At 70.6% G+C, this 57671-nt stretch carries 40 protein-coding genes (2 of these 40 cut by a window edge); 21 read left to right on the forward strand and 19 right to left on the reverse strand.

What is annotated here, in order from left to right; all coding sequences use genetic code 11:
• From ABH920_RS24960 to ABH920_RS24970, 3 genes are all read right to left on the reverse strand, one after another.
• Positions 1 to 622, reverse strand: partial view of an amino acid adenylation domain-containing protein gene (locus tag ABH920_RS24960; protein ID WP_370351538.1) — the 5' portion only. It extends 1565 nt beyond the left edge of the window; only the first 622 of its 2187 coding nucleotides appear in the window; it begins with the start codon at positions 620 to 622; its stop codon lies beyond the left edge, outside the window.
• The gene (locus tag ABH920_RS24965) at positions 619 to 2007 is read right to left on the reverse strand and encodes a DUF6002 family protein (protein ID WP_370351539.1); all 1389 of its coding nucleotides are present in this window, start codon (positions 2005 to 2007) and stop codon (positions 619 to 621) included. The genes ABH920_RS24960 and ABH920_RS24965 overlap by 4 nt, the downstream gene beginning before the upstream one ends.
• A 111-nt stretch (positions 2008 to 2118) precedes the next feature.
• The gene (locus ABH920_RS24970) at positions 2119 to 2979 is read right to left on the reverse strand and encodes a potassium transporter TrkA (protein WP_370351540.1); all 861 of its coding nucleotides are present in this window, start codon (positions 2977 to 2979) and stop codon (positions 2119 to 2121) included.
• A gap of 446 nt (positions 2980 to 3425) precedes the next feature.
• Here ABH920_RS24970 and ABH920_RS24975 point away from each other — a divergent pair, with 446 nt between their 5' ends.
• Genes ABH920_RS24975 through ABH920_RS24990 form a run of 4 tightly spaced genes read left to right on the forward strand, consistent with a single transcriptional unit; the run spans position 3426 to position 9102 of the window.
• The gene (locus tag ABH920_RS24975) at positions 3426 to 7139 is read left to right on the forward strand and encodes a condensation domain-containing protein (protein WP_370351541.1); all 3714 of its coding nucleotides are present in this window, start codon (positions 3426 to 3428) and stop codon (positions 7137 to 7139) included.
• Complete coding sequence (locus tag ABH920_RS24980; RefSeq protein ID WP_370351542.1) at positions 7139 to 7732, forward strand: thiamine pyrophosphate-binding protein; 594 nt, start codon at positions 7139 to 7141, stop codon at positions 7730 to 7732. Before ABH920_RS24975 ends, ABH920_RS24980 begins: the two co-directional genes overlap by 1 nt.
• The gene (locus ABH920_RS24985) at positions 7729 to 8295 is read left to right on the forward strand and encodes a thiamine pyrophosphate-dependent enzyme (RefSeq protein ID WP_370351543.1); all 567 of its coding nucleotides are present in this window, start codon (positions 7729 to 7731) and stop codon (positions 8293 to 8295) included. Before ABH920_RS24980 ends, ABH920_RS24985 begins: the two co-directional genes overlap by 4 nt.
• Before the next feature lie 30 nt (positions 8296 to 8325).
• Positions 8326 to 9102, forward strand: coding sequence for a peptidylprolyl isomerase (locus ABH920_RS24990; RefSeq protein WP_370351544.1), 777 nt, complete (start codon positions 8326 to 8328; stop codon positions 9100 to 9102).
• 170 nt (positions 9103 to 9272) lie between these two features.
• Here ABH920_RS24990 and ABH920_RS24995 read toward each other — a convergent pair whose 3' ends face one another.
• Positions 9273 to 10310, reverse strand: coding sequence for a hypothetical protein (locus ABH920_RS24995; RefSeq protein ID WP_370351545.1), 1038 nt, complete (start codon positions 10308 to 10310; stop codon positions 9273 to 9275).
• Positions 10311 to 10460: 150 nt separating this feature from the next.
• Positions 10461 to 11267 carry a DUF1295 domain-containing protein gene (locus ABH920_RS25000; protein WP_370351546.1) on the reverse strand — a complete coding sequence of 269 codons (807 nt, stop codon included), beginning with the start codon at positions 11265 to 11267 and terminating at the stop codon, positions 10461 to 10463.
• Positions 11268 to 11327: 60 nt separating this feature from the next.
• Between ABH920_RS25000 and ABH920_RS25005 the strand changes: the two genes are divergently transcribed.
• Together ABH920_RS25005 and ABH920_RS25010 are read left to right on the forward strand one after the other, a co-directional pair.
• Positions 11328 to 11831: an emopamil-binding family protein gene (locus ABH920_RS25005; RefSeq protein ID WP_370351547.1), complete on the forward strand. Its 504-nt coding sequence runs from the start codon at positions 11328 to 11330 to the stop codon at positions 11829 to 11831.
• 245 nt (positions 11832 to 12076) lie between these two features.
• The gene (locus ABH920_RS25010; RefSeq protein ID WP_370351548.1) at positions 12077 to 15325 is read left to right on the forward strand and encodes a LamG-like jellyroll fold domain-containing protein; all 3249 of its coding nucleotides are present in this window, start codon (positions 12077 to 12079) and stop codon (positions 15323 to 15325) included.
• Positions 15326 to 15442: 117 nt separating this feature from the next.
• On the opposite strand, the gene ABH920_RS25015 is transcribed toward ABH920_RS25010, so the two are convergent.
• A complete protein-coding gene (locus ABH920_RS25015) occupies positions 15443 to 18901 on the reverse strand; it encodes a CHAT domain-containing protein (protein WP_370351549.1) in 3459 nt (1152 codons plus the stop codon).
• A 175-nt stretch (positions 18902 to 19076) separates the two neighbouring features.
• Here ABH920_RS25015 and ABH920_RS25020 point away from each other — a divergent pair, with 175 nt between their 5' ends.
• Positions 19077 to 19559, forward strand: coding sequence for a hypothetical protein (locus ABH920_RS25020; RefSeq protein WP_370351550.1), 483 nt, complete (start codon positions 19077 to 19079; stop codon positions 19557 to 19559).
• A gap of 304 nt (positions 19560 to 19863) precedes the next feature.
• Positions 19864 to 24072, forward strand: a complete 4209-nt coding sequence (locus tag ABH920_RS25025; RefSeq protein ID WP_370351551.1) for a beta-galactosidase — start codon at positions 19864 to 19866, stop codon at positions 24070 to 24072.
• Between the two features lie 10 nt (positions 24073 to 24082).
• On the opposite strand, the gene ABH920_RS25030 is transcribed toward ABH920_RS25025, so the two are convergent.
• The gene (locus ABH920_RS25030; protein WP_370351552.1) at positions 24083 to 25414 is read right to left on the reverse strand and encodes a condensation domain-containing protein; all 1332 of its coding nucleotides are present in this window, start codon (positions 25412 to 25414) and stop codon (positions 24083 to 24085) included.
• Between the two features lie 387 nt (positions 25415 to 25801).
• Between ABH920_RS25030 and ABH920_RS25035 the strand changes: the two genes are divergently transcribed.
• Both ABH920_RS25035 and paaI read left to right on the forward strand, forming a co-directional pair.
• A complete protein-coding gene (locus tag ABH920_RS25035; protein WP_370351553.1) occupies positions 25802 to 28702 on the forward strand; it encodes a BTAD domain-containing putative transcriptional regulator in 2901 nt (966 codons plus the stop codon).
• Positions 28699 to 29181: a hydroxyphenylacetyl-CoA thioesterase PaaI gene (paaI, locus tag ABH920_RS25040; protein WP_370351554.1), complete on the forward strand. Its 483-nt coding sequence runs from the start codon at positions 28699 to 28701 to the stop codon at positions 29179 to 29181. The genes ABH920_RS25035 and paaI overlap by 4 nt, the downstream gene beginning before the upstream one ends.
• On the opposite strand, the gene ABH920_RS25045 is transcribed toward paaI, so the two are convergent.
• From ABH920_RS25045 to ABH920_RS25070, 6 genes are read right to left on the reverse strand one after another with little or no spacing between them, the layout of a single operon-like run.
• On the reverse strand, positions 29160 to 30545 hold the full coding sequence (locus tag ABH920_RS25045; protein ID WP_370351555.1) for a KamA family radical SAM protein: 1386 nt from the start codon (positions 30543 to 30545) through the stop codon (positions 29160 to 29162). The genes paaI and ABH920_RS25045 overlap by 22 nt on opposite strands.
• Complete coding sequence (locus tag ABH920_RS25050; RefSeq protein ID WP_370351556.1) at positions 30542 to 32275, reverse strand: class I adenylate-forming enzyme family protein; 1734 nt, start codon at positions 32273 to 32275, stop codon at positions 30542 to 30544. The genes ABH920_RS25045 and ABH920_RS25050 overlap by 4 nt, the downstream gene beginning before the upstream one ends.
• Positions 32272 to 33609 (reverse strand): flavin monoamine oxidase family protein, encoded by a 1338-nt coding sequence (locus tag ABH920_RS25055; protein WP_370351557.1) that lies wholly within the window; start codon positions 33607 to 33609, stop codon positions 32272 to 32274. Before ABH920_RS25055 ends, ABH920_RS25050 begins: the two co-directional genes overlap by 4 nt.
• A complete protein-coding gene (locus ABH920_RS25060) occupies positions 33606 to 33833 on the reverse strand; it encodes an acyl carrier protein (protein WP_370351558.1) in 228 nt (75 codons plus the stop codon). Before ABH920_RS25060 ends, ABH920_RS25055 begins: the two co-directional genes overlap by 4 nt.
• On the reverse strand, positions 33830 to 35170 hold the full coding sequence (locus ABH920_RS25065) for an amino acid adenylation domain-containing protein (RefSeq protein WP_370351559.1): 1341 nt from the start codon (positions 35168 to 35170) through the stop codon (positions 33830 to 33832). Before ABH920_RS25065 ends, ABH920_RS25060 begins: the two co-directional genes overlap by 4 nt.
• A 20-nt stretch (positions 35171 to 35190) precedes the next feature.
• A complete protein-coding gene (locus tag ABH920_RS25070) occupies positions 35191 to 36414 on the reverse strand; it encodes a hypothetical protein (protein ID WP_370351560.1) in 1224 nt (407 codons plus the stop codon).
• A gap of 185 nt (positions 36415 to 36599) precedes the next feature.
• On the opposite strand from ABH920_RS25070, the gene ABH920_RS25075 reads away from it, so the two are divergent.
• The 5 genes from ABH920_RS25075 to ABH920_RS25095 all read left to right on the forward strand — a co-directional run bounded on the left by ABH920_RS25075 (position 36600) and on the right by ABH920_RS25095 (position 42291).
• On the forward strand, positions 36600 to 37598 hold the full coding sequence (locus ABH920_RS25075) for a RimK family alpha-L-glutamate ligase (RefSeq protein ID WP_370351561.1): 999 nt from the start codon (positions 36600 to 36602) through the stop codon (positions 37596 to 37598).
• A gap of 65 nt (positions 37599 to 37663) precedes the next feature.
• The gene (locus ABH920_RS25080) at positions 37664 to 38881 is read left to right on the forward strand and encodes a phenylacetate--CoA ligase family protein (protein ID WP_370351562.1); all 1218 of its coding nucleotides are present in this window, start codon (positions 37664 to 37666) and stop codon (positions 38879 to 38881) included.
• Positions 38878 to 40164, forward strand: coding sequence for an MFS transporter (locus ABH920_RS25085; protein ID WP_370351563.1), 1287 nt, complete (start codon positions 38878 to 38880; stop codon positions 40162 to 40164). The genes ABH920_RS25080 and ABH920_RS25085 overlap by 4 nt, the downstream gene beginning before the upstream one ends.
• Complete coding sequence (locus tag ABH920_RS25090; RefSeq protein ID WP_370351564.1) at positions 40161 to 41015, forward strand: SDR family NAD(P)-dependent oxidoreductase; 855 nt, start codon at positions 40161 to 40163, stop codon at positions 41013 to 41015. The genes ABH920_RS25085 and ABH920_RS25090 overlap by 4 nt, the downstream gene beginning before the upstream one ends.
• A 19-nt stretch (positions 41016 to 41034) precedes the next feature.
• On the forward strand, positions 41035 to 42291 hold the full coding sequence (locus tag ABH920_RS25095) for a phenylacetate--CoA ligase family protein (RefSeq protein WP_370351565.1): 1257 nt from the start codon (positions 41035 to 41037) through the stop codon (positions 42289 to 42291).
• Between the two features lie 106 nt (positions 42292 to 42397).
• Here the strand turns inward: ABH920_RS25095 and ABH920_RS25100 are convergent, their stop codons facing one another.
• Together ABH920_RS25100 and ABH920_RS25105 are read right to left on the reverse strand one after the other, a co-directional pair.
• Complete coding sequence (locus ABH920_RS25100) at positions 42398 to 43798, reverse strand: NF041680 family putative transposase (RefSeq protein WP_370351566.1); 1401 nt, start codon at positions 43796 to 43798, stop codon at positions 42398 to 42400.
• Between the two features lie 577 nt (positions 43799 to 44375).
• Complete coding sequence (locus ABH920_RS25105; protein ID WP_370351567.1) at positions 44376 to 45701, reverse strand: glycoside hydrolase family 27 protein; 1326 nt, start codon at positions 45699 to 45701, stop codon at positions 44376 to 44378.
• 352 nt (positions 45702 to 46053) lie between these two features.
• Here ABH920_RS25105 and ABH920_RS25110 point away from each other — a divergent pair, with 352 nt between their 5' ends.
• Complete coding sequence (locus ABH920_RS25110; protein ID WP_370351568.1) at positions 46054 to 50097, forward strand: TIM-barrel domain-containing protein; 4044 nt, start codon at positions 46054 to 46056, stop codon at positions 50095 to 50097.
• On the opposite strand, the gene ABH920_RS25115 is transcribed toward ABH920_RS25110, so the two are convergent.
• Complete coding sequence (locus tag ABH920_RS25115) at positions 50084 to 50953, reverse strand: RNA polymerase sigma-70 factor (RefSeq protein WP_370351569.1); 870 nt, start codon at positions 50951 to 50953, stop codon at positions 50084 to 50086. The genes ABH920_RS25110 and ABH920_RS25115 overlap by 14 nt on opposite strands.
• Positions 50954 to 51131: 178 nt before the next feature.
• Here ABH920_RS25115 and ABH920_RS25120 point away from each other — a divergent pair, with 178 nt between their 5' ends.
• The 4 genes from ABH920_RS25120 to ABH920_RS25135 all read left to right on the forward strand — a co-directional run bounded on the left by ABH920_RS25120 (position 51132) and on the right by ABH920_RS25135 (position 54210).
• Positions 51132 to 51890 carry an SDR family oxidoreductase gene (locus tag ABH920_RS25120; RefSeq protein WP_370351570.1) on the forward strand — a complete coding sequence of 253 codons (759 nt, stop codon included), beginning with the start codon at positions 51132 to 51134 and terminating at the stop codon, positions 51888 to 51890.
• A 149-nt stretch (positions 51891 to 52039) separates the two neighbouring features.
• On the forward strand, positions 52040 to 52792 hold the full coding sequence (locus ABH920_RS25125) for an SDR family oxidoreductase (protein WP_370351571.1): 753 nt from the start codon (positions 52040 to 52042) through the stop codon (positions 52790 to 52792).
• A 58-nt stretch (positions 52793 to 52850) separates the two neighbouring features.
• Positions 52851 to 53750, forward strand: a complete 900-nt coding sequence (locus ABH920_RS25130) for a LysR family transcriptional regulator (RefSeq protein ID WP_370351572.1) — start codon at positions 52851 to 52853, stop codon at positions 53748 to 53750.
• 82 nt (positions 53751 to 53832) lie between these two features.
• Positions 53833 to 54210, forward strand: a complete 378-nt coding sequence (locus tag ABH920_RS25135; protein ID WP_370351573.1) for a DUF2255 family protein — start codon at positions 53833 to 53835, stop codon at positions 54208 to 54210.
• Positions 54211 to 54308: 98 nt separating this feature from the next.
• Here ABH920_RS25135 and ABH920_RS25140 read toward each other — a convergent pair whose 3' ends face one another.
• The 3 genes from ABH920_RS25140 to ABH920_RS25150 form a co-directional block, all read right to left on the reverse strand.
• Positions 54309 to 54737: an SRPBCC family protein gene (locus ABH920_RS25140; protein WP_370351574.1), complete on the reverse strand. Its 429-nt coding sequence runs from the start codon at positions 54735 to 54737 to the stop codon at positions 54309 to 54311.
• A 29-nt stretch (positions 54738 to 54766) separates the two neighbouring features.
• Complete coding sequence (locus ABH920_RS25145) at positions 54767 to 56059, reverse strand: class I SAM-dependent methyltransferase (RefSeq protein ID WP_370351575.1); 1293 nt, start codon at positions 56057 to 56059, stop codon at positions 54767 to 54769.
• Between the two features lie 117 nt (positions 56060 to 56176).
• Complete coding sequence (locus ABH920_RS25150) at positions 56177 to 57301, reverse strand: sigma-70 family RNA polymerase sigma factor (protein WP_370351576.1); 1125 nt, start codon at positions 57299 to 57301, stop codon at positions 56177 to 56179.
• Between the two features lie 181 nt (positions 57302 to 57482).
• Here ABH920_RS25150 and ABH920_RS25155 point away from each other — a divergent pair, with 181 nt between their 5' ends.
• Positions 57483 to 57671, forward strand: partial view of a hypothetical protein gene (locus ABH920_RS25155; protein ID WP_370351577.1) — the 5' portion only. The gene runs 111 nt beyond the window's last position; the window shows 189 of its 300 coding nt (coding positions 1-189); it begins with the start codon at positions 57483 to 57485; its stop codon lies off the right edge, out of view.

A 57671-nucleotide genomic window follows, 5' to 3' on the forward strand; every position in this document is an offset into this window, starting at 1 on the left:
CGACCAGCGAGATGTCGCAGCGCGCGACCATGTACGCCAGGCGGTCGGCGGGGAACTCCGGGTCCAGCGGCACGTAGCAGCGGCCCGCGCCGAGCGTGCCCAGCACCGCGGCGATCATCGCCGGGCCGTGCTCGATCAGCAGACCGACCCGGTCGCCGGGGCCGCCGTGCCCTGCGATGAGCGCGGCGATCCCGCCGGCCTCGGCCGCCAGGTCCGCGTAGCTGAGCCGGCGGTCGTCGCCGAGGACCGCAGGACGGTCCGGGCCGAGCGCGACTTGGCGGGCGAAGCGCTGCGCGATGGTCTCGTCGGAGGCTTCGAAGGGCACGAAGTCCGGCGATGCGCGGTGGGCGCTCGCCGGGTCCGGAGCCTGATTCAGAGCTGTATCGGGAGCCTGATCGGCAACCGGGCCGCTGACCGGCACGGCAACCGAGCCTGCCGTTCGGGCACTGTTGCGCGGCCTCGGAATCGCCTCGCCGAGCGTGCCCCGGGCCGGGCGGTCGCCTGCTTCGGGGCCGGACCGGCCGACGGTCTCGCCGTCCGCCTCGCCGGCCAGCACCGCGTCCGGCAGGTCCAACCGCAGGTCCGCCTCATCCTCGACTGGTCCCCGCAGTTCGGATGTCATCGGCTGCCCAGCAGCGCCGCCGCGATGTCGCCGGCGTCGCGCACCTCGGTCACCGCGTCGGCGGCCAGCGGCTCGAAGTCGGCGGTGGTGTAGCTGCCGGAGCCGTGCACCACCACGTCGCGGCCCGGGTCGACCAGGGAGCGGTCGATGGCGTTCAGCACTCCGGTGAGTGCCATGGTCAGCGACCATTCGCGCAGCGTGCGCGGGTCGGCGGGCAGCGGCCGTCCGGTCGGGGCCAGCCACTCGCGCACGAACGGGTACCGCTCCAGGCACTCGTGCAGCGAGACCACGATCCCGTCGCCGCCGTGCCCCTTGATGATGGCGTTCATCGCCGGCGAGGTCGCGGGGGCGTGGGTGTAGAACGTCGGGTCCAGGACCTCGTCCGGGTCGAACGTGGTCTGCGGGAACCGGGGGTCGCTGTCCTGCCGGTACAGGCCGCCGTCCATGGAGTAGGCGGGCAGACTCGACCGGTCGAAGTCCCCGTGGCGCAGGTTCAGGACCATGTCCGGCGTCCCCAGGTGCTGGACCAGCAGGCTGGCCGGGCGCAGCGCCGGGTCGAACCGGCCCGCCGACTCCAGCACGTCCAGGCCCTTGTGGTAGCCGAGCAGGCCGAAGGCGCTGGAGACGGCGTGCGCGTGCAGCCGCTGCGGGCCGTCGGCGCGGATCGGGTCGACGGTCTGCTCGAAGAACGCGCGCGCGGTGTCGGCGACCAGATAGTTGGCCAACTCCAGGGAGAACCACAGCCGGCAGCCCTGCTCGGTCAGCACCCGGTCGGCGTTGCGGTCGGCGAACTCGCGCCCGATCGCCTTGACCCCTTCGGGCTCGGCCCCCGGATACACCAGCACCGGGTTGAGCGCGCGCAGCGCGGGATCGGTCGAGAGCCGGCTGCCGCGCAGTTTGGGCAGGCAGCCGCGGGGCGCGACGGTGGTGACGCGCAGCTGCTCGGGCTCGGCCAGGCCGGCGTCGAGCGCGCGCAGCACCGCGTCGCGCAGCGCCGTGCCCTTGTTCGCCGAGGTCGGCGAGAAGATCATCACCGACTCGCCGGTGCGGCGGATGTACTCCACGGCCCGGGCGACGATCAGCAGGGAGGCGAAGGTCTTGGTGGTCTGGGTGCCCGGGTTCCCGGTCAGGTCCAGCAGCGTCACGCGGTGGTCCTGGTAGTGGCCCAGCTCCTGCCAGCGCGCGGTCGCCGCGCCGAAGAACGCGCGGACGTCGTCGCCGGCCTCCGGCAGGTGGAAGCCGGGGCTGAACGGCCCGCTGCCCACCCGCGGCTCCGGGTCGTCGGTGCAGGCGGCTATCGCCGACGGCAGCAGGTCGGGGTAGTCCAGCAGCAAGTTGGCATGCTGGGAGCGGTTCGGTGAACCGGCCCGTGGGGTGGCAACCATCAGGGCTCCTCAAAGTGCGGATTCGATCGTGTCGTTTCGCGCGTGATGTGAACTGCCGTGAGTGAACTGCTCAGAACTGCTGTTGTTCGCCTGGCACTGGTGCGGATCTCGTCACGTGCGCAGGCGGGCCCGCAGCTCGGCCAGCTGCTCGCAGGCGGTGTCGAGTCGGTCGACTCCGAAACCGTCGGCGAGCTCCGGCGCGAGCGGCCGCAGGGCGGCCGATGCAGCGGGGGAGAAACTTAGGTGCTTTCCATCAAGGACGGCGCCGTCCAACACCGACGCCCGTTGGTTGGCGGCGATCGCGGCCTCGCGGTCCAGGCCCGGGGGCAGGCGCAGGCGCACGTCGCCGTCCCGGACCAGGACCGGATAGCCGCCGGGCAGCCCGGCCGGCCCCGGCAGGTGCGTCGCGCGTTCGGTGCCGGTCAGCAGGTCGGTGATCAGTGTCGCGGCCCCGAGCCCGGTGACCTGGTTGAGCTCGCGGCGCTCCACACGGCGGCCGGCGGCGAGCAGCGTGCCGACGTCCGGCAGCGCGGTCCCGCCCTGCCAGGCCAGCGCTTCGTCGGCCGGGTCGTGCGGCGCGTGCAGGTGGTAGTGGTGGGCCAGGAGCCTCAGCTCGGTCTGGTCCCGGGCCCCGGTGGCGGCCTGCAGGAACGCCGCGAGGATCGCGACGTTGCCGATGCCGCAGAGTACCGGGACGTCCAGTGCTGATATCAGAGGATTGACGATGTCGGGCAGGCAGGCGTTCACGAACCACGGAGCCCGGCCGCCCCGGCCGCGCGCGCCCAGCCGGTCGGCGGCCCGGCCGACGGCCAGCGCGAACTGCGCCTGCAACGGCACGGTGACGCCGTAGCCGGCGTGCTGGACGAACTCGGTCCACGGCGACGGATCCGTGCTCCGCTCCCAGGGCGACTGCCGGGACGCGCACAGGAAGACGCCGTTCGGACGCAGCTCCCGGAAAGTGTCGTAGAGCACTGACTCCGTGAACCCCGGCACCGGTACCGGCCGGAAAACCGCAGGTGAACCCGCGAGCGCGGCCCGAGCGGCCGCAATATCGCAGATGTCTGCGATCGCGGCGCCGTCGCGTGCCACGACGCGTACTTCGAATGGTGCCCCGTTCGCGGTCGCCAAGGCGTTCGCCGTAGCTCTGGCCAAGGAACCGCTTCCGAGCACGACGACAAAACCCTCGTCACCCATGCCCCTGCCCCGTGTACTACCCCGTGTGCGAGGTGTCCGGATATGTCATGCGGACACCGCAAATCGCATTGGTGTTCGATCTCAGAAGACGAACGGCGCCGAGAATACTCGCGGGTCTGGGACCGGGCAAGCCCCCTTTCCCACCGGCTCCCGGCCTGATAGGAAGGGCGGAACGACAGCCGAGAGAGGACACGGGGTTGGCTGGTCCGTTGGGAACTGAAGCGATGACGCATGCCGTTTTCACCCAGGTGAAGCCACGATCGCCGGCCGGGGCGGAGTCCGCCACGGTGCCCGCGTTGGTGCTTGCCGCGGCGCTGCGCAGACCGGCCGCGGCCGCGGTGAGCCAGGGCGATCTACGGATTTCGTACCGCGAACTCGTCCGTACGGCGGCGGGTGTGGCGGCGGCGCTCGCCGCTGTCGGCGTCGGCCCGGAGGACCGGGTGGTCGTCTGCGCCGACCGCCGGCCGGCGACGGTCGCGGCGATGCTCGGGGTGATGCTGGCCGGTGCGGCGTACGCGCCGCTGGATCCCGCGCAGCCCGCGGACCGCCTGCTCAGGCTGTGCCGACGCGCTGCTCCGGCGGCCGTTCTGGTCGACTCGGCGGGTGCTCGGGCGCTGGACGGTGCGCCGGGACCGGGCGGCGGCGCCGGCGGGTTCGGCGATGTCGGTGGCATCGGTGGCATCGGTGACGGCGACGGCGACGGCGACGGCGACGGTATCGGTGGCATCGGTGGCGGCGGCGATGGCATCGGCGGGATCGGCAGCATCGGCGCCCGGAGGCTGGATCTGACCGGCATCCAGCCCTTGCCGGTCGCGCTCGAGGACATCGCGCCGGGGCCGGCCGGACCGGACCACGCCGCGTACGTCATCCACACGTCCGGATCCACCGGCGAGCCCAAGGGCGTCGTGGTCACCCAGCGCGCCGTGGCGGCGCTCGCCGCCGCGACCGTCGAGGGCTTCGGGCTCACCGAGCATGACCGGACCCTGGCTTACGCCTCGTTCGGGTTCGACGTCTCGGTGCTCGATCTGTGGGTCCCACTGGCGGTCGGCGCCTCGGTGCAGCTCGCCCCCGAACCGGACCGCACCGACCCCGCGCGCCTGCGGCGCTTCCTGATCGGCCACCGCGTCACCTTCGGGTCGCTGCCGCCGATGCTGTTGCCGCTGCTCGACCCGGCCGACTACCCGGAATTCAGGACCCTGATGACCGGCGACGAGGCGCCGCCGCCGGAGCAGCTGGGCCGCTGGAGCGCCGGCGGCCGCAGGTTCTTCAACTGCTACGGCCCCACCGAGACGACGGTCCAGGTCACGGCCTTCGAGGGGGCCGGCGAGCACCTGGGACCGCTGCCGATCGGCCGTGCGCTGGCCGGTCACCGGGTCCACGTCGTCGACGAGGCGCTGGACCCGGTCCCACCGGGTACGCCGGGAGAGCTGCTGATCGGCGGTCCGGGACTGGCGCGCGGTTACCTCGGCGCCGCCGGGGCCACGGCGGACCGGTTCGTCCCCGACCCGTTCGGGTCCCGGCCCGGCGCCCGGCTCTACCGGACCGGCGATCGGGTGGTTCAGGACCCTGACGGCACGCTGACGCATCTGGGCCGGATCGACCGGCAGATCAAGATCCGCGGCCAGCGGGTCGAGCCGGGCGAGGTGGAGACGGTGCTGCGGGCACATCCGGCGGTCGTTCAGGCCGCGGCCTTCGCCGTGCCGGCGGCCGGCGGGTACGAACTGCTCGCTGCCGTCGCGTCGGCTGACACGCTGTCGGCGGCCGATGTGCGCGCCTGGTGTGCCGACCGGCTGCCGACGGCGTTCGTGCCGTCGCGGGTGGTGGTGCTGGACCGGCTGCCGGCCACTGCTTCGGGCAAGGTGGACACCGCGCGGATCGCGGCGCTGGAACGGGCCGAGGCTGAATCGATCACCGCGACCACGACCGCGACCGCGACCGCGACCGAGCTGGACCTCGGCGCGCCGGACCTGCTCGACATCGTCCGCGACCTGTGGTGCCGCGCCCTCGACGTGCCCCGCGCCGCCCCCGACGACGACTTCTTCGACGCCGGCGGCCACTCGCTCACCGCCATGCGGCTGGTGGCGGCGATCCGCGAACGGCTCGGCCGGGAAGTGGCCGTCGAAGAGGTCTTCGACGCCCGGACCCCGGCGGGCCTCGCAGCCGTCGTGGCCGAAGCGCCGGACACCGCGATCGAGCAGATCAGCACCGGTCACGCGCCGGCTCTGTCGGCGGGGCAGCGCCGGGTCTGGTTCATCGACCAGTTCGCCCCGGACAGCGCCGCCTACAACATCACCATGTCCGAGCGGATCCTCGGTCCGCTCGACGTCTCCGCGCTCGGCCGCGCCCTGCGGGCCGTGACCGAGCGCCACGAGCCCCTGCGCTGGCGCTTCCCGGTAGTCCAGGGACAGCCTTCGGTGAGCGTCGATCCGCCAGCCGACGTGCGGCTGCCGGTGCAGGATCTGGCCGGACTGCCCGAGGCCGAGCAGCGCGCGCTTATCGACAGTGCCCTGACCGACGAGGCCCGGACCCGCTTCGACCTGGCGACCGGACCGCTGTGGCGGGCCCGGCTGCTGCGGGTCGCCGACGACGACCACTACCTGCTGATGACGGTGCATCACGCGGTCTTCGACGGCTGGTCCCAGGACCTGCTGTACCGGGATCTGGGCCGGATCTACGCCGGAGCCGAGCCGCCGGTGCTGCGTGCGAGCTTCGCCGACTACGTCGCCTGGCGCGAGCGCGGCCGGGGCGCCGCCGATCTCGCGTGGTGGCACGAGCACCTGGCCGGCGCGCCCTCCCACCTGGACCTGCCGCGCGACCGGCCGCGGCCGGCGGAGCAGACCTGGCGCGGCGCCCGGGCCTCGGCCCGGCTGCCGATCGGGGTGCACCGCGGGGTCCGCGCACTGTCGGCCCGCCTGGGCACCACCCCGGCGACCATCCTGCTGACCGCGTTCGCCGAGCTCATGTCCCGGGTGGCGGACCGCCGCGACCTGGTGCTCGGCACGCCGGTCTCGGACCGCCGGCACGCCGCCTTCGAGGACCTGATCGGCTTCTTCGTGGACATCGTCCCGCTCCGGATGCGCCTGGACGCCGAGGCGGACTTCGCCACGGCCGTCCGGGAGTGCCGCGGCGAACTCCAGGCGGCGCTGGCCCACCCGGGGGCCACCCTCGACGAGCTCGTCAGGGATCTGCGACTGCCCCGGGACCCGGCGCGCGGGCCGCTGATCCAGGTGCTGTTCAACGTCTTCAACTTCTCCCAGCCCCGGCTGGAGCTCGCCGGGACCCGCGGTGAACCGGTCGTGCCGTCGCTGCCGGGCTCGCTGTTCGACCTCACCGTCTACCTCGTCGACGAGGACGACGGCTGCACGGTGACCTTCGTCTACAACCCCGACCTCTTCGACGCCGACCGAATCAGCAAGCTGATCTCCGGATACCATCAGCTGCTCGCCGCCTTCACCGACGACCCGTACGCCGCGCTCGCCGCCGCGCCGCTGCCGGATGCGGACGCCCTCGCCGCGGGCCTGTCCGATCCGCCGAGGATCATCGGCTCCGAGCCCGCCGCCCGGCCCGACGCCCGGCCGCGCACCGGGGCCGAGCAGGTGCCGGCGACCGCGACCGAAGGCCTGGTCGCGACCGTCTGGCGCGAGGTGCTGGGCCGCCCGGACGTCGGGCTGACCGAGAACTTCTTCGAGGCCGGAGGGGATTCGCTGGCCATCGTCGCGGTGCAGTCCCGGCTCGGCGCCGTCCTCGACCGCGAGATCCGGGTCGTGGACCTCTTCCATCTCCCGACGATCAGGTCGTACGCGGCCTTCCTGGACAACGGTTCGGACACCGGGGCGCAGGACCGGGCCGCGGAACGGGCCCGGATGCGGCGCGACGCCGGGCGCGGACGGAACGCCGCCCGCCGCGGCGCGCGACTCACCGAGAAGAAAGACGACTGATGGCCGATCAGAGCACACCCACCCTGACCGCGGATCCAGTGGATCCCGCCGAGCCCGTGACCGACCTCGCAACCGACCTCGCGACCGGTCCGGCCACGGGACTCGCCGCCGATCTCGCGACCGCCCTCATCGACGCCGGCTACGGGCCGTACTTCGGCACCCCCTGCGGCGTCCTGGCCCCGCTGTACTCCGAACTGTCCCGCCGCGCGGGCCTGATCACGGTGCCCCGCGAGGACAACGCGGTCGGGCTGGCGGCCGGTGCGGAGCTGGCCGGCGTGCGTCCCGTGGTCCTCATGCAGAACTCGGGGCTCGGCCAGTCGGTGAACGCCCTGGCCTCGCTCGTCGTCCCGTACGGGATCCGGGTGCTGTTCGTCGTCAGCCTTCGAGGTCAGCATCCTGACATGACCCCCGAGAACGCCGCCATGGGCCGGCTCACGCAGCCGCTGCTCGATGTCCTCGGCCTGGAGTCCAGGACGTTCGAACCCTCGGTCCCGGTCCGCTCGCAGATCTCCGAGCTGGCGGAGCTGACCACGGCGAAGCACCGGTCCGCGGTCCTGACCGTGGCCCCCGACGCCTTCGGGTGGGCGGCATGAACAAGACCTCGGCGGTCGCGGCCGTCATCGAAGCCTTCCCCGAAGCGCCGATCGTCTTCACCACCGGCTACACCTGCCGCATCGCCCGGCACCTGCGCGACAGCCCGAACCACTTCTACATGGTGGGCTCGATGGGCCTGGCCCCGTCGATCGCCATCGGCATCGCCATGCAGACCGGCGAACCCGCGGTGGTGGTGGACGGCGACGGCAGCCTCATGATGAACCCCGTCGGCCTGCTCGTCGCCGGACCGATCCGGGACCTCCCGCTGCTGCACGTCCTGCTCGACGACGGTGTCTACGACTCCACCGGCGGCCAGCCGACCCCGTCCGCCGGCGTGGACTTCGGTGCGTGGGCCCGCGGCTCCGGCTTCGGCGAAACCCTCCGCGCCGACGACGAGGACGCCCTGCGCACGGCGCTCGCGCGGCACACGCACGTCAGCACCCCGACCTTCCTGCACTGCCGCGTGGCCGCCGACGCGGGCGCGCCGCCGCCACGGATCGACGCCGACCTCGCGGACCACGCGGACCGGCTGCGGCGCCATGTGGCGGGGATCGCAGGGTGAGCGCATGAAGCCGTGCAGTAGCCTGCCCGCGTGAAGACTCATCGACGCCACATGGCCGGGATCGGCGCGTTCGCCGCGGTGGCCGGACTCCTGCTGTCGGGCTGCGCCTCCTCCGGCACGGTCGGCTCCGCCGCCGGGTCCCCGACGTCCGTCGGGAGCCAGGCATCGGCTTCGGACACCGCTACGGACACGGCGTCGACCTCGGCTTCCGCCTCGGACACCGCCACCGCCTCCGCTCCGGACAGCGCCTCGACCTCGGCCCCCGCCGCGGCGGGCGGAGCCAAGAGCTGGCCCACCGAGCCGCCGATGACCATCGACAAGACCAAGGCGTACACGATGACCCTGCACACCAGCCAGGGCGACATCGTCATCGCCCTCAACGCCGCCAAGGCGCCGCACGCGGTGAACTCCTTCAATTTCCTGGCCGCCCAGAACTTCTACAACGGCAGCCGCTGCCACCGCCTGACGACCCAGGGCATCTACGTCCTCCAGTGCGGCGACCCGACCGGCACCGGCTCCGGCGGGCCGGGCTACCAGTTCCAGGACGAGAACCTGGCCGGCGCCACCTACCCGGCCGGCACCGCGGCGATGGCCAACGCCGGACCGGGCACCAACGGCAGCCAGTTCTTCCTCGTCTACAAGGACGCCGCGCTGCCCCCGAACTACACCCCCTTCGGCACCATCACCTCCGGTCTGGACGTCGTGACGAAGGTCGCCGCCGGCGGCGAGGACGACGCCAACGGGGCCGGGGACGGGCGCCCGAAGATCGATGTGGTGCTGAACAGCGTGACGGTCGCCGCGCACTGACCGGTCGTCGCGCACTGGCCGGCCAGCCGGGTGCCGGCTGACGCGCTGCTGGCCGACCGGCCGTGGGCCGACTGGCCGCTGATCGGCCGACTGGTGACCGACTGGCCGCTGACCGGTCGGCTGACTGCGTGGCCGGTCGGCCGGGTGGTGGATCCCGGCCTGCCCGGCGCTCATCCCACGGCCTCCACCCAGGCGGCCGTGGCCTGGATCGCGGTCGCGTGCTGCCACGGCTTTCCGGCCGGTCCGGAGATCACGTCGCGCGGCTCGGTGCGGCGGAACCTGCCCAGATTCTTCAGATTGCCCAGATTCTCCAGATCACTGAGATGCGATGCCGTGTGCTGGGCGAACTCCAGCGCGGTGAAGTACTTCCGCAGGAGCGTCGGCTGGTCGAGCGTGATCTCGCTCAGCGTCACGTTCCGGTTCTGCGGGATGTCGCGCGTCAGCAGCCCGACCAGGTCGTCCATCTTGCGCCGCGCGGAGGCGTCGTCGTCGGCGTCGCGGAACATCAGGACACTGTGTCGCCCATCCGGCCCGGCCTCGGTGAAGTGCGTCTTCGCAAGCTTCAGCAGACTCGTGGACCAGCTCGGTGACGCCAGCAGGATGATGTTCGCGTTCCTCGATCGGAGCGCGGTCTCCAGCGCCGCCTGCTCCAAGGCCGGGGTGAAGTCCGCGGCCAGGTCGCTCGCCAGGGTGGCGATGTCGACTCGATGGTCCCGGCTGACCAGCCCCAGCCGGAGGAACATGTCCAACAGGATCGCGACGTCCCGGCCGACGTGCAGGAACGGGTACTGCCGGTCCGGCCTGCCAGGTTCCCACCGCGCCACCGAGACGCCGGCCTCCCGACCCAGCTCGGCCAGTCGCCCGCCCGAGGTCAGCAGCAGCGTCCGGTGGTGTCGATCCGCCAGGGCACGGAAGACCCGCACCGCCTCCTCCGTGTGGCCGTCGTCGGAGGTGACGATGAACAGCGTCCCCTCATCGTCCGCCACGGAGCGCGGGACCAGATGCGGGGCGTCGAAGTCGTTGAAGAAGTGCACTTCCACCTCGGCACCCGAGGTGTTGAGGAACATCCCGATCACATCGGCGGCGGTGGCGGTGGCGGAGCAGTCCGTCCCGGAGAAGACGACGCGACGGAACCGGCCGCTCTCGATACGTGTTCTCAGCTCAGGGGTGACTTCGGCGATGGAGCACTCGTCGAGACGTGCAGACATAAAAGGATCTTCCCCTCCGGGGCGGCGACCGCCGTATCGGACTCCTCGATGGATTTGCCGTCCGCGACGATTCTCCAAGGGCACAGCGGCCAAGTCCCGTTATCGGAACGAATCTGTACACCCTCGCTGAGCCCCGGCTGCGCGGGCTTCCTACGCTGCCCCGCGCCGAGGCCACCACGGCACCACCGCCGACGTCCGCCGCTGGTACTCCGCGTACTCCGGGTACCGCGAGAGGCTGATGCTCTCGGTGAAGCGGGTCGAGCCGATGAACAGCGCGGTCAGCAGGATCGCGCCGACGACCGTCACCGGCACCGCGCGGGCCGCCGCCACGCCGAATCCCGCGATCACCCACCACTGCGCCTGCTCGAAGAAGAAGTTGGGGTGTCGCGAGGAGCCGAACAGGCCGGTCGTGACGAAGCGTGCCGAGGGCTCGCGGCCGGCGTCCAGGTCGGCGCGCTTCGCCTGCTGGAACCGCCACTGCTGCTGGTCCGCCACCGTCTCGCCGACCAGGAACGCGGCGAACAGCACGGTCAGGACGCCGTCCGCGACGGTGAACGACGTGCGGTGGTGCAGGGCGGTGTCGGCGGGGAGCGTGATCAGCAGCAGGATCGCGTTCTGGTACAGCGTGATGAAGAAGATGTTGAAGAGCTGGAACTGCCACGGCGCCATCCGGCCCCGCAGCACCGCCCACCGATAGTCCTCGCCGCCGCGCGCGTAGCCACCCTTGCGCGCGAAGTTGAAGGTGAGCCGCACGCCCCACAGCGCGACCAGGGCGAACATGACGTTCAGGCGCGCGTCGTGGAAGCCTGCCGCGCCGGCGAAGATCCCGGTGTAGGCCAGCGGGACCACCGACCAGATGCGATCGACCCACGAGTACTCCCTCGTGAGAACCGACATCAGCCAAGTCGCGAAGCAAACTCCCGCGTATACGTACAAGCAGATCCTGATCGCGTCCATGGGCTGACTGTAAGGTCCCGGAGCCTGGAAGGGCAGTACCATCCCGCCTTACGATCAGGTATGGCCGACGCGGTGAACCTCCCCCTTCGGGAGCGCAAGATCGACGTCTTCTTCGCGGTCGTGTTCTCGGCGTTCGTGGTGACGTCCTGCATCAGCGACCTGCTGCCCACCGTCGGTGTCGACTTCTCGCACCCCGGCGGCAACTTCTTCGTCCGCTCCAACTACTGGTACGCCCACGACGCCGACCCGCTGTTCATGCACCCGCCGGACTGGATGCGCATCGTGACCGGGCTCTCAGCCTTCGTCTACATGCCCTTCTACATCGTCCTCGTACTGGCCCTGACGACCGGCCGGAACTGGATCCAGCTGCCGTCGGTGATCTACGCCACGATGATCGTCACCCTGACCGGCATCGTCGTGTTCGGCGTGGAGTTCTTCGGCGAGTCCGCGACGCGGACCGGGAACCCGGGCAAGTTCCTGGCCTTCAACCTGCCCTACGTCCTCGTCCCGCTGCTGCTTCTGGTGCGGATGCGCAAGCCGCTGCCGTTCGCTCGGAGGTTCTGATCTCTGCCCGGCCTCCGATCGGGCGGCGTGCTGTCGCAACAGCCTGAGTCAAGACATAGTAAAGAGTTCTTGACGGCTTGTGTTCGAAGTTGTTCGCTGGCGTTCTGTACAACGTTGTAATAGCGAACAGATCGCGACAACGTCGCCGCCCGATCGTTTCGGGAAGGAAAAGCCTGATGCCCGTCCATCGCCATCGGCCACCCCGTACGCTGTCCCCTCGAACACTGCGACTCTCGGCCGTGTTCATGGCCCTCGCCATCGTTTTCGGTCTGTGCCTACCGGCGTCTGCGGTAGCGAACGCAGGCACGCCGACGGAGTACCCGGGCCTCGAAGCCCAGTACGGCCTCGCCACCGGCACCCCCGGGGGCAGCGACTGGACCCTGGGGCCGGTGAAGAACACCATCGTTGACCCCAACATCGACTTCTCGAACCTCTTGCCGCGCCTCCAGCAGTTCGCCGGCGCCCCCACGGATGCCGGGATCCAGTGGAGCGGCGTCATCCATGTGCCGACGACCGGCAGCTACACCTTCCAGTGGTACGGGGACAACGGCTTCCGGATGACGATCGACGGCGGCTCCGTCATCGACCATTGGGTCGACGACTGGAACGTCCCGATCACCGCCACCGTGAACCTCACCGCGGGCGAGCACACCTTGCAGGCGCAGTACTTCCAGGACTTCGGCGGCGCCTCCGCGCAGCTGTCCTGGGCTCCGCCCGGCCAGTCGATGGCGCCGGTCCCGGCCTCGGCCTTCACGGTGCCGCCGGGTTACGTCCCGACCCTGACCGACGCCTCGCTCTCGGCCGACGGCACGAAGGTCCGGATGACGTTCAGCAAGCCGCTGGCCGCCTGGCCGTCGGCGGCGACCGGCCATCTGAGCGTCGCAGGGTTCCCCATCTCCTCGGCGGCGCTGGACCCGGCCGATCCCGCGACGCTCGTCGTCACCCTCGGCGGCCCGCTCTACAAGACCTGGACCGACCTCACGGTCGGCTACGACGGCACCGGCGGCGCCGCGTACGCCGACGGCTCGGCCGTGCCGCTGTTCTACAGCGGTCTGGCCAACACCTCGACGGCGGACATGACCACGCCGTGGGCCTCGCAGGTCAACCCGAACAACCCGCTGCCGGACTACCCCCGCCCGCAGATGACGCGCGACCGGTGGCAGTCGCTGAACGGCAAGTGGGGTTTCGAGGGGCTGCCCGAGAGCACCGGCGCGACCGACGTCCAGAAGCCGCCGGCGAGCAACGCGCACCTGACCGGCTCGATCGTCGTGCCGTATCCGATGGAGTCGGAGCTGTCCGGCGTCCAGCAGCACTACGACTACTCCTTCTACCGGCGCACGTTCACCGTTCCCGCCTCGTGGCGCGCCGACGGTCAGCGCGTCGTGCTCAACTTCGGCGCCGTCAACTACCAGACGACGGTCTGGGTGAACAACGTTCAGGTGGCCACGCACACCGGCGGCTACCTGCCCTTCAGCGCCGACATCACCGCGGCGCTCAAGGGCTTCGGGCCGCAGCAGATCACCGTGGGCGTCACCAACACCGACGCGCCCAACCAGCCGCAGGGCAAGCAGCAGCTCGACCCGTCAGGGATCTTCTATACCGCGTCGAGCGGCATCTGGCAGACCGTGTGGCTGGAGCCGACCTCGGCGAAGCGGCTCGACCAGGTCGTGTTCACGCCGAACCTGCCGAACGCGCCGAGCACCGCGGGCGCCTCGGTCACCGTGGACGCCGTCAGCGGCACCTCCGCCGGCGGTCGTGTCCACGTCACCGTCACCGACGGCCGGCGAGTCGTGGCCGAGGGGACTGGGACGGCGAACACGCCGTTCACCATCCCGCTGGCCAACCCGCGGCTGTGGTCGCCGTCCGATCCGTTCCTGTACCGCGCGACGGTGACGCTGACCGACGGCTGGTCGTGGGACCCGGTCGGTTCGTACTTCGGCGAGCGCACCGTGGGCATCGGAAAGGTGAACGGGGTCAGCAAGATCCTGCTGAACGGCACGCCGACCTTCGTCGACGCGACCCTCGACCAGGGGTTCTGGCCGGACGGCATCTACACCGCGCCGACCGACGCCGCCCTGAAGTGGGACGTCACCGAGACCAAGGCGATGGGCTTCAACGCGATCCGCAAGCACATCAAGGTCGAGCCGGCGCGGTGGTACTACGACGCCGACACCACCGGGATGCTCGTGCTCCAGGACATGCCGTCGATGAACTCCGGGTACACCCCGACCCCGGCGGACGACACCGCGTTCCGGTCCCAGCTGCACCAGATGGCCGTGGACCTGCGCGGGGAGACGTCGATCATCTCGTTCGAGCCCTACAACGAGGGCTGGGGCCTGGACCGGAACACCGTGTCCAACGCGGTCGACGAGGTCAAGCTCGCCGCCGCGCAGGTGCACGCCGACGACCCGAGCCGGCTCGTCGACGCCGAGTCGGGCTTCAACTGCTGCGGCAGCGTGAACACCGACACCGGCGCCGGTAACGTGATCGACTGGCACACCTACACCGGCCCGGCCGACCCGCAGCCCGACACCGCGGACAACCGCGCCGCCATCGACGGCGAGCACGGCGGCTGGGGCCTGGCCATCCCGACTCACGACTGGGATCAGGGCTTCATCAACTACGCCGGCGCCGCCGACACCACGCAGCTGACGCAGAAGTTCGTCCAGACGGCCGACGCGGTCCGGGTGGAGGCCCAGTGCCAGCTCTCCGGAAGCGTCTACACCCAGCTGACCGATGTCGAGGGCGAGGTCAACGGCCTGTGGACCTACGACCGCCGCGAACCGAAGATGGACGTGTCCCAGCTCGCAGCCGCCAACGCCAAGGTGATCGCGGCCGGCAGCACCGCCGGCGACTGCGGCCAGAACGTCGTCAGCAAGGCGGGAAGCTGGCCGCTGGCCGACGGCTCCGGCAGCGTCGCCAAGGACACGTCCGGCAACGGCGATGACGCGACGCTGCCGAACGGCGGCACCTGGACCACGTCCGGTCCGAACGGCGGCGGCCTGCAACTGAACGGCACCGACCAGTACGCGCAGACGCAGGGACCGCTGCTCAACAGCGGCGGCAGCTACACCGTCGCGGCGTGGGTCAACCTGGGCAAGAAGGGCGCGTTCGCCACCGCGGTCAGCGAGGACGGCACGGTGAACAGCGTGTTCTTCCTGCAGTACGACGCCGCCGACGACAGGTTCGCGTTCAGCAACGCGAACGCCCGCGCGGTCGCCAACAGCGGTCCAGGCGGCGGCTCGCCGACGACGGGCACGTGGTACCACCTCGTCGGCGTCCGAGATGGGACGGCGAACACCATGTCGATCTACGTCAACGGCACACTCGCCGGCACGACGACCGTCCCACCGGCGGACATGGCAACCGGCGGGCTGGCTATCGGGCGCGCGAAGTTCGGCGCGCAGCAGGTGGACTTCTGGCCGGGGAGCCTGGACGACGTGCAGATCTTCCCGACGGCGCTGACGGCGGGGCAGGTGTCTGCGCTGGGGTGAGGGGGCTGTAGGTGGTCATCGCGGTCGTGACGCGTCGGCCAGGTTGGTCGGCGCGTCACGACCGTTCAGCGGTGAGCGGCGGTCTTGGCGGGCCGTGGCCTCTGCGGCCTTTTCGGCTCACGGGCCGGTGTGGGTGTAGGGCGCCCACAGGCTCGGGCTGGTCGGATGCTTGGCACGCACGGTGCGTACCGCGTGGTGCAGGGCTTCGGCGGCGCGCTTGGTGTTCAGCGTGGTGCCTTCTTCCGCGAGTCGGGTGTAGACATCGACGGCCAGGTCGGCGGCAATGTGGTCGTCGACCGGCCAGAGGCTGCCGATGACGTGGCGGTAGCCGAGGAGGTGGAACGCGCCGGTCAGATGCAGCGCCTCGTCGGCGAGTTGGGGTGCGGTGACGCTGGTGTCGCAGGCGGACAGGTAGGCGAGGTCCGCGCTGAACTCGAGCTGGACCAGGTCGGCCACGGTCAGGGGAGCGGTCTCGTGGTCGGCCAGGAGCAGGTGACTTTGTCGCGGGCGCTTGCGGTCCGCGGCGCCGTGGCACGCGAAGTGCGCAATCCGGTGCTTCGGCAGCGCGTCGAGGGCTTCGGCGCGCGTGGGGTTGGACAGCACGTGTGCATTGGGGAGCAGGGATATGAGAGCGCTGGCTTCGCGCTCGGCTCCCGGTAGCGGGGCTCCGGGGAGGTCGGGAACAGCGATGATCAGGGGCGTGGCGGCGGGTGCATCGGCGGTTTGATCGGTTTCACCGGTCGGTCCGCTGGCAGCATCAGCGGTCGCGGCGGCGCGCAGCGCGAGCAGCGTCGGCGTGTAGGAGGAGACGACGCGGTCAAGCACGGTACGCCGGCCCCCGGGACGGTCGGCGGGGTCGTCGTGGTGGCCCGCAGCGTGCAACGGCAGTTCTGCGGCCACACCGACCGGGCACCACCAGATCCTCGTCTCGTGCTCGCCGCTGCCCGGGGTGGCTCGAACGCCGAGCGCGGTCAGCACCGGCTCGGCGATCGCGTCCCACAGCCACGCCAGCACCTGCATGATCTCCTGCTCGGGGTCAACGCGCTGTTCGGGGCTCAGATCCCGACTGACCGCCCTTTGCCTGGCGTTCCAGAGCACGACGCTCCGTTCGACCACTGCGGCGTGGTTCAGGTCCGGCAGGGGAACGTGCCGGACGATCTCCGCCGCGTCTCCGGTGACGATCAGCGCGTCGCAACGTTCGGGAGTGCAGACCACGAGGACGACCGGGCCCGCCTGAGCACACGCGGCCAGTTCGGTCAGGCCGGGGCGCAGGAAGTCTTCGAAGGTCGGCAGGGCTCGAATTCGGCTGAGTACGTCCTCGATCTCCGCACGGGTCTCATCGCGCTGCTGTGCCACGTGCTGCTTGGCAGCCGCGGACGCCAGCACCTGTATCTCCGTGACCGAGCCGGATTCGGGACCCTGATCGAGGGCGGTCAGTGTCCCGCGCGCCGAATCAAGGCTCTGCGCCAGCTCCGGGTACGCGGCACGCAGTCGGGCCGACTCACCGCCGCGCAGCGCCAGAGCCTCGGCGACCAGCACCCCGCGGGCGCGTTCGAGCAGTTCCACCGCACACCCGGGCCGTCCGGCGGCGAGCGCGATGGCGGCAGCCTGCGCGGGCAACCCGTCGAGACGCGCCATCCGGGATTCCCGGTCCGAGCGGACGAGACTGGCCGGTGCGAGTTGGTCGATCAACTCCACCACGCGCTCGATGGCCTCCAATGCCGCCTCGAACGCGCCCGCAGCGAGGTCCAAGCGGGCTTGCTCGCGTCCGGCCTGGATCCGGACAAGCGTGGAGGCGGAGGCAAGGTTCGCAGCCTCTCGGAAACGAGTGCGCGCCTCCTCAAGGAGATCTGCGTTCGTGTCGCGCTCTGCCGCGAGGGTCTGCAACGCGAGTCCGAGATTGCACAGCCGGGAGGCACGAAAGGGGTCGCTTTCCGGCGTGTTGAGTGCCACCACCCGCAGCGCCGCCACGGCGACCTCTCCGATCTCTGGGCGCTTGTCGAACTTGAAGATGGCCAGTGCCATGGCCGCGCGGTTGCTCAGGATGAGCAGACGACCGGGGTGGTCCGGAGGAACAAGGGCCTCTGCTTGTTCGAAGAAGGAATACGCGGCGGCGAAGCCTTCCCGTAACCCAGTGTGTTCGGCCAACAGCATCGCCGTGTAGCCGAGGTCGTTGAGTCTTCCGGCACGGTCCGGGTGCCCTTCCGGGGTTGCCTCTAGTGCTTTGAGCAGCACGCGGCCTGCCTCGCCCAGCGCGGTCTCCAGACCAGAGCTCTGATATGCCGTCCGCAACACGTTGCCCAGTGTGACCAGCACGGCGCCACGGTTGGCCAGATCCTCGGGCATCGCCTCCACCGCTGCCCGCGCCTGCGCGACCGCCTCCAATATCGAGTCCGAGCGCCCTGTGGCTTCGAACTCGCGTTGCAGCGACGTCACGAGATTCGTAGCCCGAACAACAAGCGCGGGATGGCCCGGAGGCGTCGCCGCGACCGAGTCGTGGCCCGCCTTGACCGCCTCGGTGAGCAGTTCCCGGTCCCCGGTGCGCTCGAAGGCCTCTCGCGACGCGATGCCCAGATTGCTGAGATGGTCGGGCCGCAGCGTGTCGCCGATGGGCGTCGCTTCCACGGCGGCCCGGCCGGCGTACACTGCTTCGGCGAGCACCCCGGTCTGCCCGGTGTACTTGTAGTACAAGCGCGCCGTGGCGCCGAAGTCGCTGAGCATCGAGGCACGGCGAGGATGGTCTGCGGGGATCGCTGCAACGCCGGCTCGGCCCAGGTCCAACGCCTCGGTCAGCAGCTCCACATCTCCCGTGCATTCGGCCAACCGATACAGCGCGGTTGCCAAAGTGCTCAGCGGGATATCGCGTTCCGGGTGGTCCTCGGGTGTGGCCGCCATCGCCGCCCGGCCGGCTTCGACCGCCTCACGCAGCACTGCCGTGTCCCCGGTCCGCTCGAAGAGGTTCCGGAGCACAATCACGAGATTGGTCTGCCACCGCGCCCGATCCGGGTGATCCGCCGGTACGACGGCGACGGCGTTCCGGCTCGCCTCGATTGCCTCGTGCAGTACCGACAACTCTCCGTTACGTCTGAACAGCCGCTGCAGCACGTTCCCGAGATTGGTCAGGCGTGCCGCCCGATCCACAGGATCCTCCGTGGCGATACTTTCAGAGCGTCGGTGCATCGCTAGGGCTTCATCGAGCGCTTCCACTCGGCCGGTGTAGTCATAGCGTGCCATCGACACGTTCCCGAGCAGCGTAAATTGCGACGCATAGCAGAGGTCTCCTGGGAGCGTGCGCGCCAAGGCGTCGCGGCCGAGATGTTCCGCCTCGTCGAGTAGCTGGACCTGGCCGGTGCGATCGAACAGTTGCTTGATGCAGATCCCAGCAAGGGTCTGTACCAGGGCGCGCTGTGCGTAGTCGTGGGGCAACATGGCCAGCGACGTGCGGAAGTACTCCGCCGCTCGTTCGACGAACTCAGTTCGACCGGTGACCCGATACTTCTCCTCCAGCCGGACAGCTTCCTGGGCGAGCGCGATCGGGTCGGTCGGGTCGATCGGCGGGTCCTGATCCGTTGCCATGCATACTCCTGACGGACCCGCGCCGAACGAACCCCGTGGGCACGGGCCGGTAGCTTGTCGCTCCGATGATGCCGCTTGTCAGGTGATCGGGTGGTGATGGCCGTGTATTCGGTCGAGGACGCGGCCGGCGCATCTGGAGCGGGAGGGCCTGACCGAGGCGTTGTTTCCAGCGCTGATGCCCGACCCGCCGGTCGACGACGACCCGGAGCTCGGGCCGGTGCTCGGCCTAGGCGGGCCGCGCCTGCTGACGCGGGACGGCATCGCGATCCTGCCGCCCCAGCGACGGTTCAATCGCGTACGCGCCGGTCAGGTCTACCGCATCTTCGCCGCGGGTCGGTGGGCCAATGCGGTCAACGGGTACGCCCTGGCGCCCAGTGAGTGGCGGCCCGGGATGGCGGTCTGGGGTTACAGCGAGAGCGGTCTGTATCAGGAGGCTGAGTGGGGTTCGGTGGCCGAGTGGCTGATCGAGTTCGTGGCGCCGTTAGGCGGATACACCGCGGGCGTGGCCGATCCAGCACAGCGGGCTCAGCTGATCGATGAGTGGCGTGAAGAGGGGGCAAGTCAGAACTGGCAGAGCTCCCGGATCTCCTCGTTCTCGGCATCCACCCGAACACCGCAAGCTCCGGCCGGACCGGCGAGCGCATCGTCGACGTCCTAGCCGACCCGGCCGCCGGTCTGGCCCGCGCCTACGGCCTCACCCCGGAAAAGCTGCACGCCGTCACCTACCTCAACACCGAAGGCGGCTTCCGCGGCGCCGCACGTCGGGAGTACGCGAAGTTCAGAGCACGATGAGTTGCCATGTGCCCGAATTATCCCTATGAGCGCCCCGAAACATCGGCGTCACGCTCTGGACAGCGGCTCTGCGGCGCACTATACATACCCAACACAAGGGAACGCTCGATCACATAACTCATCAACTTTCTTCACAACCGCGCGACGCGCTTCTTGGGCGGGAATGACGCATGAGACTTCGGGTGAACAGTCCGTCGCGCCTCCGGCGCACCGGCCGCATGCTGGCGGCAGCTGGCACTGTCATGGCTCTGATATTCGGGTCCGTCGGTGGTGTGCACGCCACCCCGACCCAGAACGCTGATCTCGCGCAGACGACGGCAGCAACCACAACGGCGAACACAACGGCGAACACAGTGGCGAACACAACAGCCACCAAAACCCCCGCCGGTACCCCCCACACCGTCACCTACGACGGCTACTCCTTCCTCGTCGACGGCACCCGCACCGCCCTGTGGTCGGGCGAGTTCCACTACTTCCGCCTCCCCAGCCCCAGCCTCTGGCTGGACATCTTCCAGAAGATGAAGGCCGCCGGCTTCAACGCCACCTCCCTGTACTTCGACTGGGGATACCACTCGCCGGCGCCCGGCGTGTACGACTTCACCGGCGTGCGGAACGTCGACGAGCTCCTGGACATGGCGCAGCAGGCCGGGCTGTACGTGATCGCGCGGCCCGCGCCCTATATCAACGCCGAGGTCGACGGCGGCGGCCTGCCGGCGTGGCTGGGCACGAAGAACGTGCACAACCGCACCGACGATCCCGCCTTCCTGTCCTACGCCGACCAGTGGCTCACCCAGATCGACGCGATCCTGGCGCGGCACCAGCTCACCAACGGCACCGGCACGGTCATCGCCTACCAGGTCGAGAACGAGTACTACAACGGTTCGGCGACCGGCCAGGCCTACATGCAGCACCTGGAGGACAAGGCGCGCGCCGACGGCATCACCGTGCCGCTGACCGGCAACAACAACGGCACGTTCAGCAGCGGCACCGGCGCCCTGGACGTCGACGGCCCCGACTCCTACCCGCAGGGCTTCGACTGCTCGAACCCGAGCTCGTGGAACGGCGTCCCCGACCTCAGCTACGACCACCCGGCCGGCAAGCCGCTGTACTCGCCGGAGTTCCAGGGCGGCGCCTTCGACCCCTGGGGCGGGCCGGGGTACGACAAGTGCGCGCAGCTGATCAACGACCAGTTCGCGGACGTCTTCTACAAGAACAACATCGCCAACGGCGCCACCGCGCAGAGCTTCTACATGACCTACGGCGGCACCAACTGGGGCTGGCTCGGCGAGCCCGAGAACTACACCTCCTACGACTACGGCGCGGCGATCCGGGAGACCCGGCAGCTCGACCCGAAGTACTACGAGGACAAGCTGATCGGGTACCTGCTGGCCTCGATGCCGGACCTGACGAAGACCGACCGCGTCGAGACCGCCGCGCCGAGCGACAGCGCCATCGTGGACACCGCGCGGCGCAACCCCGACACCGGCGCCCAGTTCCACGTGCTGCGGCACTCGGACTCGACCTCGACCGCGGTGGACAACACGCACATCGCCATCGACTTCAACGCGCGGCTGGCCGGCCAGTACACCTACGACGACGCCGATCCGGCCCTGCAGTACGCCGGTTCCTGGTCGCACGTCGCCAACCAGAGCTACACCGGCAGCGACTACAAGAACACTGAGTCGTTCTCCAACACCGCCGGCGACACGCTGACGGTTCCGTTCACCGGCACCGCGATCCGGTGGATCGGTTCGAAGACCAACAACCACGGCTACGCCGACGTCTACCTCGACGGCGTCAAGCAGGCCACCGTCGACTGCTCCGGCGGCGCGAGCCAGGCCGTGCTCTACCAGGCCGCCGGCCTGAGCGCGGGATCGCACACGCTGAAGATCGTCGTCGACGGCAGCCACGCCTCCGGCTCGACCGACAACTTCGTCTCCGTTGACGCCATCGACCTGCCGCCGGCGGCGAGCAGCCCGACGTACCCGAGCGTCCCGCAGGAGCCCGGCACCGCGATCACCCTCAACGACCGCGAGTCGGATCTGCTGCTCGCGGACACCAAGCTCGGCGACTCGCGGTTGCAGTACTCGACCTCGCAGCTGATGAGCTCGCAGACGATCGGCGGCCGCGACGTCGCCGTGCTCTACGGAGATCAGGGCACTGACGGCGAGACGGTGCTGCGGTACACCAGCCGGCCGACCGTGCAGAGCAGCGGCGGCGCGGTCAAGGTGACCTGGGACGCCACCACCGGCGACCTGCGGCTCAACTACAAGCACGACGGCCTGACCCGGGTGACCGTCAGCGGCGGCGGCTCGCGGCCGTTGCTGCTCCTGCTCGCCGACAAGCCGACCGCCGAGACCTTCTGGACGCAGAACACCGCCGCCGGGCCGGTCCTGGTGCGCGGCACGCACCTGCTGCGCACCGCCACCAGCCTCGACGGCGGCCGCGTCCTGAGCCTGACCGGCGACAACGGCACCGACCCCGGCATCGAGGTGTTCAGCACGGCCGGATCGGTGGTCTGGAACGGGCATGACGTCCACGCCAAGGCCTCGCCCACCGGCAGCCTCGTCGGCGCGGTGGCCACGGCGGCGCCGATCACCCTGCCCGCGCTTACCGACTGGAAGGTCCAGGCCGAGTCCCCGGAGGCCCAGCCCGGCTTCGACGACTCGACGTGGCAGGTCGCGGACAAGACCACCACCAACAGCGTCACCGGTATCGGCTCGCTGCCGGTCCTGTACGCCGACGACTACGGGTTCCACACCGGCAGCACCTGGTACCGAGGCAGGTTCGGCTACTCCGCGGCGGCGACCGGCGTCCATCTGGTCTCTGATTCGGGAGGTGGCGCGCAGGCCTTCTCGGTCTGGCTCAACGGAACCTTCCTCGGCAGCTCCACCACCGGCAGCGGCGACTTCACCTTCCCGGCCGGGTCGTTGAAGCAGAGTGGGGACAACATCCTCTCGGTGCTCACCGTGAACATGGGCCACGAGGAGGACTACAACTCCAGCAACAACAACACCTCCGCGCGCGGCCTGACCAGCGCCTCGCTCATCGGCTCCGCACTGACGTCGGTGACGTGGCGGCTGCAGGGCGTCCGCGGCGGCGAGCAGGAGATCGACCCCGTGCGCGGTCCGCTGTCGACCGGTGGCCTGTACGGCGAGCGGGCCGGCTGGCAGCTGCCCGGCTTCGACGACGCGTCGTGGAAGCCGGTGAGCCTGCCGGCGAAGAACACCACTCCGGGTGTCGCCTGGTACCGGACGAACGTGAACCTCGATCTGCCGAAGGGCCAGGACACGTCGATCGGCCTCACCATCGCCGACGACCCGTCGCGGCAGTACCGCGCGGAGCTGTACGTCAACGGCTGGATGGTCGGCAACTACGTCAACTACCTCGGGCCGCAGCACAGCTTCCCGATCCCGAACGGGATCCTGAAGACCGACGGGAACAACACGATCGCGGTCGCCGTATGGAACCTGGACGGCAGTACCGGCGGGCTCGGCAAGATCTCGCTCACCGACTACGGCAGCTACGCGTCCGCGCTGAAGGTGGACCCGGTCGACAGCCCGCGCTACAACAAGGCCACGTACGCGATGCCCGCGGCGCCCGGCGTGACCGCGAGCCTCAAGGTCCCCGACACCGCGCAGCCCGCGACCGCCTTCACCGCCACCGAGACCGTCTCGGTCCCGGCCGGACGGTCGCGCGCGACCGGCCTCACCCCGTCGCTGAACCTTCCGTCCGGCTGGACGGCGAGCGTCCCGAGTCCGAGCTCGATCAGTGCCCTGAAACCGGGACAGTCGGCGACGTTCACCTGGACGGTCACGCCGTCGGCCGGCAGCCAGGCGTCAGCCTCCGCGCTCACCGCGACGGTCGGCTACACGCAGCGGGGCAAGGCCGGCACGGCGAAGGACGAACGCATCATCGGCTACTACGTGCCGCCCTCGGCGGGCCGGGACTATGTCAGTGACCTGCCGTTCATCGGCGCCACCAACGGCTGGGGACCGGTCGAGCGCGACATGAGCAACGGCGAGCAGGCGGCGGGGGACGGGCACACCATCACCATCAACGGCGCGACGTTCGCCAAGGGCCTCGGCACCAACGCGGTCAGCGACGTGAAGGTCTACCTCGGCGGCCACTGCACCACCTTCACCGCCTCGGTGGGCGTGGACGACGAGACCGGCGGCGCCGGCACCGTCACCTTCAGCGTGCTGGCCGACGGCGCGACCCGGACCACCACCCCGGTGATCCAGGGACACCAGGCGGCCACGAACCTGTCGGTCGACGTGACCGGCGTGCAGGTTCTCGACCTGGTGGTCGGCGACGGCGGCGACGGCAACGCGCACGACCACGGGGACTGGGGAGGGGCGCAGGTCACGTGCGGATGAGTTAAGACGTTCAGGACGTGGCGCGGACGTCGTCGCCGACCCGCGCCGCGTCCTGGACGACTGACTCCAGCGCGAGCACGAAAGCCTCCACCATCGGCGCGGTCATCGCGTGCGTGTCGACCTCGACGAGGAGTTCGATCGCGTCCGGGGCCTCGTCGACGGTCACCATCAGCCGCTCGTTGAACAGCGGCAGCGGCTCGCCCCAGACCAGGGTGTTTGGCCCCGGCGAGGACTCGACGGCGTCCGGAGTGGGCTCCGAGCCGAGCCGCCGGTCGTTGAGCACGCATCCGATGTCGACGACGACGCCGCGCTCCCGGTCGACGCGCTGCTTCAGCGCCTCCCACGGGCCCGGGTCGTAGTAGGCGTGCTTGGAACCGAGGACCGAGGCGCGGGCCGCGCGCTCGACGGCAACGTCGAAGGGGACTTCGGCGACGTCGAGCTGGAGCAGGCCGTTCTGGCTGACCGGGTGGACCGCGGCGGCCAGGCCGGGGCGGAAACGGTTGCTGACGATGGTCTGGGTGAGCACCGGGTGCACGCCGGTCGTCCGGGCCAGGGCGACGGCGTAGGCGGCGAGCAGCACCGGCGCCGTGCCGCCGCCGGTGCGGGCCGCGACGATGCGCGCCGCCGCGAGCAGCGCGGGGGACCGGAAGGTTAGTTGGCGGAAGCGGGGACCGTCGTCGGGGACGACCGGGCCGAAGCGCTCGGGCTCGGCCGCGCGCAGCAGCCGCTCCCAGTACCGCAGGGCGCTGTCGCTCTGCCGCCGCCCGGCCGGGCCGTCCTGCCAGTCGGCGAGGTCCGTTGGCGCGATCCCCCCAGGCGGTTCCGCCTGCTCGTCGGCGGCCGGATCCCGGGCGCTGAGGTCTTCCATCATCACCGCGACGCCGCCGGCGTCGGCGGCCAGGTGGTTCAGGACCACCACGACGTGCGTCACCGCACCGCCGTGCCGGACCGCGGCCAGCCGCATGGGCCACTCGTTCTCGTAGTCGAACTTCGTGGCCTCCCACCGGTCGGCCAGTTCCTCGGCGGCGCGCGCCGGATCGTCGGCGTCGAGCACGTCGAGCACGACCAGCTCGGCCTGTCCGGATCCTGCGACGACCTGCGCCGGCCGGCCCTGCTCGTCGAATGTCAGTCGGCTGCGCATCGACGGGTAGCGGCTGAGGAAGAAGCGGAGCTCGCCGGCCAGATCCTCGACGGTCTTGGCGCCGTCCAGGGGCACGACGGCGCGCAGGCTCTGCGAGGTGTCGGTGGCCACCATCGCGTCCCAGATCTGCCGCTGTCCCCAGGTCAGACCCCCGGTTCCGGAGCCCGGTCCGGCGAAGGGGACGACGATGCGGTCGGTCACAGGAGCAGCGTTGTGGACGGCCGCGGCGCGCGTCAACTCGGCCCGAGGCGCGGACAACCCCGCGGACTCACCCGGGGCGGGCCAGCGCGGGCACTGATCGCCGACCACCTCCCGTCACCGGGCGGTCACGCCGACGGGGCACTCTGACCTGCGTCAGTGTACTGTGACCGGCGCTTCGCGCACAGACTGCCCAGGTGCATCGAACAGCTGTAGCATCCCGACAACGAGGCGTCGGAGGGGTCCGGCGGGCGGGGAACTCGTTCGGCGTCGGTGCGCGGACGCTCGGGTCGAAACCAGTGGGTGCGGTGTGGGGCTGATCATCGTCGCCTCTCGCCGTCGTCGCCGTTTTCCGGTCCCGGGCCCCGGTGCTCTCGGGAGGGTGCTGCTTTGTTGGAGATACGCCTGCTCGGGCCGGTGGAGGCTTGGGCCGGTGGCGACTGTGTGCCGCTCGCGCCACTCGAGCGGGACCTGGTCGCCATCCTGGCGCTGTCCTGTGGGACGGTGCTGTCCACGGACCGGATCATCGACGGACTGTGGGGCGGGCGGCCGCCGGTCGGGCCGCGGTCGCGGGTGCAGGGGCTGGTGTCGACGGTGCGCCGCAAGCTCGGCGGCGCGCTGGTCACACGGCACCCCGGGTATCTGCTCGATCTCCCCAGGGAGGCCAGCGACCTGGGCATGTGCGAGGAGTACGCACGGCGCGCGCGGCGGGCCGAGAACGGGGCGGACAGCGCGCGCTGGCTGCGGCAGGCGCTGGACCTGTGGCGGGGCGCGCCGCTGGACGGGGTCTGGGCGCCCGGCACCGCCGCGGACCGGGTGCGGCTGTCGGAGCTGCGGATCGGCCTGCTGGAGCAGTACTTCGAGGCCGAGCTCGGGCTGGGCCGGCACGCCGAGGTGGTCGGCGACCTGGCCGCCGCGGTGTCGGCCGATCCGCTGCGCGAGCGGCTGGTCATCCAGTTCATGACCGCGCTGTACCGGTGCAACCGGCAGGCCGACGCCATCCGGGCCTATCAGGTCGTGCGGGAGCGGCTGTCCGACGAGCTCGGCGCGGATCCGTGCCCGGAGTTGCGCGAGCTGCATATGCGGATCCTGCGAGGGGAGCGGGACGAGCGCGGCCGGCTCGGCGAGCGCGACGAGAGCGATGCGCGGAACGAGCGGACCGAGCGGACCGAGTGGACCGAGCGGAACGAGCGCGGCCACAGCGAAGCGCGCACAGAACAGCCCCCGATCACCCCGACCACCCCGATCAGCCCGATCACCCCGAGCGACGCCGAGCTCCTGGCCGCCTTCCTTCCCCGTCCCCGCACATCGGAGACGCCTGCGATCTCCGAGCGTCCGGCGATCCCGGAGGCGCCGAAGACCTCGGAGCCGATTCAGGAGCACCAGCCCGCGCAGATGCCCGCCGGCGCCGGCCACTTCTTCGGCCGCGAAGCAGATTTGGCAACACTCACCGCCGCGCTGCCCGGACCGGACGACGAGCCGCAGATCCTGGTGGTCTCCGGCGCCGGCGGCCTGGGCAAGACGGCGCTGGTCGTGCGCTGGGCGCACAGCGTCGCGCGCCGCTTCCCGGACGGCCAGATCTTCATCCGCCTCGGCGGTGCGAGTCAGAGCGCGGGTCAGGGTGCCGACTCCACCGAGATCCCCTCCGCGGGCTCCGTCCTCGGCACGATCCTGCTGGCCCTCGGCGTCGGCGCCGACCGGCTCCCGGTCAGCGCCGAGGAGCGGGCCGCGACGTATCGGACGCTGGCGCACGGCAAGCGGATCCTGATCGTGGCCGACGACGTCCAGACGGCCGGCCAGCTGCTGCCGCTGGTCCCGCCGACGCCCGGGAGCCTGCTGGTCGCCACCTCCCGCACCCGGCTGACGGCGCTGGCCATCCAGCACGCGGTGCGCACCCTGACGGTCGAGCCGCTGGCCCCGGCGGCCGCCTCGCAGCTGATGCGCGCGATCGTCGGCGCGGACCGGCTCAGCGGCGAGGGCGCGCAGGAGGTGGTCCGGCTGTGCGGCGGCTGGCCGCTGGCGATCCGGATCGCCGGGGCGACCCTGGCGTCCCGGTCGCGGCAGTCGCTGGCCTCCTTCGCCGACGAGCTGGCCGAAGGCGTGGACGTGCTGTCGGTGGCCGACGACGCGCGCACCGTGCGCGCCGCGCTGGCCGAGGCGCACGCCGGACTCGACCCGGCCGCGATGCGGCTGTTCGGCCAGCTCGGCCTGCTGCCCGGGGCGTCGGCCTGCCTGCACTTGGCGGCGGCGGTGGCCGGCGTCTCGGCGGTGCGCGCCCGGCAGCTGCTCGACCAGCTGATCTCGGCCAACCTGGTGGTGGAGACGGGCTCGGACCGCTACTGGTTCCATGACATGGTCCTGCGATACGCCCGGCAGTGCGGGGCGACGCTCCCGGACCGGGAGGTGGTCCAGGGCCGGATCGTCCGCTGGTACCTGCAGGCGTACGAGGCCTGCGCGAACCTGGTGGCGCCGGAGCGGGACTGGCCCGCCTCCACCGGCCCGGACGACTGGCTGCCGTTCCGCGGCGACGACCCGTCCGGGTTCCTGCGGGCCGAGGCCCCGAGCCTGCCGGCGGTGGCGCGCTGGGTCGTCGACACCGGCGACGGGGAGTCGGCCTGGCGGCTCGCGGCCGCGGCCTACGCCTCCGACCCGGCCGTCCCGGCGCAGGTGTGCGCGGTCGGACTGGAGGCGGCGGTGTCCCTGGGCGATTCGCGGGTCCTGGGCGAGGCGCACGCGCAGCTCGGCACCGCCCTGCTGGCCGATCCGCTGCAGTGGGGCCAGGCCGACATCCACCTGGCCCGGGCCACCGAGCTGCTCGCCTCCGACTCCGGAGGGCTCGCCTGTACCGCGGCCTTCGGTCTGGGCGCGCTGCGGGCCCGGCAGTCCCGGCTCAGGGAGGCCGGTGCCGCGCTGGAGCGCGCGCTGCGGACCCTGTCCTCGGGCCGCGAGCCGTTGGCGTACGCGATCGTCCTGCTCGGCTACGCCGACGTGCTGGTGCGCAGCGGAGCCGAGGAGCGCGGCCGCGAGCGGTTCGCGCAGGCGCTGATCCTGTGCGAGGTGGCCCTCGGCGGCGGTTTCGACCAAGGCAGGGTCCTGCTCGACCGGCCGTTCAACGACGGGCTGCTGGCGGCCGAGCTGAGCCGCGCGCTGGAGTCGCTGCGGCCGGCCGTCCCGGACCGGGTCCTGGCCGGGACCCTGATCAGGCTCGGGCTCAGGCTGCGGTTATGGGCCGCGGAACTGGTCGAGGTCGATCGCAACGCCGAGACGGTGCGGCTGGACTCACGAATATGACGGCTCAGACTGCTCAGACTGCTCAGCGGAATCCGACAGGAGACGACGTGGTACTCGCGCACGCCGAGGCGATGCACGCCAAGGACCTGACCTGCAAGGCGCTCGGCATCGCGCTGGAGGCGGTCGAACCGGGCCGGGCCGTGCTCACCATGCAGGTCGCCGGCGACATGGTGAATTGCCACGGCATCGGACACGGCGGCTACGTGTTCCTCCTTGCCGACTCGGCGTTCGCCTACGCGTGCAACTCCTACGGCCCGGTGACCGTCGCGCAGACCGCGCAGGTGACGTTCCTGCTGCCGGTCCGGCCCGGCGACCTGCTGGCCGCCGAGGCCGTGGAGCGGTCCCGGCAGGGGCGCACCGGGCTCTACGACGTGACCGTCACCCGGCGGGACGACGGCGCTGTGGTCGCGGAGTTCCGCGGCCACAGCGTCACGCTGAGCGGAAACCCGTTCGCCGCTCAGCCGGCGCCGGCGCCATAGCGCTCCGACCACCAGCGCCGGCCGGCTTCCGGGAGCGAGTGGATCGGGTCGTAGTAGACGCCGCCTTGTTCAGCGGCGTCGTCGTCGATCCGGTACTTCTTGTCCCACCGGGACACGCCGAGCTCGCGGTCGTACTCGCCGACCATGTGCACCCAGCGCTTGCCGACGAACGGCACGTCGCACACGATCCTCGGCGTGGCGTACCCGGGCAGCCACCCCATGATCGCGTCCTGAAGCTCCTGGGCGCAGGCCACGGAGACCCGCCAGTGCTCCGCGTTGGGGATCATGTCGCACATGTAGAAGTAGTACGGCAGGATGTTCGCCTCGTCCTGCAACGCGAAGCACAGATCCAGCAGCTCCGTGCCGGTCGCGTTCACCCCGCGCATCAGCACTCCCTGATTGCGCACGTCCCGCACCCCGGCGTCGAGCAGCGCCCGCGCCGCCGCCGCGACCAGCGGCGTCACCGACGCCGCGTGGTTGGCGTGGGTGTGCACGGCGAGGTTGACCGACCGGGAGGCCGCGACGCCCGCCACCCGAGCCACGCCGGCCAGCACCTCCGGCTGGAGCCAGTGCTGCGGCAGGCCGACCACCGCCTTGGTGGCCAGCCGGATGTCCCGGACCGACTCCACCTCCAGCAGCCGGAACAGGAACGACTCCAGCCGGGGCCACGGCACGTTCGCGACGTCGCCGCCGGAGACCACCACGTCCCGCACGCTCGGCGTGCGCTTGAGGTAGTCCAGCATCGCCTCCTGACGGTCCGCCGACCGCAGCGCCAGCCTGGTCTTCGCCACCTGCGGGGTGGACGTGCCGACCAGGTCCATGCGGGTGCAGTGCCCGCAGTACTGCGGACAGGTGGACACCAGCTCGGCCAGCGCCTTGGTCGGGTAGCGGCGGGTCAGGCCCTCCACCACCCACATGTCCGCCTCGTGCAGCGAGTCGCGCTCGGCGTGCGGGTGGCTCGGCCAGTCCGGGTCCCGGTCCGAAGCCACCGGCAGCAGGTAGCGCCGGACCGGGTCGGCCAGGAACGACTCGTCGTCCGGCGGCGCGCCGGGGACCATCGTGTTCAGCATCTGCGGCGGGATCAGCATCGCCATCGTCGCGTACCGGGTCTGGTCGGCGGCCAGGTCGGCGTAGAACCGGTCGGTGAGCAGATCACCGAGGACGGCCCGCAGCTGCCCGGCGTTCTTGACGCTGTTCGCCCGCTGCCACGTGGCGCTGTGCCACTCGGCCTCGGTCACCTCGCGCCAGCCGGGGAGCCGCCGCCAGTCCGGTTCGGCTAACGCGGACCGGACGTAGCGGTAGCCCTGGTCGCCGGATTCGACGGCCGTCACGGAGGCCGTGTTCATCGGGGAGTCAGTGCTCATCGGGAAGGCTGTGCGCTGAACAGGGTGGCGAACCGGGTTCGCAGCTCCCGCTTGAGCACCTTGCCGGTGGGGCCGAGCGGGTAGTCCCGCGGGTCGCGCGCGATGCGCACCGCGGCGAGTTCCGTCAGCCCCGCCCCGGCGAGCGCCTTGTTCGCGGTCTCCAGCAACGTCTCCTCGGTCACGTCCGCGGCGCCGGCCTGGAGCCGGACCATCGCGGCCGGGACCTGGCCGTGGCCCGACGGGGCCGGCACGCCGAACACCGAGCAGTCCTGGACCAGCTCGTCGCAGTCGGCCAGCAGGATCTCCTCGATCGGGAGGGTGTATGCCGGTCCTGAGACGGTGTCGATGACGTCGACCGTGCGGTCGAGGTGGTAGAAGTTGCCCTCGGCGTCCTTGCGGGCGACGTCGCCGGTGAGCCAGTACCCGTTGAGCAGGAACGACCTTGTCAGGGCGTCGTTGTTCCAGTAGCCCGGGGTCAGCGACGGCGACTGGATGGCGAGCAGCCCGACCGTCCCGTCCGGCACCTCCTCGCCGTCGAGGTCCAGCACCGCCGCCCGGGTCACGGTCTCCAGCTTCTTGCCGACGCAGCGGTCGTTGCGCGGCACCTCCGGGGTCCAGACCTGGCCGAAGTTCGCCATGCCCATTTCGGAGGAGCCGAGGCCGTCGACGTACTGCGAGCCGGGCAGCGCCCCCTCGGCGGCCGCCTCCGCGGGTAGCAGCCAGGGCTTGATCAGGCCGGCCGGGCGCTCGCCGAGCGTGATCAGCCTCCTGATGTGCCCGTAGTGCGCGCTGTCGCCGGTGTTGAACCAGGAGTGCACTTTCGCCGCGCCCTTCACCGGCAGCTCGCCGGTGGCCAGCTCGACGAACGTGCGCGGGAAGGAGGCGATCATCGTGGGTTGGAAGGCCTCCATCACCGGCTCGACGCCCTCGCGGGTCCAGCTGCCCATCACGACGGTGGGCAGGCCGAGCAGGGTCGCGGTGAGGAAGTAGCTCAGGCCGCCGGCGTGGGTGTGCGGCATCAGCGACATGAGCTTGTCGTAGGGCTCGGCCGGGAAGCGGGTCATCCGGGGCTGCTTGCCGTCCCAGAACTGGCGGTGCGCCAGGATCGTCGACTTCGGTGTGCCGGTGGTGCCCGAGGAGTGGATCAGGGCCACGACGTCGTCGTGCTCGTGCTGGTACGGATACTGGTCCGGCAGCGCGGCGGGCCCGGCGTCGAAAGCCTGGACCTCTGCGGCCAGTGCCAGGAACCCCGGCCGGCGCTGCGGGTCCTTGCGGTAGGCGGCGGCCAGGCCGGTGGTGTCGAAGGCCACGACGCCGACCACGCCGACGTGGTCCAGGTAGCGGACCATGATGTCCGGGCGCATCGCGTCGTTGATCATCGCCGGGATGGCGCCGAGCGCGGACAGCGCCAGGAAGTGGATGATCGGCTCCAGGCCCTCCGGCACGACGATGCCGACCGGGTCGCCGGGACGCACGCCGTTGGCGTGGTACCACTTGGCGTAGCGGTCGCGCAGCGCCGCCAGGTCGGTGAGGCTGTGGCCGCGCAGGACCACCCGGCCGCGGTGGTCGGTGCTGTGGCTGAAGGCGAACGGCACGTCGCGGTTCGGGTTCGCCGCCAGGGCGTAGTCCAGGAAGTTGCCGGCGCCCAGATCGGGCTCGGTCATGAACTGCTCGCGAACCGCCATCGGGGCGATGGGGCTCGGCGCTGCGGCGGTGTTTTCGTCGCTCATCGCGACCTCCTGGAGGGCGTTTCCGGTGTGTGGGAAAGGATTTCGGTGGCAGCCCGATGGCCGGAGCGGATCGCGCCCTCCATCAGGCCGAAGAACTCGGTGCTGGTCTCGGTGCCGGCCCAGTGGATGCGGCCGTGGGGAACGGTGAGGGTGGGGCCGAGAGACATCCAGTCGCCGGGTCCGAACAGGGCGGCGTAGCAGCCGCGGCTGTAGGGCTCGGTGACCCAGTCGGTGAGGTGGAAGCCGATGGGCTCGGGCAGGAACGGGAACAGGCGCGCCGCCTGTGCGACGGCGGATTCCCGCTGTTCCGACATCGGAAGCGCGGCATAGCGATGCGCTTCGGCGCCGGTGACGAAGCCGGTCAGGACGCCGACGGGGGAGTCGGACGGCGAGTCGTCCACGGTGGACAGCAGCGGGCCGTTCGCGTTGACCGACCAGCCGGACAGTCCGTGCTCGCGCCAGATCGGCGCGGGGTAGACGAGGTGCACCTTCACCGCGCAGCCCGGCGCGGTGTGCGCGGTGGCACGCGGGGCGGTCAGGGCGGGCTCGAAGTCGATCGCGTCGGCGAGGACCGGAGGGACGGCGACGATGACGGCATCGGCATGGTGTTCGCCGCCGGAGCTGGAAACCGTGACGCCGGTGTCGTCAGCGTGGATCCGGTGGACGGGTTCGCCATACCGGACGTCGAGATCGACGGCCATGCGCTCGCACAACTGGTGTGCGCCGCCATCGACGCGGTCCTGCTGAGCGCCGCCCTCGAACGCGTTGAGATAGCGGAGACCGCCGCCGGAGCGCAGGTAGAAGGCCATGTGCAGAACGCTGATATCGGCGGGATCCGCGGCCATCATCTCGCCGAGGAACAGCGGGAAGAAACGCCGGGCGTCCGGGTGTCGCAGATTCCTGTCGACCCACTGCGCCACGGTTGTCCCGTCGAGCTCGGCGGCGTCCGGGGTGAGCCAGGGTGCGTCGGGCCGGATCTGTGCGGTGAGGTCGGACAGCAGGTCGAAGAGCTCGCCGAGCGCGACCGCGTTCAAAGGCGGGAAGCGGCCCGGCCTTGTCTCCGTGGTGCCGAGCTCGAACCGGCTGTCCCCGACCATCCCGGTGGGGCAGGTCTTCAGGTCCAGCGCGGCGAGCAACCCGTTCAGCTCCGTGTGGCGGTCGCCGAGATACGCCGCGCCGGCGTCGACCCACGCGCCCGGCGCGACCTCGATGCCGTGAGTGCGTCCGCCGACCCGGTCGCGCGCCTCCAGCACGGTGACGTCGACTCCGGCGTCGGCCAGGCGTCGGGCGGCGGTCAGGCCGGCGAGCCCCGCACCGATGATCAGGACCCTCATACCCGCTCCGCGCTCTCGGCGACGCGCTTGGCCAGCGCACCGGGCGTGGCGGCGAGCAGGAAGTCGTCGAACGTCAGCTCGACACCGGTGGCGCGCGCCACCGCGCTCAGCACGCGGGTGCCGAGCAGGGAGTCGCCGCCGAGGTCGAAGAAGTCGCTGTCCGGGGTCACGTCCGGGGTCTCCAACACTCGCCGGAAGATCTCAAGCGTGTCGTCGACGGTCATCGCGGGTTCTCCTTCGGTGCGTAGCGCCGGTGCGTGCCCGCCCGGTCGACTTTCCCGCTCGCGGTGTGCACGAGTTCGGGGACGAACGTGATGCGGCTGGGGACCAGGTGCGCGGGCACCCGCTGCCGCAGCCAGCCGAGCAGGTCGGCGGTGCCTTCGAGCCCTGAGTCGGGCGCGGCGACGTAGCCCACCAAGGCGGTTCGGCCCGCGAGCGTCACACCGGTCACCGCCGCGGCGGCCACGGCAGGGTGCCGCGCCAGGTGCGCCTCGACCTCGCCGGGATCGACCCGCACACCGCGGATCTTCACCTGGTGGTCGATGCGGCCCTCGTGGAAGACCACGCCGTCGTCGCGCCGGCTGACGCGGTCGCCGGTGCGGAACCAGCGGCCGTCCGCGCGCTCGACGAAGCGTTCGGCGGTGGCCTCGGGGCGACCGAGGTAGCCGGAAGCCAGCGCGGGACCACCTACGAGCAGTTCGCCGGTGTCCTCGATCAGCTCCCTGACATGAGGCAGCGCCCGGCCGATCGGCACCCGCTCGGTCATCGACGCGTCGAGGTCCACGGCATGCGTGATCATCGTGGTCTCGGTGCAGCCGTACGTGTTGAGCAGCCGGACCGCCTCGGTGTCCAGCCGGTGCCAGTCGGCCAGCCGGGCCGGCGCCGCGGCCTCGCCGCCGATCACCACCAGCCGCAGACAGTCCGGCAGTGAAGCATCGTCCTCGACCAGATGCCGGACCAGCTCGTGCCAGAACGCGGTCGGCAGATCCAGGACACTGATTCGCCGCTCGTCCACCATCCGCAGGAAGCGGCGGAACGAACCGGTGTGCGCCTCGTCGTCGAAGACGAGCGCCGCGCCGACGGTGAGCGTCGGCAGGATCTCCTCGAAGCAGGTGTCCCAGTTCAAAGACGCGAACTGCAGGACGCGGTCGTCCGGCGTCAGCTCGAACAACTCGACGAGCGCGGCGACTGTGACGCCGACCGCCTTACCGGGAGTCAGCACCGGCTTCGGTTCGCCGGTCGACCCGGAGGTGAACAGCACATAGGCCGGACCGGCCACCGGCTGGCCCTGAGCCGCCGCGTACATGGCCTCGACGCGTTCCGCAGGGAACGACGGATCGATCGGCATATACGCACCGCCCGCCGCGAACACGCCGAGCAGGCCGATCACCGTGTCCGGCGAGCGCGTCGTCGGGACGCCGACCACGCCGGGATCGGATCCCAGGGCCTGCGCCTTCGCGTGGACCAGCGCATTGAGATCCGCGTAGCTGAGCGAATCGCCGTTGTGCACGATCGCCGGCCGGTCCGGATGCGCACGCACCGCATCGCCGAAAGCCTTCATCAGATTCAGATTCACGCCAGTCACGAGTGCCGCCGCATCACGAGATCGGCGGCCCGACCGGTCCGCTCGTTGCTGATCACGCTGTCCGCCAACCGCACCGCCAGCGCGTCCGGGTCGTTCCGGAACGCCGTGCAGGCCCGCCCGATCGCCGAGGCGAGGATGTGCGCGCGCACCCGCGCGGCCAGATCCCCGGCCGCGTCGCGCGACGGCACCACCAGCACCTCGGCGGTCGCGCCCCGGGCGGCGTGCTCGGTGATCACCATCTGCACCCGCGACACCCCGGGCTGCCCGGCGACGTCCGCGACCAGACCGTCCACGTCGAGCAGCAGGCCGCGGAACTTCACCTCGCCCATCCGCCGGCCCAGGACCCGCAGTGCGGGCCCGGCCTGGCCGCAGGGGCAGGACACCCACTGCCCGGCGTCGCCGGTCCGGAAACGCAGCACCGGGTTGAGGCCGTGCGGCTTGAGCGAGGTGACGTCGAGCATCTGGTCCCGTCCGACGTGCACCAGCTGCGAGGGCAGCGGATGCCAGATGTCGGCGGCGCACTCGGGCGTGTTCGTACCGATCACCAGGGTCTCGGCGCCGCCGAACAGACCCCAGCGCTGCGCGTCCGGCGCCACGTACGCCAGGTCGTCGTCGATCGCCGGATCCCACTCCTCGCCGAGCCAGATGATGCTGCGCAGCGTGGGCAGCTTCAGGCCGAGCTCCCGGGCCCGGGCGAAGATCGGCCGCAGCGCGCCGGGGGCGCCGCCGAAGGAGGTGACGTCGCGGTCGGCGCAGAACTCCAGCCAGTAGCCGATCTCGCTCTGCTCGACCGCGCCGAGCCCGAGCACCGTGCAGCCGGCCAGGTCGGCGTAGACGCCCATGAGATAGTGCGCGTCCCACAGCCGGCCCGCGGCCCAGCCGTTGACGAAGACGTCGGCCGGCCCCAGCGGCTTCCAGCGCTCGTACACCTCGTTCATGTACAGGCCGGTCGGCGCGTATCCGAGCTCTGGCAGACCGGTGCCGCAGTCCCGCTGGAACGACCACGTCGCGCCGGAGCGCGCCTTCGGCTTGAGATGCGCCAGCGCGACGCTCAGCTCGTCCCGGCCGGTGACCGGGACGTGGATCAGGTCTTCGAGGCTGTCCAGCGAGACGACGTCGCAGTAGCGGTCGGCCAGCGCCGGGACGGAGCGCAGCCTGGCCAGGGTGGAGCGCACGGTGTCGAGTGCGTCGGGCTCCGTGGAGGGGAACTCGGGCAACATAGGCGGCATACCCCGATCTGGCTGCGGACGAGGACTGCGTCGAGCGTTCCAACCCGCGCTTCAAGAGCGCTTCAGATCCGCTCGACGCCGGGCCGCGCGCGCCGGGCGGCGGTCACAGCGGATTTGCAGCGGATCTGCAGCCGATCCGGGGCGGTCTCGGAGCGCCGGTTGGAACGCTCGACCCCATGACCGCCTCCACGCTGCGCCGCATGTGCTGGGTGTTCCCGGACCGGGAGTCCACCCGGGGACAGGCCTTCTGGCAACCGTTCTTCTGGGACCTGTACGCGGAGGCCGCCGAAGCGCTGGGCATGACCTGGACCAGGCACTCTCCCGACGCGGTGACCGTGGACGCCACGGTCCGCGGCGCGCCCCGGGTCTACGTGGACGACCAGCTGGTGACCCCGCAGGACACGCTGTTCATCACGGCCCTGTACTCGCTGCCGTATCAGTCAGCTGACATCTTCAACCAGTACGCGCTCTACGCGGTGCTCGAGCAGTGCGGCTTCTACCTGCCGTTCCCGGCCTGGACCTCGATGATCGGCAACGACAAGCTGGCCACCGTCCTGTACCTGGACGGCTCCCCGATCCCGCCGATCCCGACCATCCGCGTCGGCTCCGGCCGGGACATCGGCAAGCACCTGTACGAGGTGGTCCTGCCGAACGTGAGCTTCCCGGCCATCGTCAAGCCGACCGGCTGGTGCGGCGGGGGCGGTATCAACCTGGCCCGCGACTCCGAGGATCTCAGGGGCCTGGCGAGCCTGGCCCAGGGCGGCGACACCACGCTGGTGGTCCAGCCCTACCTCGGCGAGGGCACCGTCGACTACCGGGTCTACGTCATCGGTGGCAAGCCGTACGCCATGGCCAAGCGGACCCCCGAGGCCGGCTCACTGGTGGCCAACGCCAGCCGGGCCGGGAAGACGGAGATGTTCGCCACCGTCCCGGACGAGCTCGCGGAGGCGGCGGCTTACTTCGCCGAGAAGCTCCCGATCCCCTTCTTCTGCGTCGACTTCCTGCACGACGGGGAGCGGTACTGGTTCTCCGAGCTGGAGCTGGACGGAGTCATCCTGCCCGACGGCGCGGCCGACGACGACCGCTCGATCCAAAAGGACGTCGCCCGCGCGCGGTTCGCCGCGTACCGCGACGCCCACGCCGCGTGGCTGGAAGAATCGGGGGCGGCGCGATGACCGGGTCCTTTTCTCAGTCCACAGCCTTTTCGCAAGGCCCTGAGGCGGCCGAGCCCCGGCTGGCCGTGGCCCAGCATTCGCTCGACCGGCTGAAGACGGTGCCCGCGCTGGCCGCGCGCTACGACGGCCACGACAAGATCCTCGCCCTCGACGCCATCGCCGCGGTTCCGCCGCTGGTCAAGGACGATCTCAACGTGGCCCTGGCGCATCTGGAGCCCAAGGCCGACGTCGGCGCCACCTGGCTGTTCCAGAGCGGCGGCAGCACCGGCGCGCCGAAGGTCGGCTACGCGCCGACCGGCTTCTACATGGCCGGAGTCCATGCCCAGTGGGCCCCGCTGGATCGCGACGACGTGTTCGTCAACGCCTGGGGCGCGGGCCGTATGTGGGGCGCGCACTTCCTCGCCGCGGCTCTGGCCGACCTGTGCGGTTGCCAGGTGATCGCGGTCGGTTCGGTGACCGCCGACGAGTACGTCGACTGGCTGGCGTTCTTCGCCGCGCGCAAGGTGACCGCGATCGGCGGCACGCCGAGCGTGCTGCGGCTGTGGTTCGCGAACGCGCGGGCCGCCGGCATCACGCTTCCGGCGCTGCGCAAGGTGCTGTGGCTCGGCGAGGCGTGGCAGCCGCAGCTGGAGGCGGACATGGCGGCGGTCGCGCCGGAAGCGCGACGTTGGGGCATGTTCGGCAGCACCGAGACCTGGGTCGTCGGGACGAACACCCCGGACTGCCCGGACGACACGTTCCATGTGCTGCCGGAGCAGCTGGTGCACGTCGGCGACGACGAACTGCTCGACTTCACGACGTTGAACCCTGAGATGCTGAATCCGGTACTGCGGTACCAGACCGGCGACGCGGGGGAGATCGTGGCGTGTCCGTGCGGGCGGCCGGGCGGCGCGATGCGGGTGTTGGGGCGCCGGGACAGCGTGGTGCAGGTGCGGGGTCTCGGGTTGCATGTCGACGACATCGTGGCGCAGGCCGAGCGGCAGCCCGGGGTGTCCCGCGCGCAGGTCGTGATCACCGAGAACCACGGCCGGGCGCTGAGCGTCGAGGTGCTGGTGCTCGCCAGTGCCGACGCCGGTGCTGATGCCGATTCCACCGCCGCATCCATCACCGGGTCTTCCGTCGACACCGAGCAGCTGCGTAAGGACCTGCTGGCCTCGACCTTCACCCTGAGCACCGCGTTCCAGCACGACCCGGGCAACTTCCGGGTAACCGTCACCGATGCCCTGATCAGCAACGACCGGACCGGCAAGACCTCGAACTTCGTGGTCCGGGAGCAGGCGTGAGCAGGCGGTCGCCGGCGAGTCTGGGGCGCGGGTTCAACCTGTTCTGGACCGGCCAGACGGTGAGCATGGCCGGCGACAAAGTCACGGTGTTCGTCGTGCCGGCCCTGATGATCTTCGCGCTGCACGCCAGTGCCCTGCAGGTCGGCATCGTCTCCATGGCGCAGTACCTGGGCATCCCGCTGGTCGGGCCGGTGGCCGGGGTGCTGGTCGACCGCTGGGACAAGCGTCGCACGATGCTGACGTGCGACCTGGTCCGACTGGCCGCGGTGGCGGTGATCCCGATCGCGTACTGGCGGCACTTCCTGTCGACGCCGCTGCTGTTCTGCTGCGTCGCGGTAGTGAGTGGCGCGACGATCTTCTTCAACATCGGCTACCTGGTGGCGGTGCCGGCCGTGGTCGCCGAGGACGACGTGGTCAGCGCCTACTCCCGGCTGGAGGGCAGCGGCTCGGTGACCGACGTGGCCGGGCCGTCGATCGCGGCCGGCCTCTACAGCGCCCTCGGCGTCGGCGCGCTGTTCGTCGACGCCGCCAGCTACCTGATCTCCGCCGCCTCCTTCCGCTTCATGCAGCCCTGGGGCACCAAGACGGTCACTGCCGGCTCGATCCGGCAGCGTCTGACGCTCGGCTTCCGGCTCAACTGGGCCGATCCGGTGCTGCGGCGCGTGGTCCTGGCGGCGGTGACGCTCAACGCCGGCGGCCCGGTCTTCGTCACGGTGCTGCCGATCCTCGCCTACCGCGGCCTGCACCTGTCGACCGGCGCCTTCGGCGCGGCGATGTCGATTGCTGCCGTCGGTGCGCTGATCGGCGCGCTCGTCGCGCCGAAGATCGCCGCACGCTTCGGCCTGGGTCGCACCTTCGCCTGGTCGCTGCTGGCGCACAACCTCATCGGGCTCGGGATTCTTGCCGCGCCGGCGTTGCCGCCCACTGCGGTGATCGCGGTGACCATGGCCGGCTACGGGTTCTGTATGTCGTGTATCAACGTGTGCAGCGCCCCGACGCGGCAGTCGCGGATGACGGCCGAGAATCAGGGCGTCATGCACGCCGCGTACCGGGTCTTCACCTGGGGCGTGATCCCATTGGCCGCGCTGGTCGGTGGTTTGGGTGTCAGCCTGCTGACCGGATCGCTCGGGGTGCTGGACGCCTCTCGGGTGATGATGGCCGGCGGCACCTTGCTAGCCGCTTTCTCGTTCCTGTCGGCGATCCGCATCCAGCCCTTGCTGGACGCCGCAGAGGCAGAACGCGCGGTTGAGTCCGGTGCCGAGCTGGCGGGAAGCGCCTCATGACCGACCGAACGGTGCTGATCACCGGGACGTCCTCGGGCATCGGTTTGGCAACAGCCCTCGCCTGCGCACGTGACGGCTTCACGACCGTCGCCACCATGCGTGATCTGGGGCGGGCCGACGCGCTGTTGTCCGCCGCGCGGGACGCCGGGGTCGAGGTGGACCTCCGACAGCTCGACGTCACCGACCCTGATTCCGTCCAGGACTGCATGACCGACGTGGAAGCGGCCTACGGCCGGCTCGACGCCCTGGTCAACAACGCCGGGGTCGCCAGCTCCGATCCCACGATGGAGATGTCCACGATGGCCGCGCTGCGTGCCACCATGGAAGTGAACTTCTTCGGAGTGATCGCCGTCAGCCGCTTGGCCATGCCGCTGCTCCGGGCCTCGCGGGGCCGCCTGGTGACGGTTGGCAGCGTCCATGGCGTGGTCGGGCAGCCGTTCAACGAGTCCTACTGTGCGGCGAAGTCCGCCGTCGAGGGCTTCATGGAGGCTTTGGCGCCGGTTGCCGCGGCTCATGGCGTGACGGTCTCGCTTGTGGTGCCCGGTTTCGTGCCGGACACGTCCTTCGGCATCTTCCCCGACGCCGACCGCTCGACGATCCAGGCCGCCTCGGGCGTGTACGCGTCCACTTTCGCCGACTACATCGGCTGGATCTCGGCGCAGGGATGGGAAACCGCGGCTCAGCCGTCCGCCGAGGTGGCCGAGGTCATCCTCCGAACTCTGACCGAGGACGATCCCGCCTTCCGGATTCCCACCAGCCAGTGGGCCCAGGACTACATCGCCCCCAAGCTGGCCGACCGGAACGGCTCGGTCATCCAGTCGCTGGCCCGTACCTGGATCGGCCTTCAGTAGCTTTTGTAAGGAGATTGCGATGCCTCAGAAATCGTTGCAGGAACTGGTCGACTTCGCCCGGAAGCACTCGCCGTTCTACGCGGAGGCGTACAAGGACGTCCCGGCCACGATCTCGCACATCACCCAGCTCCCGGTCGTCGACCAGGCCGCCTTCTGGGCAGCGAACCGGTGGCCGGAGAACACTCTGCTGACCGGGCCACTCACCGACGCTGGCGTCTACAAGACCGGCGGGACCACCGGGGCTCCGAAGTTCTCGCCCTGGACGCGCGGCGAGCACGCCGACGCGGTGACGGCGTTCGGCGCCGGGATGGTGCGGGCCGGGCTGAAGCCGGGACACCGCGTGGCGAACCTGATGGCCTCCGGCGAGCTCTACAGCGGGATGCTGTTCATGGAGCACGGACTGCACGCCTCGCCGGTGGAGAACGTGCGCTTCCCGGTCGGCTCCGCCACGCCCGACGAGGCGATCGCCGAGCTGATCGCCAACTTCCAGATCCAGGTACTGGTCGGCGAGCCGATGAAGCTGAGCGCCGTCGCCGAGTGCGTGCTCAAGCGCGGCCAGGACGCCGACTCGGTGGAGCTGGTCCTGTTCGCCGGCGACCTGATGTTCGACGACCTCCGGCCGATCCTCGCGCGCGCCTTCCCGAAGGCGACAGTGAACTCGATCGGCCTGGCCTCCGTCGACGCCGGCCTGGTCGCCGCCCCGGTCCCAGGCCCCGACGTCCGCGTACACGAGGAGTTCGCAAACCGCACCCTGGTCGAGATCGTCGACGACGAGACCGGCGAACCCATCACCGCCGCAGGCACCCCAGGCCGCCTCCTGGTCACCAACCTCTTCAGAACCCTGATGCCCATCATCCGCTACCCGGTCGGCGACCGCGCCGAATGGGCCGACCCCGACCGCCGCCACTTCCGCCTCGTCGGCCGCTCCATCGAAGGCGCCCGCGTCGGCACAATAGCGATGCCAACCGAAGACGTCCGCGCAGCCCTGATAGCGGCCGACCCCGACCACTTCATGACCGGCATGCAAATGATCCAGCGCCGCTGGGACGGCCGCGACGGCCTGATCCTCCGCCTCGGCTACACCGAGCAACCCCCACCGGACCTGACCCAGCGCCTCCTCGACGCGGTCCACGCCGCCCGCCCCGACTACCCGATCTACGCAGCAGACGGCGTGATCCACGAACTCGCCATCGAGTGGGTCCCCCGGGGCGAGCTGGTCACGAACCCCCGGACCGGCAAGCTGCGCCAAGTGCTGGACGAGCGGCCTCCGGCGTGAGGGCGGGTGCGGTTGGTCTGTGGGGGACAGGCGACTTTTACGGCTTCGCCTTAGCTTCGTATTTAACGTCGGGTTCGTTCTTGAGGGGGCTTGACGTCGGACTTCTTCATGGCGGGGTGTTTCGGGGCTGGTGCTGAGCGGCTGCCTTGAGGGCGTCCCGGGCCGGGCCGGGCCGGGAGGGTTTCGGGTAGCTGGCCGGTGTTCCGGTTCGGTGGAGCAGGTGCCCGAAACCCTGTCGGACTCTGCCCGGTGTCATCCGGGCTGTCGTTTGGGGGCGTTGCCAGGGCAGTCGGTGGTCGGCGACCAACGGCCGCGCGAGTCGCAACTGCGTGAGCGCCAGGACCACCAGCCAGGTCCACCGGTCGGCTTGTTCGGGGGTCCGGAGCTTGGGTGTCGTCCAACCCAGCGACTGCTTGGCGAACCGCAGCGTGTGCTCGATGTCGAATCGTCGAAGGTAGGTCCGCCACCACCGGTCCAGATCCAGGTCGTCGTCATCGGCGGCATGCCACAGCCACAGGGTTTTCGGTTCCCGGTCACGGCGTCCCGGCAGCCGGCCGACCTGGACGCGGACCACGGTGCCCTCCACGATCGTCATCGCCTCGCCGGGGTCGCGGTAGGTGTCCTGCTTGGGATGCATTCCGCGCCAGGCCGTGACCTGCACGCTGCCATAGACCGGGTCCAAGACGGCGTGTTCGGCGTCCGGGGCGTGCCAGGTTGCCGGGTCGGCCAAGGCGAACCGATCCCCATGCCGGCGCGGACGCCCACGACCGGTCCCGGGTCCCGGCCGGCCGAAGAACACCCGGTTGGACTTGACCCGGACCAGGACCTGCGCGCCGGATCCGGCCAGACCGACGGTCAGCTGCACCGGGTCGTAGCCGCCGTCGAACGCGAACAGCGGCGCCGGCGTCGAGGGTTCGAGCCGGTCCAGCCTAGGCAGCAGGGCCTTGATTTGAGCCACGGCCACCGTGTTGGCGTTGTCGCCGACCTGGACCCGCACCACGTCCAGCGGCGCGGTCCAGGAATCCGGATCCTGCGAGAGCCCGGCCAGCCAGGAGAAGCACCAGCCGGCCACGATCGGCTGCCCGGCCGAGTGCCGGGACGGGTGGTGGTAGAACCCCCGGCCCGGGGAGCACTCGGCGTCACAGCGGGCCCAGGTCGAGCAGTCCACCGCGAAATCCGGCCGCCACGTCGCCGGGCGATGCCCGGCCAGCACGTCACGCAGCTGCCTGTCATCAATGGCGCCCCGGGCCAGCGCGGCATAGCCGCTGCCGTGCCCGCGCATCGCCAAAGCCGCCAGCGACAGATGCGCTATCCCGTCCACGGCCACCGGCTGACACAGCCCGTCGACCAGCTCCCACAGCGCATCACTCCACCGGGTGAAACTGTCGAAAGCCTCACCACGGAACCGGCGAAGTTCACCCTGGCACGAGCCGTCCCTCTGCGGTTGGCTGACAACAGCGGCCATCGCGACCTCCAGGAGAGTTGCTACCTCTTCCTTGAAGATCACGCGATGGCCGCTCCCTGTCACTCCCCACCACGAGTGACAAAACCGTCCACAACGTTAAACGCGAAGCTTAGGCGAAGCCGTAAAATTGCCTGTAAACCACAGACCAACCGCACACCCGCCAACGCACCGCCGTCAAGCAGTACCGCGCCTGCCATCAGCACCCACATCGAGCAGGACCGCCGAGCCTCGCCAAGCAACCTCCCGCGTCCGTGCTGTCTGCCCTGTCTGTCCCGTCGCCACCGCCCCCCGTCCGCGGCGCCAGCCCGATGAAGACCAGACCGAGCACCATGTACCCCCTCCCCGCAGTGCCCGTGATCGGCGCGTACGACTCACCGGTCGTCGGGGCCGAGACCGGCTCGATCAGGTCGTCATGCCCCTCGCGCACCGGCACCGTCAGCACATCCGCGCCGGCCGGCGGTACCACGACGTGGCCGTGGCCGCGTCCGCCATCTGCGCTCACCACCTCGACCGGCGACCTGGGCCAGGGGGCCGCCGCTTGCGCCAAAAGGCAGCAGCACAAGCGATGAAACAACCGCAGCGCCCGTGATCTGCAAGCCTCGCAGAGCTCTGCCACGCATCACCCGACTCCCCTGACGTCGAGCAGCATCGAGGCATGCGGCGCGAGCGTCGCGGTGAAGCCGCCGATCTTCCGACCGATATTCGTGTGCTGCCACAGATCCCGCACCATGGCCGCGCTCCCGGCCGGCAGCCCCAGATCACTCCAGTTCGCGGTGACGGACGACGCCGTATCCCCGAGGTTGAACAGCGCGACCGTGAAGTCGTGCCCGCCCCGCCCGGCGTTCCGCGTGAACCACACCTGCTGTGGCGTCGCCTGTGACACCGGATGCGCGGGCCGACCCGCCTGGTCCACGGCGATGACGTCGCGGTTGGTGATCAGCGGCAGATCCGCCGGATCGAGCTTGGTCAGGTCCACGCCGAGCAGCAACGGCGCCGACTCGATCGACCACAGTGTCGCCATGGTCTGTTTCTCATCGGCGGTGAGCCCGTCCAGCGTCCCGCCGCCGACCTCCAGTGAGTCGAGGTCGTTCCAGTGTCCGGGCCCTGCGAAGGGCACCCACTTCGGCGCGTCGGTGAACCGCTTGAGCACCTGCCCCCAGTTGGTGAGCTGGCCTGGGCACCTGCTGTAGCACTCGATGTCGGATTCGATCCGCCAGCCGTTGCTGTCCCGCGCCCAGGTCGCGGCGTCCGCGAAGTTGAGCGAGTTGGACAGCTCCAGATGGAGGGGACGGCCCGTCTTCGCGATCGCCGCGTGCCAGGCCGCCATGTCCGGCCGGTCGTCGGCCTGGACCCGGCCGCCGCCGGGGCCGACGAAGTCCATCTTGAGGTAGTCCACGCCCCACGACGCGAGCAGGTCCGCCTGCGACTGCACGTACGCTGCCGCGCCCGGCTTGCTGAAGTCGATCCGCGCCGCGCCCTGTCCCGCCGTGTTGCCCGGCACCGAGGTGTCGGCGATGTCTGATATGTGGTACGGCGTCCCGAGGATCGGGGAGTTCGCTGCCACCGCCTCGGCGGGGATGCCCGGCGTGAGGTAGATGCCGAGTTTGAGCCCGAGCCGGTGCACGTACGCCGCCACCGCCGAGATCCCGCCGGGGAAGCGAGTCGGATCCCAGGTCTGGCGACCGTACTCGTCGACCCCGCTGAACCACCCGGCGTCGATGTTCACATACTGGTATCCGTAGCGCTGCAACGAGGCGTGCATCGCGTCGGCCTGCGCCTCGATGATCGACGCGCTGATGTGCTCCCGCAGCGAGCTCCAGCTGCTCCACCCCATCGGCGGCGCGAGGAGATCGCCCTGGCCGCGATTCACCGGGAACCCCGCAGCGGAGGACGCGACCATCACGCCGACCATCATGAGGGCCCTGATCTTCGTATACGCCAACATGTCGCCTCCGCCTCATTCCGGCGCGCCGCTCGGCTGCGCGAGTCTGAGATCCGGTCTAGAGAGCCGACTCCCGCCAGTCAATAGACATCAGCGCAATCTCCTTAACGAAATGTTTTCGACAGGTCGCAAAACACTGCAATACCTGTCCAATCGACTCGCGATCTTGCGGATTCATCCGACACGGACATCGGAGGTATCGGTCGGCACCTACCGGTGGGGCCCGACCTGATCCGGGGTTCCGTCGACGGTTCGACAAAATATCGGTCTTTTGCTGAAGGATTGACAAAAATGGGAGGGCTCTCGATGCTGATCGCGCTGCCTCCCATCCCTGGATCGCCAGGAAGGTCACCCGGTGAATCGTCAAGGAAGATCATCCCGGCTGTGGCGGCCGGTCGCCGCCCTGTGCACGACGACGCTCGCGGTCACGGCGCTCACCCTGGCCGCCCCGGCGTCGCAGGCCTCTTCCACAGCTTCCAAGGTCTCTTCCACGACTGCCGCCGCGACGACGGACACCTCACCGGTGAACCTGTCGACGCCGGTCGACAAGGCTGCCGCCGTCGCGGCCCGCCGGGCGACCGTGACGTCCGGCGACGCCCGGTTCGAAGTGCTCACCGACGGCGTGATCCGGATGGAGTACTCGCCGAGCGGCACGTTCCTCGACGATCCGAGCTTCGACGTGCTCTATCGCAACCTCCCGGTGCCGCGTTTCCATGCCGACACGCGCCAGGGCTGGCTGACTCTGAGCACTGACACGATGGTCCTGCGCTACAAGGTCGGCTCCGGGCCGTTCAGCACGGCCAACACGCAAGTCCGGCTGTCGCGCGCATCCGCGAACGGCACCACGGCCGCGACCCCGACGTGGACCGGAGAGTGCACCTTCGGCCAGGTCTGCCAGTCCGGTGCGGCCGCCGAGTCCGGCGCGGCGACGATCGCGCGCGCCGATCACACCGGCTACGTCAGCAGCGCCGGCTTCATCAGCGGATACGGCACCGCCGGCGCGGGCGCCGCGTGGCAGGTGCTGGGCGCTCCGGCCGGGGCCGCGCAAGTCACCGTCCGGTACAGCAACGGCAACAGCGCCTCCCGCACGATGAGCCTCGTGGTCGACGGCGCCACCACCCAGCTGACGCTGCCGGCCACACCGTCGTGGAACGACTGGTCGACCGTCACCGTTCCGGCGACCCTGACCGCCGCCCCCGGCACCGGCAGCACCCCTGGCAGCGGCACCGCCCCGGGCAGCGGCACCGCCCCTGGCAGCGGCACCGCCCCCGGCAGCCGCCCCGCCCCCGGCACCGCCACCGCCCCCGCCCCGGGCACCAGCACCGTCGCAGTGAACTGCGGCACCGCCGACAGCTGCAACATCAACATCGACGACATCGCCGTCACCGCACCGGGCACCACCGCGCAGCCGTTCACCCCGGCCGACCCGCTCGGCGGCTCCATCCGCTCCTACGACTCGGCGAACGGCACCTACGCCCTGGGCACCACCTGCGCCAGCGGCCAGAGCGACGCCACCTGCACCGCCGCGATCCCGTCCGAGGCCCCGGGCCTGCTGGACCGCTCCGGCTGGTACCTGCTGGACGACACCCGGTCGGACGTCTGGGCCGCGAACGGCTGGATCGCGCCGCGTCCCGCCAACGGCGACGTCGAGGACGGCTACCTGTTCGGCTACGGCACGGACTACAAGACCGCCCTCGCCGATCTGGCGAAGCTCACCGGCCCGACCCCGATGCTCCCGGAGAACCTGTTCGGCAACTGGTTCTCCCGCTACTACCCCTACGCGTCCACCGACTATCAGAACACGATCCTGCCCACGGCCAAGGCGAACGGCGTCTCGCTCGACGCGCTGTCGGTGGACACGGACTGGAAGGCCCCGAACCAGTGGGACGGCTGGGAGTTCAACCCCTCGCTGTTCGCGGATCCGGCCGGGTTCCTGTCCTGGGCCAAGTCCCAGAACCTGTTGACCGCGTTCAACATCCACGCCAGCGTGAACACCGCAGACCCCGAATACGCCGAGGCGCAGAGCATCGCCGGCAACACCCTGACACCGGGCAGCTGTTTCGCACCGGGGACCTGCGACGGCTTCGACTGGAGCAACGTCGCGCAGGCCGAGGCGTACTTCGCGCTCTCGCAGCCGATCCAGAACGCCGGCGCGGGGTTCACCTGGCTGGACTGGTGCTGTGACGGCAGCTCCGTCTCCTCTCCCGGCGTCACGCCCGACAGCTGGATCAACCACCTGTACGCGCAGCAGATGCTGAACACCGGCCAGCGCGGCTTCGTGCTCTCCCGGCTCGGCGCCTCGTACCAGAAGGACCAGGCCGGCGCGTACGACACCGGCGCGTGGGCCGACCACACCTCGACGCTGGCGTTCACCGGTGACACCTGGGGCACCTGGAACACCCTCGCCTCCGAGGCGCAGCTGGCCCAGGACGAGGGCAGCATCGGCCAGTCGTACGTCAGCGACGACATCGGCAGCTTCCTGGGCACGCCGTCGCGGGCCAAGAACGATCCGAACGACCTCTACCTGCGTTGGCTCGGCCTCGGCGCCTTCCAGCCGATCATGCGGCTGCACTCGGACATCAGCCAGAACTCGCGGCTGCCCTGGGAGTACGACGCCCCGACCGCGGCGGCCGGCGACAAGTACCTCCAGCTGCGCGAGTCGCTGGTGCCCTACACCTACACCCTGTCGCACCAGGCGAACACGACCGGCCTGCCGATGGCCAAGGCGCTCTACCTGGACTACCCCGACCAGGCGGCGGCCTACACGAACCCCGGCGAGTACCTGTTCGGCGACGACATGCTCGTCGCGCCGGTCACCACGCCCGGCCAGGTCGCCAAGACCACCGTGTGGTTCCCGCCGGGCCGCTGGACCGACTACTTCACCGGCGCCACGTTCACCGGACCGTCGTCGCAGACCCTTGAGGTTCCCCTCGACCGCGAGCCGGTGTTCGTCAAGGCCGGCGGGATCGTGCCGCTGCAACCGTCGACCGGTCAGGCACAGACCGCGAACTCGGCGCCGCTGACGCTGAAGGTCTACGCCGGGGCGGACGGTAGCTTCTCGCTCTACCAGGACGCGGGCACCGGCCTGGGCTACACCAAGGGCCAGAGCACGACCACCCGAATCAGCACCCGGACTCACGGCGACGTGGCGACGGTGACCATCGGGGCGGCCGACGGCAGTTACCCGGGCGCGCCCACGACGCGCGGCTATACCGTCGACCTGGCCGGCGTTTCCCAGCCGCAATCAGTACTCGTCGACGGCAGGCCGCTGGCCGCGTCGCAGTGGTCTTATGACGGCGTCTCGCACACGATCGCCGTGGCGCTGCCGAAGTCCTCGGTCCGGCACAGCGTCACGGTCACGGAAATCGGAGGCCACACGGTCCAGGCGGCCGAGCCCGCGGCCGTGAACGTCGCCCTCACCTCCGCCGACATCACCTTCTCGGCCGGTGTGCCGACGACGGTGACCGCGGTGACGACCAACGAGGGCCCCGGATCCGTGTCGGACGCGCAGGCCACGCTGAGCGTGCCGAGCGGCTGGACCGTCACCCCCTCGGGCAGCCAGTCCCTCGGCTCGCTGTCGAACGCGACGACGACCACGTGGACGGTGACCGCGCCGACGCACCTCCAGAACGGGACCGTCGAGGCGGTCGTTGCAAAGGTGGACTACACGGACGCCGGGAGCGGCCAGGCCGAGACCGCGTCCGCCACGGTGGATCGCGCGCCGGGCCCGGTCACCGTCACCTTCCGCACCAAGGCCCCCGCCGGCACGCCGTCCGACGCGTTGCTCCACATCGTCGGAGCCGTCTCGCAACTCGGCGGCTGGGACCCCGGCAAGGTCCCGATGACCAACGAGGGCAACGGGATTTGGCAGGCCACGATCACCGTGACCGACGGTACCGACTTGCAGTACAAGTTCACCCGCGGCAACTGGAACACCGTCGAGAACTGGGGCAGCATCACCGGCGTCACCAACCGGGACGTCGTGGTGAACGGCGGCACCACCGGGACGATGCTCGTCGACGACACCGCGACGGACTGGTCGGATCCATCGGTGCCGGACAGCCAGAAGGCACCCGAGTACTGGCGCGATCCGCTTGTTGTCTCGACCACGCCGAGCAGCGGGGCGTCAGGGGCCGCGCCCTCGGCCGTGTCCGTCGCGTTCGCGCAGGACATCACGCCCACCGGCAGCGACTACTCCGGGTCGGTCGCGGTAACCGACAATGGGACCGCCGTGGCCGGAACGACGGCCAAGACCGCGTCCGGAGTCCTGACCTGGACGCCGTCCGCCGCATTGCCGGCGGGGACGTATGCGGTGACCGTGGCGAACGTGGCCAGCGCGAACCCCGGCGACAACATGCCGATACAGGAGCCGTACAAGTTCAGCTTCACAGTGAGCTGAGTCGCAGCTTCTCGGGGTTGACCATCCACAGGATCTGCTCGATGCCCTCGGCCGACGCGGTGATCCCGAGCAGGCCGTACACGGCGCCGCCGCTGGAAAGGACGGCGCAGGTCTGCCCGTTCACGTTCGCCCATCGCACGTCGACGTCGTCCCAGAACCACGACATCGCCGCGAGGAACCGGGCCACCGCCACCGCGCCCACCACCGGCCGGCGGGAGACCTGGTAGCGGCCGTTGCCGTCGGCCAGGCTGGTGACGCCGGTCGCGAAAAGCTGCTCCAGTGCCGCCATCTCGCCGGAGCGGGCCGCCGCGATGAACTTGGTCAGCAGGTCGCGTTGTGCGCTTGTTGAAGCCGGGGCGCGGCGTTCGCCCGCCATGTGCTTTCGCGCGCGGCTGACCAGCTGGCGGACGGCGGCGTCGGTGGATCGCAGGATGTCGGCGATCTCAGGATACGAATAGTCGAACGCTTCCCGCAGGACGTAGGCGGCGCGCTCGTTGGGGGTGAGCTTCTCCATCAGCAGCAGGGCCGCGAGTCGCAGCGCCTCGCCGCGCTCGGCGCCCAGGTACGGGTCCGCGCTGGTGTCGACCGGTTCGGGCAGCCACGGGCCGATGTAGGTCTCGCGCCGGGACCGTGCCGACTGGAGCTCGTTGATGGCCAGGCGGGTCGTGGCGGTCGCCAGGAACGCGGCGGGGTCGCGGACCGCGTCCCGGTCGCAGGTCTGCCACCGCAGCCAGGTCTCCTGCACCACGTCCTCGGCCTCGGTGGCGCTGCCGAGCATGCGGTACGCGATGCCGAACAGGCGGGGCCGCACGGTGGTGAAGACCGCTGCCGCCTGGTCCAGGTCGGAATCCGTCACTTCGTACCTGTCCGATTCTGTCCGGGTCGCGTCACGGCTGTTCCGGGTGTGAAGCGAGGTGCGGCCGGGGCCTGTGATGCCGATCAACCCGGCGCCGTGTCACAGATCCCGAGGCTACCCGGTCTGAGCTGATGACGACGTCCCGGACCGGCCGGGACGCGGACGGAAGGGCACCATCATGAAGATCGTGGTCATCGGCGGGACCGGCCTGGTCGGGTCGAAGCTCGTGGGCAAGCTGCGGGAGCACGGCCACGAGGCGGTGCCGGCCGCGCCGAACACCGGGGTCGACACGCTCACCGGCGAGGGTCTGGACGAGGTGCTGACCGGTGCTGACGTGGTCGTGGACGTGTCCAACTCGCCGTCGTTCGCCGACGACCCGGTGATGGAGTTCTTCCGCACCTCCACCACCAACCTCCTCGCGGCCGAGGCCAAGGCGGGTGTCGGGCACCATGTGGCGCTCTCGGTGGTCGGCACCGACCGCCTCGGCGACAGCGGCTACTTCCGGGCCAAGCAGGTGCAGGAGAAGCTCATCGAGGACGCGGGCCGGCCCTACTCGATCGTGCATGCGACGCAGTTCTTCGAGTTCGTGGGGAGCCTCGCCGACGAGGCCACGCATGGTGACACCGTCCGGCTGTCGGACGCGCTGATCCAGCCGATGGCCTCCGAGGACGTGGCCGCGGGCGTGGCGCGTGTCGCCGTCGGCGTGCCGGTGAACGGCATCGTCGAGATCGGCGGGCCCGAAGCGCTCGGCTTGGACGAGCTGATCCGGACGGCGTTGGCGTTCCGCGGGGACCCGCGCACGGTCGTGACCGACCCGGACGCGCTCTACTGGGGCGTGTTGCTGCAGAAGGACACGCTGCTGCCCGGTGAGGGCGCGCAGTTGGCCGCCACCCGATTCGAGGAGTGGCTGCCGCTGAACGGCGTGCGGCGAGGCTGAGGACGGCAACACCCGGTGTCCGGCCACAAGATTCGCTTGTGGCCGTCACCAGGACTTTCTGCTTCCGGACCGGCTCCGGCCGCTGCCACCATCGATCAAGGCGCTCGGACCACGGGCCCTGATAACAATGACGATGGAAGGACATTGCGATGTCGGAAGTGCGGCGGGACCTCCAGGGCAAGGTCGCCCTGATCATCGGCGGCAGCCGGAACCAGGGCGCGGCGTTCGCCGAGAACATCGCGGCGCGCGGAGCGACCACGGTCATCACGTACGCCAACGACGACGCGGCGGCGCAGCAGACGCTGGTGGCTCTGGACAAGCACGGCGTCACGACCGAGGCGATCCGGTCCGACGCGCGGCGGTCAGATGATGTGAACGCGCTGTTCGAAGGTGTCGTGGCGCGGCACGGCAAGCTCGACATCGTCGTGCACACCCCGGGTGCGGTGATGAAGAAGCCGCTGGTGGAGTTCACCGACGCCGACTTCGACCACCTGATCGATCTCAACACCCGCTCGGCGTTCAACACGCTGCGCGCTACGGCCCGGCACATCGCCGACAACGGCCGGTACGTGGTGCTGTCGACGACGCTGACGTCGATCATGACCGGGCCGTACGGCTTGTACTCGGGGTCGAAGGCGGCTGTGGAGCGGATGGTGCTGGCGGTGTCGAAGGAGCTCGGCGCGCGGGGCGTGACGGTGAACGCCGTGGCGCCGGGGCCGATCGACGACGACTTCTACCAGCATGCTGAGACGCCGGAGTCGATGGCCGCGGCGGCGCACCACAGCCCGCGCGGGCGACTCGGGCTGCCCTCGGACGTGGCGCCGGTGGTGGGGTGGCTGGTCAGCGACGAGGCGGGGTGGGTCTCGGGGCAGACGGTGCGGGCCAACGGCGCGATGTTCTGATCGGTACGGTGGGAGCTCGACCCGTCGTTCATCACACCCCGGCGGCTATCGTCGGCGTGTGATCGACGACATCAGCCTGCGCAACCTGCGGTCGTTCCTGGTCGTGGCACAGGAGTCGAGCATCTCCCGGGCGGCGGCGCGGCTGCACGTCACGCAGCAGACGCTGTCGCAGCAGATCCAGAACCTGGAGCGCACGCTCGGCGCCACGCTGCTGGTCCGGACCTCGCGCGGGGTGCGGCTGACGGCGGCCGGCGAGCAGCTGACCGCCAGCGGCCGCACCCTCATGGACGACGCCGAGTCGCTGTACGCCGCGGTCCGCGCGGCGGCGGCCGGCCGGGTCGGGCGCCTGCGGGTGGCGACGGCGTCGCATCCGACGACGCAGCTCGCGATCGAGCTGGCGAACACGATCGAGGCCGAGCACCCGGGCATCGAGGTGGAGGTCCGCACGGTCCTGCGACCGGTCGAGGCGATGGCCGAGCTGCACGCGGGCACGTCCGACGCGGCCCTGCTGTGGCTGCCGACCGGCGACGCGGAGCTACGTACGGCCACGTTCCGCAACGACGCCCGGGCGGTGCTGCTCGCCGAGGCGCACCGGCTCGCGGGCGCGGCATCGGTGACGCTGGCGGAGCTGTCGGAGGACCCGGTGGTGATCGTGGACGCCTTCGGCTCCCCGGCCGTGCAGGCGCACCGCATCGCGGACCCGCGCCCGGACGGCCGCCCGGCGGTACGCGGACCGGTGGTGCAGACGCTGGAGGACTGCCTGACGCAGGTACGGCGCGGGCACGGAGTGTGGTTCGCGCCGCGAGCGATGGCGGAGTGGGCGGTGTGCCCGGGCGTGGCGCTGGTGCCGGTGACTGATCTGGAGCCGGTGGAGCTCGCCGTGGCCTGGACGGACGCGGCGCCGCGGGAGTTGGTGGACCGGCTTGTCGCGGCGGCGGGGAGGATCGGTTGCGGTTAGGAGGGCCGGGAGCCGACCGGAAGGACCTGCTCGGCTGGCGCCCTCTCGCGCTCAGTGATGATCATGCTGGGAGGAGGACGACATGACCACTTGGACCGATGACCAGCTCGACCGTGTCGGCGCCGCAGACGAGCTGACCATCCAGCCTGCGCGCGCCGACGGCACGTTGCGGAATCCGACGCCGATCTGGGTCGTGCGCGATGGCGACGACTTGTACGTCCGCTCCTACAAGGGCGACGGCAGTGCTTGGTACCGTGCCGCGGCTGCGAGGCCGCAGGGGCATGTCAGCGCCGGCGGGGTCGATGCGGACGTCACCTTCGCCGTGGTGCCGGACACCGACGTCAACGACCGGGTCGATGCTGCCTATCGCACCAAGTACCAGCGCTACGGTGCGGCCTACGTCGATCCGATGGTCGCGCCGACCGCTCGTGCCGCCACGTTGCGGCTGCTGCCGCGGTGACGTGCGCGAAGTCGTCGTGTGGAGGCAGGCTGTGCGATGTACGGCAGACGCAGTAGGCGGCTGGGCCGGCTACTGCTTCCGGCGTTTCGAGCTACTGCCTACAGCGTTTCGAGAACAGCGGCCAGCGACGTCTCGACCTCGTCCGCCAACTTCTCGAAGTTGCTCCGCAGAAACGGCCCGGCCAGCTTCAGCACGCCGTTGAACCGGATCTCCGCGTCGTAGGTGATCGTGGTCGTGTCGCCGTCGGTGGCGAACCGGAGGTCGTCGGTCGTGGTGGCCTGCTTGTTGCGGCCGACGAAGGTCAGGCGGGTCGGTTCCATCCGTTCCAGGCGGTAGTCCAGCTCGCTGATCCGGTCGTTGAAGTCCGACACGTTCCGCCAGGTGGAGCCCACGCGGACGGGGCCCTGGTCGGTCCGCAGGCAGCTCATGGTGCCCGGATCCCACTGCACGGCGTTGCCGAAGTCGGCGAGGTAGGCGACCACGGTCTCCTGGGGGCGGTTGACTCTGATCGTGCGCTGGACTCTCATGGCGAAGTCCTCCGTTTCGGTTCCGATGTTCAGTCGATGCCGAACACCATCTGGTGGACGTCGAGGTAGCCTGCGGCGAACCCGGCCTCGGAGTAGGCCAGGTACAGCTCCCACGTTCGGCGGAAGGTCTCGTCGAAGCCGAGTGCCGCGACGCTTTCCCGCCTCTCGGCGAAGCGGTCCCGCCACAGCCGCAGGGTGTGGGCGTAGTCGCTGCCGAACGCGAACTCGTGGAGCTGGTGCAGGCCGGCGGTCTGTGACTCCGAACGGATTGCGGCCCGCGACGGGATGATGCCGCCTGGGAAGATGTGCTTGGTGATCCAGGTCTGGCTGCCCGCCGCTGCCAGCATACGCTGGTGCGGCATGGTGATGGCCTGCAGCCCGATCCGCCCGCCGGGGGCGGTCAGCCGGCGCAGGGCACTGAAATAGGCCGGCCAGTGTTCGCGGCCGACGGCCTCGATCATCTCCACGCTGACCACCGCGTCGTACTGCCCCCGGGCGTCCCGGTAGTCCATCAGGCGGACGTCGACCAGGTCGCCCAGGCCCGCGGCGGCGGCACGGCGGCGGACCGTGTCCTGCTGGTTCGACGACAGCGTGATCGTCGTCACCCTGGCGCCGCGCGAGGCCGCGCGCAGCGCCAGGCTGCCCCAGCCGCTCCCGATCTCCAGCAGCCGGGTCCGGTCGCCGACGCCGCACCGGTCCAGGAGCCGGTCGAGCTTGCGGCACTGGGCCTCGGCGAGGACGTCGAACCCGCCGACCGGCAGGCCGAGGGCGTCGTGCTGGAACAGCGCCGCGGAATAGGTCATGGTCTCGTCGAGGAACAGCGCGAACAGCTCGTCGGACAGGTCGTAGTGGCGCTCGATGTTGCGGCGCGCGCCGCGCGGGGAGTTCGCCTCGCTGCGGGGCCGGCGCTGGTCGAAGGCACGGCGGAGGGTCTGGAGCGGGGCGGGGACGAGCCGGGGGAGCTCGGCGGCGAAGACGGTGAGCAGTTCCGCGAGCTCGGGGCTGTCCCACTCGCCGGCCTGGTAGGACTCGCCGAAGCCGATCAGGCGGGACGCGCCGAGGCGGCGGAAGAAGCTGCGGGGGTCGTGGAGGACCATGACGGGCGTGGCCCGGGAGCGGTGGTGACCCGCTCCCTCGGTCCGGCCGTCCGGGTAGCGGACCAGCAGCGGCAGCTTGGCGGTCGCGGAGCGGAACAACCATTCGGCCACCTTGGCTCGGACCGGGCCGCCCCGCCCCACGCCCGCGGCCACTGCAGCCAGAGGTGCGGATTCGCTCGGCCCGGCGCTGCGGGTGACGGCAGGGGTGTCCAGGGACTGCTCCACGGATGAGTCCTTTCGGCGACGATTCCTTGCCAGGTATTCGTCGCCGACCGGCGTCCTGGATTGGTGCCCGGTGGATTGATGCCTGATGGATTGGCGCTCGCTGGACCGGTGCCCGATTCAGCCCTCTCCCTCGGGGAGCGTCCGGGGCAGCCCGAAGCGGGTCATGACCTCCGTGGTGAAGCTGGTGATGGCGGTGATGCGGTCGCTGTCGGCGGTGACGACCAGGAAGCAGTAGGCGTGGAAGACGCCGGCGTGCGGGTCCGGCAGGTACAGGCCGAAGGCGGGCTGGCCGTTCGCGCGCGTGGGCACCACGCGGTAGGTGCGGCCGGGGCGGAACGCGGCGGCGGCGAGGATGCGCCGGGCGGATTCGATGCCGCGGTACTCCAGCATGGCCGGGGGCATGGAGAGTCGCACGTCGGTGACGAACAGGTCGATCAGGGCGTTGATGTCGCCGCGTTCCAGGGCGTCGGTGAAGCGGGCGACGAGCCGGTGTTCGGCGGCGCTGTCGGGTTTGCGCGCGGGGCGGTGGCCGGGGGCGCCGGGGTTGTCGGGGCTGCCGAGGCCGTCCGGGTCGCTGTGACCGTCCAGTCCTCCGGAGTCGGCGAGGTGGTTGTCGACCGTGGCGCGGGCGCGTTTGAGGGCGCTGCTGACGGCTTCCTGCGTGGTGTCGAGCATCTGGGCGACCTCGGCGGCGTGGTAGCCCAGGACGTCGCGGAGCACGAGCGCGGCGCGTTGGCGCGGAGGCAGCAGTTGCAGGGCGGTGATGAAGGCCAGGGAGATGGCCTCGGTGGTCTCGTAGCGGGCTTCCGGTCCTGGGCGCTGGTCCACGAGGTGGTCGAGCAGGACGTCGGGGTAGGGCTCCAGCCAGGGCGGGGCGTCGCCGGCGCCGGTGGGGTCGGGCAGGGTGGCGACGGGCTCGTGCGGCGCGGCGATGCGGGGACGCCGGCTGTCGGCGCGCAGCATGCTCAGGCAGCGGTTGGTCGCGATCTTGTAGAGCCAGGTGCGGACCGAGGAGCGCTGGCCGAACTCGCCGAGGTTACGCCAGGCGGCCACGAGGGTCTCCTGGAGTGCGTCCTCGGCGTCCTGTAGGGATCCCAGGATGCGGTAGCAGTGCACCTGCAGTTCGTGGGAGTGGTCCTGGACCAGGTCGCGGAACGCGTTGTGGTCGCCGGCGCGGGCTCGGGCGATCAGGTCCGCTGTGCCCGTCTCCGTATTGATCTCCGTGTCCGTCTCCATCGGCATGCATCCTCGCTTTTCTTCTTTCCGCGGGGCGCGTTCGGCCCGCTTACCCATACGGACGCCGCCGGGCCCGCGAATTGGGCGGCGGCGCGGCGCCCAATCCGCGGAAGCGGCGGCGTCCACCTGGTTGGAGGCCGTTCCAGCCCGGGACGCGCCCCGCGGACGCAGAACAGGAACACGGATCATGACCAACTACGTCTTCTCCTTCCGGGTGCCCTCCGACTACCAGCCGGAGGCCGGGACGACCGCCGAGTGGCAAGCCTGGTTCGGCGCGCTGGGCCCGGCCCTGGTCGACATCGGCAACGCGGTGACCGACTACGCCTCGGCCGGCCAGGTCGGCGGCGGCGACTCCCGGATGATCGCCTACTCGGTG

The organism is Catenulispora sp. EB89, from assembly GCF_041261445.1.
Classification (GTDB): domain Bacteria; phylum Actinomycetota; class Actinomycetes; order Streptomycetales; family Catenulisporaceae; genus Catenulispora.

Bases quoted from the DNA above. Each gene is read 5' to 3' on its own strand.
- ABH920_RS24965 (WP_370351539.1), bottom strand. From the start codon at position 2,007: ATGGTTGCCACCCCACGGGCCGGTTCACCGAACCGCTCCCAGCATGCC.
- ABH920_RS24975 (WP_370351541.1), top strand. From the start codon at position 3,426: ATGACGCATGCCGTTTTCACCCAGGTGAAGCCACGATCGCCGGCCGGG.
- ABH920_RS24980 (WP_370351542.1), top strand. From the start codon at position 7,139: ATGGCCGATCAGAGCACACCCACCCTGACCGCGGATCCAGTGGATCCC.
- ABH920_RS24985 (WP_370351543.1), top strand. From the start codon at position 7,729: ATGAACAAGACCTCGGCGGTCGCGGCCGTCATCGAAGCCTTCCCCGAA.
- ABH920_RS24995 (WP_370351545.1), bottom strand. From the start codon at position 10,310: ATGTCTGCACGTCTCGACGAGTGCTCCATCGCCGAAGTCACCCCTGAG.
- ABH920_RS25000 (WP_370351546.1), bottom strand. From the start codon at position 11,267: ATGGACGCGATCAGGATCTGCTTGTACGTATACGCGGGAGTTTGCTTC.
- ABH920_RS25005 (WP_370351547.1), top strand. From the start codon at position 11,328: ATGGCCGACGCGGTGAACCTCCCCCTTCGGGAGCGCAAGATCGACGTC.
- ABH920_RS25010 (WP_370351548.1), top strand. From the start codon at position 12,077: ATGGCCCTCGCCATCGTTTTCGGTCTGTGCCTACCGGCGTCTGCGGTA.
- ABH920_RS25015 (WP_370351549.1), bottom strand. From the start codon at position 18,901: ATGGCAACGGATCAGGACCCGCCGATCGACCCGACCGACCCGATCGCG.
- ABH920_RS25020 (WP_370351550.1), top strand. From the start codon at position 19,077: ATGCCCGACCCGCCGGTCGACGACGACCCGGAGCTCGGGCCGGTGCTC.
- ABH920_RS25025 (WP_370351551.1), top strand. From the start codon at position 19,864: ATGAGACTTCGGGTGAACAGTCCGTCGCGCCTCCGGCGCACCGGCCGC.
- paaI (WP_370351554.1), top strand. From the start codon at position 28,699: ATGACGGCTCAGACTGCTCAGACTGCTCAGCGGAATCCGACAGGAGAC.
- ABH920_RS25045 (WP_370351555.1), bottom strand. From the start codon at position 30,545: ATGAGCACTGACTCCCCGATGAACACGGCCTCCGTGACGGCCGTCGAA.
- ABH920_RS25050 (WP_370351556.1), bottom strand. From the start codon at position 32,275: ATGAGCGACGAAAACACCGCCGCAGCGCCGAGCCCCATCGCCCCGATG.
- ABH920_RS25055 (WP_370351557.1), bottom strand. From the start codon at position 33,609: ATGAGGGTCCTGATCATCGGTGCGGGGCTCGCCGGCCTGACCGCCGCC.
- ABH920_RS25060 (WP_370351558.1), bottom strand. From the start codon at position 33,833: ATGACCGTCGACGACACGCTTGAGATCTTCCGGCGAGTGTTGGAGACC.
- ABH920_RS25065 (WP_370351559.1), bottom strand. From the start codon at position 35,170: ATGAAGGCTTTCGGCGATGCGGTGCGTGCGCATCCGGACCGGCCGGCG.
- ABH920_RS25070 (WP_370351560.1), bottom strand. From the start codon at position 36,414: ATGTTGCCCGAGTTCCCCTCCACGGAGCCCGACGCACTCGACACCGTG.
- ABH920_RS25075 (WP_370351561.1), top strand. From the start codon at position 36,600: ATGACCGCCTCCACGCTGCGCCGCATGTGCTGGGTGTTCCCGGACCGG.
- ABH920_RS25090 (WP_370351564.1), top strand. From the start codon at position 40,161: ATGACCGACCGAACGGTGCTGATCACCGGGACGTCCTCGGGCATCGGT.
- ABH920_RS25095 (WP_370351565.1), top strand. From the start codon at position 41,035: ATGCCTCAGAAATCGTTGCAGGAACTGGTCGACTTCGCCCGGAAGCAC.
- ABH920_RS25105 (WP_370351567.1), bottom strand. From the start codon at position 45,701: ATGTTGGCGTATACGAAGATCAGGGCCCTCATGATGGTCGGCGTGATG.
- ABH920_RS25120 (WP_370351570.1), top strand. From the start codon at position 51,132: ATGAAGATCGTGGTCATCGGCGGGACCGGCCTGGTCGGGTCGAAGCTC.
- ABH920_RS25125 (WP_370351571.1), top strand. From the start codon at position 52,040: ATGTCGGAAGTGCGGCGGGACCTCCAGGGCAAGGTCGCCCTGATCATC.
- ABH920_RS25135 (WP_370351573.1), top strand. From the start codon at position 53,833: ATGACCACTTGGACCGATGACCAGCTCGACCGTGTCGGCGCCGCAGAC.
- ABH920_RS25140 (WP_370351574.1), bottom strand. From the start codon at position 54,737: ATGAGAGTCCAGCGCACGATCAGAGTCAACCGCCCCCAGGAGACCGTG.
- ABH920_RS25150 (WP_370351576.1), bottom strand. From the start codon at position 57,301: ATGCCGATGGAGACGGACACGGAGATCAATACGGAGACGGGCACAGCG.